Annotated in this window: 55 protein-coding genes and 1 pseudogene; 49 read left to right on the plus strand and 7 right to left on the minus strand. The window is 64.9% G+C overall.

Features of this window, described 5'->3' with window-relative positions:
• From ACYVD7_RS05670 to ACYVD7_RS05860, 39 genes are all read left to right on the plus strand, one after another.
• Positions 1–676, plus strand: a 676-nt coding sequence (locus ACYVD7_RS05670) for an EF-Tu C-terminal domain-related protein (RefSeq protein WP_460760240.1), incomplete at its 5' end; no start/stop codon positions are given.
• 478 nt (positions 677–1,154) lie between these two features.
• Positions 1,155–1,466 (plus strand): 30S ribosomal protein S10, encoded by a 312-nt coding sequence (gene rpsJ / locus ACYVD7_RS05675; RefSeq protein WP_027070119.1) that lies wholly within the window; start codon positions 1,155–1,157, stop codon positions 1,464–1,466.
• An 11-nt stretch (positions 1,467–1,477) separates the two neighbouring features.
• On the plus strand, positions 1,478–2,134 hold the full coding sequence (rplC, locus tag ACYVD7_RS05680; protein ID WP_460760242.1) for a 50S ribosomal protein L3: 657 nt from the start codon (positions 1,478–1,480) through the stop codon (positions 2,132–2,134).
• Between the two features lie 2 nt (positions 2,135–2,136).
• Positions 2,137–2,742, plus strand: coding sequence for a 50S ribosomal protein L4 (gene rplD / locus ACYVD7_RS05685; RefSeq protein ID WP_460760245.1), 606 nt, complete (start codon positions 2,137–2,139; stop codon positions 2,740–2,742).
• Positions 2,739–3,035: a 50S ribosomal protein L23 gene (gene rplW, locus ACYVD7_RS05690; protein ID WP_460760247.1), complete on the plus strand. Its 297-nt coding sequence runs from the start codon at positions 2,739–2,741 to the stop codon at positions 3,033–3,035. Before rplD ends, rplW begins: the two co-directional genes overlap by 4 nt.
• A 10-nt stretch (positions 3,036–3,045) precedes the next feature.
• Positions 3,046–3,873 carry a 50S ribosomal protein L2 gene (gene rplB, locus ACYVD7_RS05695; RefSeq protein WP_460760250.1) on the plus strand — a complete coding sequence of 276 codons (828 nt, stop codon included), beginning with the start codon at positions 3,046–3,048 and terminating at the stop codon, positions 3,871–3,873.
• Between the two features lie 6 nt (positions 3,874–3,879).
• On the plus strand, positions 3,880–4,149 hold the full coding sequence (rpsS, locus tag ACYVD7_RS05700) for a 30S ribosomal protein S19 (RefSeq protein ID WP_460760252.1): 270 nt from the start codon (positions 3,880–3,882) through the stop codon (positions 4,147–4,149).
• A 10-nt stretch (positions 4,150–4,159) separates the two neighbouring features.
• A complete protein-coding gene (gene rplV / locus ACYVD7_RS05705) occupies positions 4,160–4,495 on the plus strand; it encodes a 50S ribosomal protein L22 (RefSeq protein WP_187711365.1) in 336 nt (111 codons plus the stop codon).
• A gap of 14 nt (positions 4,496–4,509) precedes the next feature.
• Positions 4,510–5,268 (plus strand): 30S ribosomal protein S3, encoded by a 759-nt coding sequence (rpsC, locus tag ACYVD7_RS05710; protein ID WP_460760255.1) that lies wholly within the window; start codon positions 4,510–4,512, stop codon positions 5,266–5,268.
• A gap of 6 nt (positions 5,269–5,274) precedes the next feature.
• On the plus strand, positions 5,275–5,688 hold the full coding sequence (rplP, locus tag ACYVD7_RS05715) for a 50S ribosomal protein L16 (protein ID WP_056136011.1): 414 nt from the start codon (positions 5,275–5,277) through the stop codon (positions 5,686–5,688).
• Positions 5,688–5,873, plus strand: coding sequence for a 50S ribosomal protein L29 (gene rpmC / locus ACYVD7_RS05720; RefSeq protein WP_460760257.1), 186 nt, complete (start codon positions 5,688–5,690; stop codon positions 5,871–5,873). The genes rplP and rpmC overlap by 1 nt, the downstream gene beginning before the upstream one ends.
• Before the next feature lie 9 nt (positions 5,874–5,882).
• Complete coding sequence (rpsQ, locus tag ACYVD7_RS05725; RefSeq protein WP_056136006.1) at positions 5,883–6,152, plus strand: 30S ribosomal protein S17; 270 nt, start codon at positions 5,883–5,885, stop codon at positions 6,150–6,152.
• Positions 6,153–6,167: 15 nt separating this feature from the next.
• Positions 6,168–6,536: a 50S ribosomal protein L14 gene (gene rplN, locus ACYVD7_RS05730; protein ID WP_056136003.1), complete on the plus strand. Its 369-nt coding sequence runs from the start codon at positions 6,168–6,170 to the stop codon at positions 6,534–6,536.
• 14 nt (positions 6,537–6,550) lie between these two features.
• Positions 6,551–6,859 (plus strand): 50S ribosomal protein L24, encoded by a 309-nt coding sequence (gene rplX / locus ACYVD7_RS05735; protein WP_460760260.1) that lies wholly within the window; start codon positions 6,551–6,553, stop codon positions 6,857–6,859.
• Position 6,860: 1 nt separating this feature from the next.
• Complete coding sequence (gene rplE, locus ACYVD7_RS05740; RefSeq protein ID WP_460760263.1) at positions 6,861–7,403, plus strand: 50S ribosomal protein L5; 543 nt, start codon at positions 6,861–6,863, stop codon at positions 7,401–7,403.
• Positions 7,404–7,420: 17 nt separating this feature from the next.
• Complete coding sequence (gene rpsN, locus ACYVD7_RS05745; protein ID WP_460760265.1) at positions 7,421–7,726, plus strand: 30S ribosomal protein S14; 306 nt, start codon at positions 7,421–7,423, stop codon at positions 7,724–7,726.
• Between the two features lie 142 nt (positions 7,727–7,868).
• Complete coding sequence (rpsH, locus tag ACYVD7_RS05750; RefSeq protein WP_460760268.1) at positions 7,869–8,264, plus strand: 30S ribosomal protein S8; 396 nt, start codon at positions 7,869–7,871, stop codon at positions 8,262–8,264.
• A gap of 16 nt (positions 8,265–8,280) precedes the next feature.
• The gene (gene rplF / locus ACYVD7_RS05755; protein WP_460760270.1) at positions 8,281–8,808 is read left to right on the plus strand and encodes a 50S ribosomal protein L6; all 528 of its coding nucleotides are present in this window, start codon (positions 8,281–8,283) and stop codon (positions 8,806–8,808) included.
• A gap of 29 nt (positions 8,809–8,837) precedes the next feature.
• Positions 8,838–9,194: a 50S ribosomal protein L18 gene (gene rplR / locus ACYVD7_RS05760; protein WP_460760273.1), complete on the plus strand. Its 357-nt coding sequence runs from the start codon at positions 8,838–8,840 to the stop codon at positions 9,192–9,194.
• 222 nt (positions 9,195–9,416) lie between these two features.
• Positions 9,417–9,959, plus strand: coding sequence for a 30S ribosomal protein S5 (gene rpsE, locus ACYVD7_RS05765; protein WP_310053764.1), 543 nt, complete (start codon positions 9,417–9,419; stop codon positions 9,957–9,959).
• Positions 9,952–10,152, plus strand: coding sequence for a 50S ribosomal protein L30 (rpmD, locus tag ACYVD7_RS05770; protein WP_460708584.1), 201 nt, complete (start codon positions 9,952–9,954; stop codon positions 10,150–10,152). The genes rpsE and rpmD overlap by 8 nt, the downstream gene beginning before the upstream one ends.
• The gene (gene rplO, locus ACYVD7_RS05775) at positions 10,152–10,592 is read left to right on the plus strand and encodes a 50S ribosomal protein L15 (protein ID WP_460760353.1); all 441 of its coding nucleotides are present in this window, start codon (positions 10,152–10,154) and stop codon (positions 10,590–10,592) included. Before rpmD ends, rplO begins: the two co-directional genes overlap by 1 nt.
• Before the next feature lie 140 nt (positions 10,593–10,732).
• Complete coding sequence (secY, locus tag ACYVD7_RS05780) at positions 10,733–12,058, plus strand: preprotein translocase subunit SecY (RefSeq protein ID WP_460760355.1); 1,326 nt, start codon at positions 10,733–10,735, stop codon at positions 12,056–12,058.
• A 368-nt stretch (positions 12,059–12,426) separates the two neighbouring features.
• Positions 12,427–12,783 (plus strand): 30S ribosomal protein S13, encoded by a 357-nt coding sequence (gene rpsM / locus ACYVD7_RS05785; protein WP_460760275.1) that lies wholly within the window; start codon positions 12,427–12,429, stop codon positions 12,781–12,783.
• Positions 12,784–12,794: 11 nt separating this feature from the next.
• The gene (gene rpsK / locus ACYVD7_RS05790) at positions 12,795–13,190 is read left to right on the plus strand and encodes a 30S ribosomal protein S11 (RefSeq protein ID WP_187711379.1); all 396 of its coding nucleotides are present in this window, start codon (positions 12,795–12,797) and stop codon (positions 13,188–13,190) included.
• A gap of 14 nt (positions 13,191–13,204) precedes the next feature.
• Positions 13,205–13,834 carry a 30S ribosomal protein S4 gene (rpsD, locus tag ACYVD7_RS05795; protein ID WP_386750763.1) on the plus strand — a complete coding sequence of 210 codons (630 nt, stop codon included), beginning with the start codon at positions 13,205–13,207 and terminating at the stop codon, positions 13,832–13,834.
• A gap of 154 nt (positions 13,835–13,988) precedes the next feature.
• Positions 13,989–14,987: a DNA-directed RNA polymerase subunit alpha gene (locus tag ACYVD7_RS05800; protein WP_460760278.1), complete on the plus strand. Its 999-nt coding sequence runs from the start codon at positions 13,989–13,991 to the stop codon at positions 14,985–14,987.
• Positions 14,988–15,165: 178 nt separating this feature from the next.
• On the plus strand, positions 15,166–15,537 hold the full coding sequence (rplQ, locus tag ACYVD7_RS05805; protein ID WP_460760281.1) for a 50S ribosomal protein L17: 372 nt from the start codon (positions 15,166–15,168) through the stop codon (positions 15,535–15,537).
• Positions 15,538–15,868: 331 nt separating this feature from the next.
• Positions 15,869–16,549 (plus strand): hypothetical protein, encoded by a 681-nt coding sequence (locus ACYVD7_RS05810; protein WP_460760283.1) that lies wholly within the window; start codon positions 15,869–15,871, stop codon positions 16,547–16,549.
• A 72-nt stretch (positions 16,550–16,621) separates the two neighbouring features.
• Entirely contained in the window at positions 16,622–18,292 is a 1,671-nt protein-coding gene (locus ACYVD7_RS05815) for a phosphate ABC transporter substrate-binding/OmpA family protein (protein ID WP_460760286.1), read from the plus strand.
• A gap of 110 nt (positions 18,293–18,402) precedes the next feature.
• Positions 18,403–19,212: an ABC transporter permease gene (locus tag ACYVD7_RS05820; protein WP_460760288.1), complete on the plus strand. Its 810-nt coding sequence runs from the start codon at positions 18,403–18,405 to the stop codon at positions 19,210–19,212.
• On the plus strand, positions 19,209–20,078 hold the full coding sequence (locus ACYVD7_RS05825; RefSeq protein ID WP_460760291.1) for an ABC transporter ATP-binding protein: 870 nt from the start codon (positions 19,209–19,211) through the stop codon (positions 20,076–20,078). The genes ACYVD7_RS05820 and ACYVD7_RS05825 overlap by 4 nt, the downstream gene beginning before the upstream one ends.
• A 13-nt stretch (positions 20,079–20,091) precedes the next feature.
• Positions 20,092–20,934, plus strand: coding sequence for a hypothetical protein (locus ACYVD7_RS05830; protein WP_460760294.1), 843 nt, complete (start codon positions 20,092–20,094; stop codon positions 20,932–20,934).
• A gap of 35 nt (positions 20,935–20,969) precedes the next feature.
• Positions 20,970–21,815: a hypothetical protein gene (locus ACYVD7_RS05835; protein ID WP_460760297.1), complete on the plus strand. Its 846-nt coding sequence runs from the start codon at positions 20,970–20,972 to the stop codon at positions 21,813–21,815.
• 136 nt (positions 21,816–21,951) lie between these two features.
• Complete coding sequence (locus tag ACYVD7_RS05840; RefSeq protein ID WP_460760300.1) at positions 21,952–22,659, plus strand: PspA/IM30 family protein; 708 nt, start codon at positions 21,952–21,954, stop codon at positions 22,657–22,659.
• 57 nt (positions 22,660–22,716) lie between these two features.
• Complete coding sequence (locus tag ACYVD7_RS05845) at positions 22,717–24,543, plus strand: ATP-binding protein (RefSeq protein ID WP_460760302.1); 1,827 nt, start codon at positions 22,717–22,719, stop codon at positions 24,541–24,543.
• Positions 24,544–24,572: 29 nt separating this feature from the next.
• On the plus strand, positions 24,573–25,013 hold the full coding sequence (locus ACYVD7_RS05850) for a hypothetical protein (protein WP_460760305.1): 441 nt from the start codon (positions 24,573–24,575) through the stop codon (positions 25,011–25,013).
• A 65-nt stretch (positions 25,014–25,078) separates the two neighbouring features.
• Positions 25,079–25,591 carry a disulfide bond formation protein B gene (locus ACYVD7_RS05855; RefSeq protein ID WP_460760308.1) on the plus strand — a complete coding sequence of 171 codons (513 nt, stop codon included), beginning with the start codon at positions 25,079–25,081 and terminating at the stop codon, positions 25,589–25,591.
• A 189-nt stretch (positions 25,592–25,780) separates the two neighbouring features.
• Positions 25,781–27,169, plus strand: coding sequence for a class II 3-deoxy-7-phosphoheptulonate synthase (locus tag ACYVD7_RS05860; RefSeq protein WP_460760311.1), 1,389 nt, complete (start codon positions 25,781–25,783; stop codon positions 27,167–27,169).
• Positions 27,170–27,302: 133 nt separating this feature from the next.
• On the opposite strand, the gene ACYVD7_RS05865 is transcribed toward ACYVD7_RS05860, so the two are convergent.
• The 3 genes from ACYVD7_RS05865 to typA all read right to left on the minus strand — a co-directional run bounded on the left by ACYVD7_RS05865 (position 27,303) and on the right by typA (position 31,591).
• Positions 27,303–28,928 (minus strand): amidase, encoded by a 1,626-nt coding sequence (locus ACYVD7_RS05865; protein WP_460760358.1) that lies wholly within the window; start codon positions 28,926–28,928, stop codon positions 27,303–27,305.
• Between the two features lie 253 nt (positions 28,929–29,181).
• Positions 29,182–29,667: a DUF2127 domain-containing protein gene (locus ACYVD7_RS05870; RefSeq protein WP_460760314.1), complete on the minus strand. Its 486-nt coding sequence runs from the start codon at positions 29,665–29,667 to the stop codon at positions 29,182–29,184.
• Between the two features lie 94 nt (positions 29,668–29,761).
• Positions 29,762–31,591 carry a translational GTPase TypA gene (gene typA, locus ACYVD7_RS05875; protein ID WP_460760316.1) on the minus strand — a complete coding sequence of 610 codons (1,830 nt, stop codon included), beginning with the start codon at positions 31,589–31,591 and terminating at the stop codon, positions 29,762–29,764.
• 171 nt (positions 31,592–31,762) lie between these two features.
• On the opposite strand from typA, the gene ACYVD7_RS05880 reads away from it, so the two are divergent.
• Entirely contained in the window at positions 31,763–32,257 is a 495-nt protein-coding gene (locus tag ACYVD7_RS05880; RefSeq protein WP_460760319.1) for a peptidylprolyl isomerase, read from the plus strand.
• A 50-nt stretch (positions 32,258–32,307) separates the two neighbouring features.
• On the opposite strand, the gene ACYVD7_RS05885 is transcribed toward ACYVD7_RS05880, so the two are convergent.
• Entirely contained in the window at positions 32,308–33,381 is a 1,074-nt protein-coding gene (locus ACYVD7_RS05885; RefSeq protein WP_460760320.1) for a hypothetical protein, read from the minus strand.
• Between the two features lie 128 nt (positions 33,382–33,509).
• Between ACYVD7_RS05885 and ACYVD7_RS05890 the strand changes: the two genes are divergently transcribed.
• The 5 genes from ACYVD7_RS05890 (at position 33,510) to prpC (ending at position 39,094) form a co-directional block, all read left to right on the plus strand.
• Complete coding sequence (locus tag ACYVD7_RS05890; protein ID WP_460760323.1) at positions 33,510–34,715, plus strand: aminotransferase class I/II-fold pyridoxal phosphate-dependent enzyme; 1,206 nt, start codon at positions 33,510–33,512, stop codon at positions 34,713–34,715.
• A gap of 64 nt (positions 34,716–34,779) precedes the next feature.
• Positions 34,780–35,763, plus strand: coding sequence for a malate dehydrogenase (locus ACYVD7_RS05895; RefSeq protein ID WP_460760325.1), 984 nt, complete (start codon positions 34,780–34,782; stop codon positions 35,761–35,763).
• Between the two features lie 158 nt (positions 35,764–35,921).
• Positions 35,922–36,722 (plus strand): DUF4189 domain-containing protein, encoded by an 801-nt coding sequence (locus ACYVD7_RS05900; protein WP_460760329.1) that lies wholly within the window; start codon positions 35,922–35,924, stop codon positions 36,720–36,722.
• Positions 36,723–36,813: 91 nt separating this feature from the next.
• On the plus strand, positions 36,814–37,701 hold the full coding sequence (gene prpB, locus ACYVD7_RS05905; RefSeq protein WP_460760332.1) for a methylisocitrate lyase: 888 nt from the start codon (positions 36,814–36,816) through the stop codon (positions 37,699–37,701).
• A gap of 241 nt (positions 37,702–37,942) precedes the next feature.
• A complete protein-coding gene (prpC, locus tag ACYVD7_RS05910; RefSeq protein WP_460760334.1) occupies positions 37,943–39,094 on the plus strand; it encodes a bifunctional 2-methylcitrate synthase/citrate synthase in 1,152 nt (383 codons plus the stop codon).
• Between the two features lie 99 nt (positions 39,095–39,193).
• On the opposite strand, the gene ACYVD7_RS05915 is transcribed toward prpC, so the two are convergent.
• Together ACYVD7_RS05915 and ACYVD7_RS05920 are read right to left on the minus strand one after the other, a co-directional pair.
• Positions 39,194–39,805, minus strand: coding sequence for a glutathione S-transferase family protein (locus tag ACYVD7_RS05915; protein ID WP_460760336.1), 612 nt, complete (start codon positions 39,803–39,805; stop codon positions 39,194–39,196).
• A 155-nt stretch (positions 39,806–39,960) separates the two neighbouring features.
• The gene (locus ACYVD7_RS05920) at positions 39,961–40,419 is read right to left on the minus strand and encodes a cell wall hydrolase (RefSeq protein ID WP_460760339.1); all 459 of its coding nucleotides are present in this window, start codon (positions 40,417–40,419) and stop codon (positions 39,961–39,963) included.
• A 570-nt stretch (positions 40,420–40,989) separates the two neighbouring features.
• Here ACYVD7_RS05920 and acnD point away from each other — a divergent pair.
• The 3 genes from acnD to prpF all read left to right on the plus strand — a co-directional run bounded on the left by acnD (position 40,990) and on the right by prpF (position 45,535).
• Positions 40,990–43,602: a Fe/S-dependent 2-methylisocitrate dehydratase AcnD gene (gene acnD, locus ACYVD7_RS05925; RefSeq protein ID WP_460760342.1), complete on the plus strand. Its 2,613-nt coding sequence runs from the start codon at positions 40,990–40,992 to the stop codon at positions 43,600–43,602.
• A gap of 125 nt (positions 43,603–43,727) precedes the next feature.
• A complete protein-coding gene (locus tag ACYVD7_RS05930; protein WP_460760345.1) occupies positions 43,728–44,177 on the plus strand; it encodes an SRPBCC family protein in 450 nt (149 codons plus the stop codon).
• A gap of 155 nt (positions 44,178–44,332) precedes the next feature.
• Positions 44,333–45,535: a 2-methylaconitate cis-trans isomerase PrpF gene (gene prpF / locus ACYVD7_RS05935; RefSeq protein WP_460760347.1), complete on the plus strand. Its 1,203-nt coding sequence runs from the start codon at positions 44,333–44,335 to the stop codon at positions 45,533–45,535.
• Between the two features lie 109 nt (positions 45,536–45,644).
• Here the strand turns inward: prpF and ACYVD7_RS05940 are convergent, their stop codons facing one another.
• Positions 45,645–46,436: a DODA-type extradiol aromatic ring-opening family dioxygenase gene (locus ACYVD7_RS05940; protein ID WP_460760350.1), complete on the minus strand. Its 792-nt coding sequence runs from the start codon at positions 46,434–46,436 to the stop codon at positions 45,645–45,647.
• 299 nt (positions 46,437–46,735) lie between these two features.
• Here ACYVD7_RS05940 and ACYVD7_RS05945 point away from each other — a divergent pair.
• Positions 46,736–46,880 (plus strand): annotated as a pseudogene (locus ACYVD7_RS05945) (OmpA family protein); the annotation flags it as partial.

Consider the following 46,880-nt stretch of genomic DNA (forward strand, 5'->3'; position numbering starts at 1 on the left):
CGGCTCGGCCCGTCTGGCGCTGGAAGGCGACCAGTCGGAAATCGGCGTGCCGTCGATCCTGAAGCTGGTGGAAGCGCTGGACACGTTCATCCCGCAGCCGGAGCGTGCGATCGACAAGCCGTTCCTGATGCCGGTGGAAGACGTGTTCTCGATCTCGGGCCGCGGCACCGTGGTGACCGGTCGTATCGAGCGCGGCATCATCAAGGTTGGTGACGAAATCGAAATCGTCGGTATCCGTCCGACCCAGAAGACCACCGTGACCGGCGTGGAAATGTTCCGCAAGCTGCTGGACCAGGGTCAGGCAGGCGACAACGCCGGCCTGCTGCTGCGCGGCACCAAGCGTGACGACGTCGAGCGCGGCCAGGTGCTGGCCAAGCCGGGTTCGATCACCCCGCACACCGAGTTCGAGGGCGAGGTGTACGTGCTGTCGAAGGACGAAGGCGGCCGCCACACCCCGTTCTTCAAGGGCTACCGTCCGCAGTTCTACTTCCGCACGACCGACATCACGGGCGCCTGCCAGCTGCCGGAAGGCGTGGAAATGGTGATGCCGGGCGACAACGTGAAGATGGTGGTGTCGCTGATCAACCCGGTGGCGATGGACGAAGGCCTGCGTTTCGCGATCCGCGAAGGCGGCCGTACCGTCGGCGCCGGCGTGGTGGCCAAGATCCTCAAGTAATACCTCTGGCGCATGTCATTCCGGCCCGATTGCGGCCGGAATGCCCCCCTCCTGACCGGCCTTACGGCCGGCCAAGTCGGGAAGCGGCCGAATTCCTCCGGGAACGCGGCTGGGATTGGCGACAGGGCTTGCAATGCCTGGTCGATACCCTCTAGAATGCAAGACCCTCGCGGCCTGATCCTTCGGGAAAGGTCGCGAACCAGCGAAATGAAGCGCAGGAAGTGCTTCGTGTTCGCCAGACAGGGAAATGTCGCGCGGCAGTGCTCCGTCCGTCCCGAAAAATAGTTCGGGACATCGATGACGGGGCCGCTTGCGCGTTCATGACTTCCAGTCTGGGCGGACCGGTAATAACCGGTCTGCCTTTGTTTTTGAAGGTCTTCCGGGTGTGGTGCGGCCCGAAAGAGAAAAAGCACCATTTCCAGGGGTCCGGTACACCCAGTTATCGGACCTGTCGCTCTTTAACGAAGGAGTTTCCGCCATGGCGGACCAAAAGATCCGGATTCGGCTCAAAGCGTACGATCATCGTCTGATCGACCGCTCGGCCAGCGAGATCGTCGAGACGGCCAAGCGGACCGGCGCGCAAGTGCGCGGCCCGATCCCGCTGCCGACCAAGATCGAGCGTTACACCATTCTCGTCTCCCCGCACGTTGACAAGGACGCGCGTGACCAGTACGAGACCCGCACGCACAAGCGCGTGCTCGACATCGTCGACCCCAACGACAAGACCGTGGACGCGCTGATGAAGCTCGAACTCGCGGCGGGCGTCGACGTGCAGATCAAGCTGACCTGAGGACGACTGAGATGAGCGCGAAGAAGTATTCGCTCGGCATCGTCGGTCGCAAGGCCGGCATGAGCCGTTTCTTCACCGCCGACGGCAAGTCGGTTCCGGTGACCCTGATTGAAGCCACCCCGAACCGCATCACCCAGATCAAGACGGTTGAATCCGACGGCTACAGCGCCGTGCAGGTGACCGCTGGCGTGAAGCGCGCGTCGCTGCTGACCAAGCCCGAAGCCGGCCACCTGGCCAAGGCCAAGGTCGAAGCCGGTCGTGGCCTGTGGGAGCTGCGCGTCGAATCCGACCAGATCGGCGGTTTCGAAATCGGCGGCGAGATCAAGGCTGACATTTTCGAAGCCGGCCAGATCGTCGACGTCCAGGGCGTCACGAAGGGCAAGGGCTTCCAGGGCACGATCAAGCGCTGGAACTTCACCATGGGTGACGCCACCCACGGTAACTCGCTGTCGCACCGCTCGCCGGGCTCCATCGGCCAGCGTCAGACGCCGGGTCGCGTGTTCCCGGGCAAGAAGATGTCCGGTCACATGGGCGACGTGCAGCAGACGACTCAGGGCCTGGAAGTGGTCAAGGTCGACGCCGAGCGCGGTCTGATCGCGATCAAGGGCGCGGTTCCGGGTGCTCCGGGCGGCGACGTGATCGTGCGTCCGTCGAGCAAGGGAGTTTGATGATGGAACTCGCAATCACCAATAGCACCAAGACGCTGTCGGTCTCCGACGCGATCTTCGGCCGCGAATTCAGCGAAGACCTGGTCCACCAGGTGGTCGTTGCCTACCGCAACGCCGGTCGCTCGGGCACCAAGGCCCAGAAGACCCGTTCGGAAGTCAACGGTACGACCAAGAAGTCGAAGAAGCAGAAGGGCGGCGGCGCGCGTCATGGCGCACTGACGGCTCCGATCTTCGTCGGCGGCGGCGTGACCTTCGCGGCCAAGCCGCGCAGCTTCGCGCAGAAGGTCAACCGCAAGATGTACCGCGCCGCGATCGCCGCGATCCTGTCCGAGCTGAACCGCCAGGGCCGCATCAAGGTCGTCGAGTCGTTCGACATCGATGCACCGAAGACCAAGTCGATGATCGCCAAGCTCAAGGGCCTGGAAGTCGGCAAGCGTCCGCTGATCGTCACCGAAGAAGCCACCGAGAATCTGTACCTCTCGGCGCGCAACCTGCCGTACGTCGAAGTGCGTGACGTCCAGGGCCTGGATCCGGTTGCCCTCGTTGGCGCCGACTCGGTCGTGGTCACCACCGACGCGGTCAAGAAGATCGAGGAGTGGCTGGCATGAACGACGCCAAGCTCTACAGCATCATCCGCGCACCGCGTGTGTCCGAAAAGACCGCGCGTCTGCAGGAAGTCTCCAACAAATACGTCTTTGAAGTCGCGAACGACGCCACCAAGGCCGACGTGAAAGTCGCCGTGGAAAAGCTGTTCGCCGTCAAGGTCGAGGCAGTCAATGTGGTCAACGTGAAGGGCAAGAACAAAGCCTTCAAGAACCGCATGGGCCGTCGCGGCGACTGGCGCAAGGCGTACGTGACGCTGGCCGAAGGCCAGTCGATCGACGTGATGGCCACGGCCTGAGGATAGATCCATGGCATTGATGACTTTCAAGCCCACCTCCCCCGGCCGCCGCAGCGCGGTCCGCGTGGTGACGCCGGGCCTGCACAAGGGCGCACCGCACGCGGCCCTCGTCGAGAAGCAGAGCAAGAGTGGTGGTCGTAACCACCACGGCCGCATCACCACCCGCCACATCGGTGGTGGCCACAAGCAGCATTACCGCATCATCGACTTCAAGCGCGACAAGGTCGGTATCCCCGCCCGCGTCGAGCGCATTGAATACGATCCGAACCGCACCGCGCACATCGCGCTGCTGTGCTATGTCGACGGTGAGCGTCGTTACATCATCGCGCCCAAGGGCCTGAAGGATGGCGACCAGGTGATCGCGGGCCGCGAAGCCCCGATCCGCGTCGGCAACACGCTGCCGCTGACCAACATCCCGGTCGGTACGACGGTGTGCTGCGTCGAGATGAAGCCGGGCAAGGGTGCCCAGCTGGCCCGTGCGGCCGGCGCCAGCGCCTACCTGGTCGCTCGCGAACAGGGTTACGCCACGCTGCGCCTTCGCTCCGGCGAAATGCGCAAGGTGCCGGTCGAGTGCGGCGCCACCATCGGTGAAGTCGGCAACGACGAACACAACCTCGAGAAGCTCGGCAAGGCCGGCGCCAAGCGCTGGCGCGGTGTCAAGCCGACCGTCCGCGGTGCGGCCATGAACCCGGTCGATCACCCGCACGGTGGTGGTGAAGCGAAGGCAGGCCAGGGTAATCCGCATCCGGTCACCCCGTGGGGTGTTCCGACCAAGGGTTACAAGACCCGCAAGAACAAGCGCACCTCGCAGTTCATCGTGCGCGATCGTAGGAGCTAATCGGCCATGGCACGTTCCCTCAAGAAAGGTCCGTTCGTCGACCACCATCTGCAGAAGAAGGTGGAGACCGCGGGCAACAACAAGAAGCCGATCAAGACCTGGTCGCGTCGCTCGATGATCCTGCCGGAATTCGTGGGTTTCACCATTGCCGTGCACAACGGCAAGAACCACATCCCGGTGCTGGTCAACGAGAACATGGTTGGCCACAAGCTTGGCGAGTTCGCCCTGACCCGTACGTTCAAGGGTCACGGCGGCGACAAGAAGTCCGGGAAGTAAGGAGATGACCATGGAAGCGAAAGCCATCCTGCGCACCGCGCGCATCTCCCCGCAGAAGGCCCGCCTGGTCGCTGACCAGGTCCGTGGCCTGTCGGCCGAACGCGCCGTCAACCTGCTGAAGTTCTCGGACAAGAAGGCTGCGGCACTGATCCGCAAGGTCGTGGAATCCGCGATCGCCAACGCCGAAAACAACCAGGGTGCCGACGTCGACGAGCTGCGCGTCAAGACGATCATGGTCGACGAAGGTCCGGCCCTGAAGCGTTTCATGGCGCGGGCCAAGGGCCGCGGTACCCGCATCCTCAAGCGCACCAGCCACATCACTGTGGTTGTTGGCGCGGGCAAGTAAGGCGGAGCATAGATATGGGTCATAAAGTACATCCGACCGGCATCCGCCTTGGCATCTCCAAGGATTGGACGTCCAAGTGGTTCGCTGGCAAGAAGCAGTACGCCTCGTTCCTGGCCGCCGACCTCAAGGTCCGCGAGATGCTGCGCAAGAAGCTTGCACAGGCTGGCATCTCCAAGATCCTGATCGAGCGTCCGGCCAACAACGCCCGCGTCACGATCCACACCGCCCGTCCGGGCGTGGTGATCGGCAAGCGTGGCGAGGACATCGAGAAGCTGCGTAAGGAAGTCAGCGATGTGATGGGCGTTCCGGCGCACATCAACGTCACCGAAGTCCGCAAGCCCGAGCTCGACGCACAGCTGGTTGCCGAGTCGATCGCGCAGCAGCTGGAGCGCCGCATCATGTTCCGCCGCGCGATGAAGCGTGCCGTCGGCAACGCGATGCGCCTGGGTGCGCTGGGCATCAAGGTGAACGTCGCCGGCCGTCTCAACGGTGCCGAAATCGCACGTTCGGAGTGGTACCGCGAAGGTCGCGTACCGCTGCACACGCTGCGTGCCGACATCGACTATGGCTTCGCTGAAGCCAAGACGACCTACGGCATCATCGGCATCAAGGTATGGGTCTTCAAGGGCGAGATCTTCGATTTCTCCCAGGTTGGCCAGGAAAAGCAGGACGACACGCCGCGCGCTGAGCGTGGTGACCGTCCGGACCGTGGCGACCGCAAGGATCGCAACGATCGTCCCGGTCGTGGCCGTCCGGCCCGCGAAGCGAGGTAATTGACCATGTTGCAACCCAAGCGAACCAAGTATCGCAAGATGCACAAGGGCCGTAACGACGGCCTGAGCTGGAGTGCGAATGCCGTCAGCTTCGGCGAGTACGGCCTGAAGTCGACGGCGACCGGTCAGCTGACCGCTCGCCAGATCGAGGCCGCGCGCCGTTCCATCAGTCGCTACGTGAAGCGTGGCGGCAAGATGTGGATCCGCGTGTTCCCCGACAAGCCGATCACCAAGAAGCCGATCGAAGTCCGAATGGGCTCCGGTAAGGGCAACGTCGAGTATTGGGTCGCCCAGATCCAGCCCGGCCGCATGATCTATGAAATCGAAGGTGTGGACGAAGCCACGGCACGCGAAGCGTTCCGTCTGGCCGCAGCCAAGCTTTCGGTCACCACCACTTTCGTGACCCGTACGGTGCGCTAATGGAACTCAAAGACCTCCGCGCGAAGTCGGCTGATGAGCTGAAGGCCCACCTGGCCGAACTGCACAAGGAGACGTTTGCTCTCCGCATGCAGAAGGCCACCGGCCAGCTCGCCAAGACCCACGAAGCCCGCCGCGTGCGCCGCGAGATTGCTCGCGTCAACACGCTGCTCGGGCAGAAGAAGTAAGGACCCGCCATGACCGACAACAAAACAGAGAAGGCGCTGCGCACGGTAGAAGGCCGGGTCGTTAGCAACAAGATGGATAAGACCGTGACGGTCCTCGTCGAGCGCCAGGTCAAGCACGCGCTGTACGGCAAGTACATCCGTCGCTCGACCAAGCTGCATGCCCACGACGCCGACAATTCGTGCAACGAGGGCGATATCGTCCGCGTGGCCGAATGCGCGCCGATGTCCAAGACCAAGAACTGGCGCGTGGTGACGATCGTCACCCGTGCGGCCGAATAAGAGGAGGGCTGACTCATGATCCAGATGCAGAGCTACCTCGACGTGGCTGACAATTCCGGTGCCAAGGAAGTGATGTGCATCAAGGTGCTGGGCGGCTCCAAGCGCCGTTACGCCGGCATCGGCGACATCATCAAGGTCACCGTGAAGGACGCGATTCCGCGCGGCAAGGTCAAGAAGGGCGACGTCTATGACGCCGTCGTGGTCCGCACCCGCAAGGGCGTTCGTCGTCCGGACGGCTCGCTGATCCGCTTCGACGGCAACGCCGCCGTGCTCCTGAACAACAAGCAGGAACCCATCGGTACCCGCATCTTCGGGCCAGTGACCCGCGAGCTGCGTACCGAGAAGTTCATGAAGATCGTCTCGCTCGCTCCTGAAGTGCTCTGAGCGGAGGAATTAAGATGAACCGTATCCGCAAGGGCGACCAGGTCGTCGTCACCGCTGGCAAGGACAAGGGCAAGAAGGGCGACGTCATCCGCGTCGCCGGCGACAAGGTCGTCGTGTCCAACGTCAACATCATCAAGCGCCACACCAAGCCGAACCCGCAGGCCGGCCAGCCCGGCGGCGTGATCGAGCGCGAGGCGCCGATTCACATTTCCAACGTGATGCTGTTCAACCCTGCCTCGGGCAAGGGCGAACGCGTTGCTTTCAAGGTGCTGGAGGATGGACGCAAATTGCGTGTGTTCCGCTCCAGCGGCGAGGCTATCTGACATGAACACCCGTCTCGAAAAGTTCTACAAGGACGAAGTCGTCCCGGCCCTGACCAAGAAGTTCGGTTACACGAACCCGATGGAAGTGCCGCGCCTGACCAAGATCACGATCAACATGGGCGTGGGCGAAGCCGCCACGAACAAGAAGATCCTGGAAAACGCCGTTGCCGACCTGACCAAGATCGCCGGCCAGAAGCCGATCGTGACGAAGAGCCGCGTGTCGGTGGCCTCGTTCAAGATCCGTGACGGCTGGCCGATCGGTTGCAAGGTCACGCTGCGCCGCGCGCATATGTTCGAGTTCCTCGATCGCCTGATCAACGTCTCGCTGCCGCGCGTCCGCGACTTCCGTGGCGTGTCGGGCCGTTCGTTCGACGGTCGCGGCAACTACAACATGGGCGTGAAGGAACAGATCATCTTCCCGGAAATCGACTTCGACTCCGTCGACGCCGTCCGTGGCATGGATATCGCCATCACGACCACCGCCAAGACCGACGCCGAAGCCAAGGCGCTGCTTGAAGCGTTCCGCTTCCCGTTCCGCAACTGATTTCAGAGATATAGATCATGGCCAAGACCTCGATGATCAACCGCGAAATCAAGCGGAAGAAGCTGAACAAGCAGCACGGCGCCAAGCGCCTGGCGCTGAAGAAAGTCATCTCCAGCACGACTGCGTCGTACGAAGAGAAGATCGAAGCGGCGACCAAGCTGCAGAAGCTGCCGCGCGATTCCTCGGAAAGCCGCCAGCGCAACCGTTGCGAACTGTCGGGCCGCGCTCGTGGCGTCTACCGCAAGTTCGGCCTCGGCCGCAACATGCTGCGCAAGGCGACCATGAACGGCGACGTTCCGGGCCTGCGCAAGGCTTCCTGGTAATCCAGTAGGCAAACAAGCCGGGAAGTCTGCTAGACTTGCCGGCTGCTCCAGGCGCCCGGCCCGGCTACCAAGCCAGGCTGGGCGTCACAACTGAAAGTATTCGCAATCCTGCGGATATCGGTGCACTCATAGGTGAATTTTCATGAGCATGACTGATCCCATCGCCGACATGCTGGTCCGCATGAAGAATGCGGCGGCCGTTCGGAAGCAGACGGTGAAGATGCCGTCGTCCAAGATCAAGACCGCGATCGCCACCGTCCTGAAGGACGAGGGCTACATCGCTGATTTCCGCGTGACCCCGAACGGCGCCAAGGCCGAGCTCGAAGTCGTGCTGAAGTACTACGAAGGCAAGCCGGTGATCGAGCGCCTCGAGCGCTTCTCGCGTTCGGGCCTGCGCCAGTACCGCGGCAAGGACGCGATCCCGAAGGTCCTCGGTGGCCTCGGCGTCGCCATCATTTCCACCTCGAAGGGCATCATGACCGATGCGCAGGCGCGCCAGCAGGGCGTCGGCGGTGAAGTCCTGTGCTTCGTGGCCTAACAGGAGCTCACTGAACATGTCTCGTGTAGCCAAGAAGCCGATCTCCCTGCCCAAGGGCGTCGAAATCAAAGTCGCCGCCGACAGCATCAGCGCCAAGGGCCCGAAGGGCACCCTGAGCGTTGGCAAGCCGGCCGGCATCGAACTGAAGGTCGAAGGCGATACCGCGCTGTTCTCGACCGAGAACGCAGAGCAGATCGCCCTCACCGGCACCCTGCGCGCGATCCTCGCCAACATGGTGAAGGGCGTTACCGAAGGCTTCGAGCGCAAGCTTGAGCTGGTCGGCGTCGGTTACCGCGCTGCCATGCAGGGCAAGGACCTGAACCTGTCGCTGGGTTTCTCGCACCCGGTGCTGTTCCAGACGCCGGAAGGCATCACCATCGCTACCCCGACCCAGACCGAAATCCTGGTCTCCGGTGCGGACAAGCAGCGCGTCGGTGAAGTTGCCGCCAAGATCCGTGGCTTCCGTCCGCCGGAGCCCTACAAGGGCAAGGGTGTGAAGTACGCCGGCGAAGTCATCATCCGTAAGGAAGCGAAGAAGGCCTAATCAGGCGTTCGGCTTCGAGGAACCAGATCATGAGCATCAAGAACACTGCCCGCCTGCGTCGCGCCAAGTCGACCCGCGCCCACATCCGCGATCTCGGCGTGCCGCGCCTGACCGTGCTGCGCACGGGCCAGCACCTGTACGCCCAGGTCTTCACTGCCGACGGCTCCAAGGTCCTGGCCGCCGCCTCGACCGTGCAGGCCGACGTCAAGGATGGCCTGAAGAACGGCAAGAATGCCGAAGCCGCCGTCAAGGTTGGCCACGCCATTGCCGCGAAGGCCAAGGCTGCCGGTATCGAGAAGGTCGCTTTCGACCGCTCGGGTTACCGCTACCACGGTCGCATCAAGGCCCTGGCCGACGCTGCGCGCGAAGGCGGCCTGCAGTTCTGATTTTCCGGGCGGGTGCTTACCCGCCCATTCGGGCTTGGGCAAGTGGCGGGTTGAATCCCGCTGCCTGCTTGAAAGCGCGGGGCCTAGCCTCCACGCAATGCCCACCTGCCGATGCGGACTGCATCGGGCGCGGCTCCGGATTGCCGGTTTCGCGAAGCATCCGAAGTACTCAACAACCATAAGCGGCCACGCCGCAAATCCATCAACTACCGAGTATTCGAAATGGCAGAAGAACAACGTGCACCGCGGGGCCGCGATCGTGATCGCAACCGCGAAGAAGTCGATGACGGCATGATCGAGAAGCTGATCGCGGTCAACCGCGTCAGCAAGACCGTCAAGGGCGGCCGCCAGTTCACCTTCACCGCGCTGACGGTGGTGGGCGACGGCAACGGCAAGGTCGGTTTCGGTTACGGCAAGGCACGCGAAGTGCCGGTCGCGATCCAGAAGTCGATGGAATATGCCCGCAAGAGCTTCGTCAATGTCGACCTGAACAACGGCACCCTGTGGCACGCGGTGAAGTCCGGCCACGGCGCGGCACGCGTGTTCATGCAGCCCGCTTCGGAAGGTACTGGCGTGATCGCCGGCGGCGCGATGCGCGCTGTCCTGGAAGCGGTTGGCGTCAAGAACGTGCTGGCCAAGGCCGTGGGTTCGCGTAACCCCATCAACCTCGTGCGTGCAACGCTGCGCGGCCTGGGCGAGATGCATTCGCCGGCCAAGATCGCGGCCAAGCGCGGCAAGAAGGTGGAGGACCTGAACCATGGCTAAGAAGGAAGCGGCAGCCGCCGGTACCGTCAAGGTGCGCCTGGTCAAGGGTCTGCGTGGCACCCAAGCCCGTCACCGTCTGTCGGTGAAGGCGCTGGGCCTGAACAAGCTCAACGATGTGCGTGAACTGAAGGACAGCCCGTCTGTGCGCGGCCTGATCAATCAGCTTCACTACCTCGTTCGCGTCGAGGAGTAATCAACATGCGTCTCAACACTCTGCAACCCGCCGACGGCGCCCGTACCGATCGCAAGCGCGTCGGTCGTGGTATCGGTTCGGGCCTGGGCAAGACCGCGGGCCGCGGCCACAAGGGTTCGTTCGCTCGTTCCGGCAAGGGCAAGATCAAGGCCGGCTTCGAAGGCGGCCAGATGCCGATGCAGCGTCGCCTGCCGAAGATCGGCTTCCGTTCGCTGATCAAGAAGGACACGGCCGAAGTGCTGCTGTACGCACTGGACAAGCTTGCCGCCGGTGAGATCGACCTGGCCGCCCTCAAGGCCGCCAAGCTCGTTCCGCCGAACGCCAAGCAGGCCAAGATCGTGAAGAAGGGCGAAGTCACCAAGTCGTTCACGCTCAAGGGCGTGACGGCGACGGCCGGCGCCAAGGCTGCCATCGAAGCAGCTGGCGGCTCGATCGCTTAAACACCCTCGCGTAGGGCGGAATCCGCACAGCGGCTTCCGCCTTTTGCGTTGAACGGCACGGCGGAATTGCCCTTGGCGGTTTCGCCCTACCGATGTAACGAATACCCACGGAGTTCCAGATGGCGAAAAGCAGCAACGCAATGGCAGGGCTCGGCGGCGGTCTCGGTAAGTTCACCGAGCTGCGTCAACGTCTGCTGTTCGTCGTCGGCGCGCTGATTGTCTACCGCATCGGTTGCTACATCCCGGTGCCGGGCGTCAATCCGGAAGCCATGCTCAAGCTGATGGAAAGCCAGAAGGGCACCATCGTGGACATGTTCAACATGTTCTCGGGTGGCGCGCTTCGTCGATTCAGCCTGTTCGCGTTGAACGTGATGCCGTACATCTCGGCGTCCATCATCGTGCAGCTGTTGACCCAGATCGTGCCGTCCTTCAAGGCCATCCAGAAGGAAGGCGAGTCGGGTCGTCGCAAGATCAACCAGTGGTCGCGCATGGGCGCGATTCCGCTGGCCGTATTCCAGGCGTGGGGCATCGCGACCGCGCTGCAGAGCGGCGGCGCCGCCAACGGCATCCAGGTCGTTTACAACCCGGGTCCGGGCTTCGTCCTTACCGCGGTGATTGCGTTGACCGCGGGCACGATGTTCCTGATGTGGCTGGGTGAGCAGATCACCGAGCGCGGCATCGGCAACGGCGTGTCGCTGATCATCTTCGCCGGCATCGTCGCAGGCCTTCCGGCCGACGTGCTGGGCATGTTCCAGCAGATCCGCAATGGCGACATGGGTGCGCCGTCGGCCCTGCTCATCGCCGCGCTGGTCCTGGGCTTCACCTTTCTGGTGGTGTTCGTCGAGCGTGGCCAACGACGCATCACGGTGAATTACGCGCGCCGCCAGGGTGGCCGCAGCGCGTACATGAACCAGTCCTCGTTCCTGCCGCTCAAGCTCAACATGGCCGGCGTCATTCCGCCGATCTTCGCGTCGAGCATCGTGATGTTCCCGGCGACGGCGGCAGCTTGGTTCAGTCAGGGCAGTTCGGCGACGTGGCTGCAGAAGGTCGCGCAGATGCTGAACTCCGGGCAGCCGCTGCACATGATCCTGTACGCGACCATGATTATTGGTTTTGCGTTCTTCTATACGGCGTTGGTGTTCAACTCGCAGGAAACGGCCGACAACCTCAAGAAGTCGGGCGCGCTGATTCCGGGCATCCGTCCGGGCAAGGCGACGGCGGACTACGTCGATGGCGTGTTGACCCGCCTGACCGCGGCCGGTGCGATCTACCTGGTAATCGTCTGCCTGTTGCCGGAAATCATGCGCACGCAGCTGGGTACCTCGTTCTACTTCGGCGGCACGTCGCTGCTGATCGTGGTGGTTGTGGTGATGGACTTCATCGCGCAGATCCAGGCGCACCTGATGTCGCATCAGTACGAAAGCCTGTTGAAGAAGGCGAACCTCAAGGGTTCCCGCGGCAGGTAACAAGAACAACGCGATACCGGCTCAGGCCGGTGTCGCAAAGGGCGGTCCGGGCGCACCCCGGCCGCAGCGGATCCCGGGCCTGGCCCAGGGATCCAGATGAGCGACCCGGGCGGCGTCTCGCGCACGGGTGGTTTCGGGCCTTTCGCGCGCCAGAGTAGCGCGCGGGGGCGGGCAGGGCAGGCACACCAAAGGTGCTTCGCCAGGTTCGTCCAGTCCGGGACTGTCGCTGGAGCATGGGCACACTCCCCATGCCGGGTATTTGGGACTTCGGTCCCGGTACTTCCAAGTAACCCGAGACCCTGTTAAAATCTCATGTTCACTCCGCCGGGTTCATAGCCTGGCCGTCAAACCAGTTGGAGAATCGCGTCATGGCGCGTATTGCTGGCGTCAACCTGCCTGCCCAGAAGCACGTCTGGGTCGGGCTGCAAAGTATCTACGGCATTGGCCGTACCCGTTCCAAGCAGGTCTGCAACGCCGCTGGCGTGACGCAGACCACCAAGATCCGCGACCTGTCGGAACCGGAAGTCGAACGCCTGCGTGGCGAGATCGCCAAGTTCGTGGTCGAAGGTGACCTGCGCCGCGAAATCGGCATGGCCATCAAGCGTCTGATGGACCTGGGCTGCTTCCGCGGCCTGCGTCACCGTCGCGGCCTGCCGCTGCGTGGTCAGCGCACCCGGACCAATGCACGTACCCGTAAGGGTCCGCGCAAGGCCATCAAGAAGTAAGGGGATAGATCATGGCCAAGCCGGCAGCAGCCGCTAAAACCAAGAAGAAGATCAAGCGAGTCGTCACCGACGGCATCGCCCACGTCCACGCTTCTTTCAACAACACCATCATCACGATCACCGACCGCCAGGGCAATGCGCTCTCGTGGGCGACTTCGGGCGGCGCGGGTTTCCGCGGCTCGCGTAAGTCGACCCCGTTCGCAGCCCAGGTTGCTGCCGAAAAGGCCGGTCGTGCTGCCCTCGATTACGGCCTGAAGACGCTCGAAGTGCGTATCAAGGGTCCGGGTCCGGGTCGCGAGTCCGCCGTTCGTTCGCTGAACAACGTCGGCTACAAGATCGCCAACATCATCGACGTCACGCCGATTCCGCACAACGGCTGCCGTCCGCCCAAAAAGCGTCGCGTCTGAGGAGCTGAAGACACATGGCTCGTTATATTGGTCCCAAGTGCAAGCTCTCCCGTCGTGAAGGCGCCGACCTCTCGCTGAAGTCGCCCGTCCGCGCTCTCGACTCGAAGTGCAAGCTCGAACAGAAACCCGGCCAGCATGGTCCGACTGCCCGCAAGGGCAAGCTGTCGGATTACGCCACCCAGCTGCGTGAAAAGCAGAAGGTCAAGCGTATCTACGGCCTGCTGGAACGTCAGTTCCGCAACTACTACAAGAAGGCGTCGAACAAGAAGGGCAACACGGGTGAAAACCTGCTGCAGCTCCTCGAGACCCGTCTTGACAACGTCATCTACCGCATGGGCTTCGCAGTGACCCGTCCGGCCGCTCGCCAGCTGGTCTCGCACCGTGGTGTCACGGTCAACGGCAAGTCGGTCAACCTGCCTTCGTACCAGGTCAAGGCCGGCGACGCGATCGCGCTGTCGGAACGCGCCCAGAAGCAGCTGCGCGTGCAGGAATCGCTGGGCGTCGCCGCCCAGATGGACCTGTCCCCGTCGTGGGTCGAAGTTGATGCCAAGAAGTTCGCTGGTGTGTTCAAGGCTGTGCCGGATCGCTCCGACCTGCCTGCCGACATCAACGAAGCGCTGATCGTCGAGTTGTACTCGAAGTAATGACGGCTGCGGCCTGAAAAGGCCGCTTCCGCCAAATCCCAGGCTGGTGCGTTCTGCGCGCCGGCCTCTCCCTTCGAGAGAGGGGAGCTCCAGAAGCCTCAGCCGATCGTCGTATACCCCCACGTACGTAGGCATTGCAGGAGAACGCAACAACATGACGGTTACCGCCAACCAGGTACTGCGCCCGCGTGGTCCCCAGATCGAACGCATCTCCGGCCATCGCGCCAAGGTCGTGATCGAGCCGCTTGAACGCGGCTACGGCCACACCCTCGGCAACGCGCTGCGTCGCGTGCTGCTGTCCTCGATCCCCGGCTTCGCGATCACCGAAGTCGAGATCGACGGCGTGCTCCACGAGTACACCACGGTCGAAGGCCTCGAAGAGGACGTGCTGGAAGTCCTGCTGAACCTCAAGGACGTCGCCATCCGCATGCACACCGGTGAGAGCTCCACGCTGTCGCTGGCCAAGCAGGGCCCCGGCATTGTCACCGCCGCCGACATCAAGACCGACCACAATGTCGAAATCCTGAATCCGGAACACGTGATCGCGCACCTGACCAAGGACACTGCGCTGAACATGCGTCTGAAGATCGAGCGCGGTTTCGGCTACCAGCCGGCCGCTGCCCGTCGTCGTCCGGATGAAGAAACCCGCACGATCGGCCGTCTGATGCTGGACGCCTCGTTCTCGCCGGTCCGCCGCGTTGCCTACGCCGTGGAAGCCGCGCGCGTCGAACAGCGCACCGACCTCGACAAGCTGGTTCTGGACATCGAAACCAACGGCACGATCGATGCCGAGGAAGCCGTGCGCACCGCCGCCGACATCCTCAGCGACCAGCTGTCGGTGTTCGGTGACTTCACCCATCGCGACCGCGGTGCTGCCAAGCCGCAGACCGGTGGCGTGGATCCGATCCTGCTGCGTCCGATCGACGATCTCGAGCTGACCGTGCGTTCGGCCAACTGCCTCAAGGCCGAGAGCATCTACTACGTCGGCGATCTGATCCAGAAGACCGAAGTCGAGCTGCTCAAGACCCCGAACCTCGGCAAGAAGTCGCTTACCGAGATCAAGGAAGTCCTCGCCCAGCGCGGCCTTTCGCTCGGCATGAAGCTCGAAAACTGGCCGCCGGCGGGCATTGCCTCGCACGGGATGATGGGCTAAAGCAACAAGCGGTCCCTGCCTTACGGTAGGGACCGCCGCAACACACGTCGACGGGCCAGAAGGCCCGCGGCACGCCGCCCAGGGAGGGTCGGCTCGGACCAACCGCAGTCCAATGTTCCAACGCCACGATGGCGACAGCGAAATACAACAGTTCCAACATTCATCAGGAATCCAACTCATGCGCCACCAGAAATCCGGACGTGCCCTCAGCCGCACCACTGCGCATCGCGAAGCGATGTTCAGCAACATGGCTGCCTCGCTGATCAAGCACGGTCTCATCCGTACCACCCTGCCCAAGGCCAAGGAACTGCGCCGCGTCGCAGAGCCGCTGATCACCCTGGGCAAGGTCGACGGCGTCGCCAACCGCCGCCTCGCTTTCTCGCGCCTGCGCGACAAGGAAGCCGTCGGCACGCTGTTCACCACCCTCGGCCCGCGTTACGCGACGCGTCCGGGCGGCTACCTGCGCATCCTCAAGTGCGGTTTCCGCGCTGGCGACAATGCGCCGATGGCCTATGTCGAGCTGGTCGACCGCCCCGACGCGGCCCAGTAAGACGCAAGTCACCTCCGTCCGCCGCCAGGTGGGCGACGCATAAGCCTCGGTCTCGCGACCGGGGCTTTTTGCGTTTCTGGTGCCTGTGGATGGATGCGGCCGGGAGCGCCGACCGCGGTGTCATGCACGCGCCTTTCGCTATCGAGATAATCCGCGGGAGCCAGCGCCGATCCCCATGCAGGCTGTAATTGTGTACATGGCTGCCAGCCTGCACTGTGTGCGCATGCGGATCGCGCCTCCGCGCCCGTGCATCGTTCAGGTGATCGATTAAGATGCGACGGAGGCCGGTAATGCGGCCAATGGGCGACGTACGCCGAAGGATGGGGAAGGGATGGGCAAGTTGCTGCGGGGCCTGCACAAGCTGGGCCTGGTGGAGCTGGATGAACGCGAAGCGGCCGGAAACCCGGTGTCGGCGTCAGAACTTCCGGCCAATCCCGATCCTGTGATGCCTGTCGTCGAACTTCCGCCGGCGCCGGTGGTGGTTCCCACCGACATCGTCGAGAACCGTCCCTTCGAAGACATCTACGCCGAGCAGCAGGTGCCCGGCTCGCCGTATACGGCCGAAAAGCTGCTGAAGGTGCTCGACGGCCTACGGGCGATGCAGCCGGAAATGCGCAAGACCGCCGTGCTGGCGATCGACAGCGCCGATGACACCTGGGCTGTGGAAGACGCCGTGCTGGACGCCATGCGCAAGGTCAAGGCGCTCGAGAACACCAAGCAGGGCCTGTTCCAGGCCGCGCAGTCGGCCAATGCCAATGCGCAGTCGGAACTGGAAGCTCGCGAAAAACTGCAGCAGGAGACCATCGCCCACATCCGCGGCCAGATCGCCGAGATGGAAGCGATGCTCGCCCGCGAGGTGGAAGGCGCGACCAGGGACAAGGCCGACATCCAGGCCGCCAAGCGCGCGACCGAAGAGGCCTGCCTGCGCGAGCGCATGCGCATCGACGCCCAGATCGAACTTCTGCAGCAGATCCCGCAGACCTTCGGCAACGACGGCGCGCCCGCCGCGTAAGCACCCACTCAACCGGCGCGCCGCCGCACCAGGTGGCGTGCCCGCTGTCGGATCACAAGGAGAACGCGTTCCATGGCCAAACTGACTCCCCTCGCCAAGGGCCTGATTACTGTCGCCATCCTCGGCGTTGCCGGCGCCGGCGCCTGGCACCTGGGCCTGAAGAAGCTGGTCAACCGCGGCGGTACGACCGACGTCGCCGCGACCAAGGGCAGCGATGCGTCTTCCGCGTCGACCCCTTCCAGCAACAACGGCACCGGAACCGGCCCGCTGGGCTCGCCCGGCAATCCGCTCAAGGTGAGCATCGTCAGCTTCCACGGCTACGCGCCGGCGCTGGTCGCCAACGGCAAGTCGCTCAAGACGCAGGCAGGCTCGATCTTCGAGCGCAATGGTGTGAACGTCGAGCTGGTGATCCAGGACGACATCCCCACGCTGTCCACGATCTTCGAGTCCGGCGCGGCGCAGTGCGCCTGGCGCACCTCGGACTTCTGGGCGCAGGAACAACCCAACCTGCGCAATGCCGGACGCGACGCGCGCGCGGTGATGATCGTCGACAACACCCAGGGCGCCGACGCGATCATCGCGCGCGATCCCGCGGTCGGCCGCGTCGAAGACCTCGCCGGTCGCAAGGTCGCGCTGCTGCAGTACACCCCGTCAGACGGCATGACCATCGACGCGGTGGACAATTCCAGCCTCAGCGCCCGCCGCAAGGAATCGGTGAAGTACGTCTACATCAACGCCGAGGAAGGCACTGCCGGCGTCCGCGCAGCGCTGGAATCGGGCAACGTCGATGCCGCCGCGCTGTGGGATCCGGACCTGTCGCTCGCGCTGAAGAACATTCCCGGTGCGCACGTCGTCTATTCGACCAAGACTGCGACCAACCTGATCTACGACGTGATGGTCTGCGACAGCCGCGTGCTGAACGATGCCGCCAACACCGATGCGATCCAGGGCTTCGTCTCCGGTTGGATGGAAGGCGTGGAAGCGTCCAAGCGCAACCCCGACGAAGCCGTCGACGCGCTGGTCAAGACCGAAGAGTTCTTCACCCTGCTGGCGAAGGACCAGGGTCGTGGTTTCGTGAAGGCGCTGTTCTCCAACCTGGTCTGGACGGGCCTGGACGACAACGCCCGCATCCTCGGCCTGGCCGGCGGCACCAACCACTACGAGCGCGTGTACCACCGCTTCGACGAGATCTACCGCAAGGCCGGCGCGCTGGCCAACCCGAACTCGCCGGTGATCAACCCGCAGGATTCCTTCGACTACCGCTTCATCCGCAAGCTGCTGGAAAAGAACCAGGCCGCGCAGCAGGCGGCCGCCAAGCCGGAGTTCACCTTCACCGAATCCGAGCGCGCGGAGGCGACTGAAACCGAAGCCGCCGTCACCAAGCCGGTGATCGTGGGCTTCTCCAGCGGCAGCGCGTCGCTGACCAAGCGTGCGGAGAAGACCATCAACGACGAGATGGTGCCGTTCATCGAGAACAACGGTTCGGCGTATTTCGAAATCTCCGGCAACACCGATGCCACCGGCTCGCGCGACACCAACATGCGCCTGTCGAAGCAGCGCGCGCAGGCAGTGGTGGAGTACCTCGTGTCCCAGTGGGAATTCGACCGGGCCCGTTTCACCGTGGTCGGCAACGGTCCGGACAAGCCGCTGTGCGATGAAGGCAATCCCGGCGCCGAAGGCCTGGGCCTGGAGGACTGCCGCGCGTCCAATCGCACCACGCGCATTGGCGTGCACACGCGCTGATCGGCTCGCAGCGGGTGCCGACTGTGTTCCGGAGGCAATGGAACACAGTCCAGGCAGCGAAGTTGGCGGCCGCATTCCATCGATAGCGTGAACAGGTAACGAGTCAGGCGATGACCGAAAGCAACTTCTGGAACCCGTACGCACCACTGACCGCCGGCACGCGCCGTGGTCTGGGCATTGGTGCGGTGATCGCCGTGCTGGTGATCTGGGGTGCGCTGGCCGGCCTGGCGATCGTCGGCCCTAACAAGCTGCCTGCGCCGTGGAGCGTGGCCAAGGCGCTCGCCTACCTCGCATGGGATGGCGAGCACGGCCGCAGCCTGCTGTTCAACGCGACGCTGGCTTCGGTCGGACGCATCCTTGCCGCGGGCGCGCTGGTGGTGGCCATCGGCATTCCCGCCGGCGTGGTGATGGGGGCGTCACCGAAGATCAACGCGATGCTGTCGCCGCTCGTCGATCCGTTCCGTTCCGCACCGGTCGTCGCGCTGCTGCCGATCATGGTGATGTGGTTCGGCATCGGTGAATCGATGAAGGTGCTGTTTCTCTACGCTGGCGCCGTCGTGTACCTGGTGCCGATGGTGCGCGACGCCATCCAGGCCGTCCCGCAGGCGTACTGGATAAGTGCGCGCGACCTGGGCGCCACGCCGTGGGAAGCCGTCCGCCACGCCGTGCTGCCGATCGCGATGCCGCGAATTGCCGACGCCGTGATCGTGGCGACCTCGGTGATGTGGACCTACATCACCGTCGCCGAATACGTAAACGCCGGCGAAGGCCTCGGCCAGATGATCCAGAACGCGCGTCGCTTCTCGGCGATGGACCAGGTATTCGCGGGGATCATTGTGATCATCGCGTTTGCCCTCATCACCTATCAGCTGATGCGCTACGTGAAGCGCCGCCTGTATCCGTGGGAAACCGAAGCATGAGCACGCCGGAACCTGTCGCCTCCGCTACCGCGACATCGCCCGCCACGGTTAGCCTGGAACTGCGCGAGATCGTGCAGGAATATCCGAGTGCCGACGGCTCGGGCGTTACCCGCGTGGTCGACACCCTGAGCCTTCGCTACGAACGTCCCGGCATCAACATGCTGCTGGGCCCGTCAGGCTGCGGAAAATCCACCATCCTGCGCATGATGGGTGGCGTTCGGCCGATCGGCGTCACCACGCCGACATCGGGCACGGTACTGGTCGATGGGCAGCCCTGTGTGGGCGCGCACGACGACTCGGTGATGGTGTTCCAGCGCTATGCCAATCGCCCGGACCTGTCGGTGCGCGACAACGTCGCATTCCCGTTCCGCCTTGATCTGTGGCGCAACCGCGTGCCCAAGACGGAATGGTCGAAGCGCGTCGACGACATGCTCAATGCCGTCGGTTTGTGGGAGCACCGGGACCTGCGTCCGTCGCAGCTCTCCGGTGGCCAGAACCAGCGTGTCGCACTGGCGCGTGCGCTGGTGCTGGAGCCGCGCATCCTGCTGATGGACGAACCGTTTGGCGCGCTGGATGCGCAGACCCGGGTGGAGATGCAGCAGTTGTTGAATTCGTTGTACGAGCGTCGCCCGTGCCTGGTGGTGTTCGTCACCCACGATGTGACCGAAGCGTTGACCCTGGGCGATCGTGTCACCGTATTGTCGACACAGCCGGCGCGCATCGCCGACGATTTCACCATCGACGAGCCGCGGCCACGCGGCAATGCATGGCAGCGAGCGACCGACACCGTGAAGCTGGAGGAGCGCGTACTCGCCCAGCTGCACGCCAAGAGCACGGGTCGTGGCAGCGTGAAGGTTTCGATCTAGGCATGATCCCGTCGTGAGCAGCACCGACCCCAAAGACAAACCCTCCTACCTGGGCGCGATGCTCTCGCATCCGACCAATATCAACATTGGTCTGGTGTCGATCATTTCCGCCACGGTGCTCTCGTTTCCCTTCGGACTGGCGGGCGCGATACTGCCGTTGTTCGCGTTCGGTGCGGGCGAAGCCATCGCGGCGTTGTTCATCCCTGCCTCGCCGACGTTCCGCGACAAAGTGGATCGACGCTACCGGAGCGAGCAGCGCGAAGCCCGCATCGCCCATCTGCGCGGTGAGATCCTGGCGCGCTGCGGCGAGAGCCACAGCAACTGGAACATCTTCCATCGACTGCGCGAACGTGTGGAGTCCGTGGCCGAGTTGCTGCAGCACCGCGACACATCGCTGGAAACGCACGAACTGGAAAAGCTCCGGGATTCCTGCGGCGATTACCTGGGCCTGTGGCTGGCGGAACTGAGCATCGACGAGCGACTGGATTCGGCCGACGTCGGCAGCCTGCAACGTCGTGCCGGCGACCTGGCCAAGCGCATCGAGGCCGGCGATCCCGATCGTCGCAGCCTGGTCAAGGCCAAGACCGACATCGAGGAGCTGGTGCAGCGCCATCGCCGCCTGTCCAGCCGCAAGGCTGCGGTCGACGCGGCGATGTTGTCGCTGCCCGACACGGTGGAAGAGATCTACCAGACCCTGATCACCACGCCCGCCGCCGGCGATGCGCGTGGCCAGCTGCAGGAAGCAATCGAGCGCCTGCGGATGGAAGAAGAACTGGACGACAGCAGCTACGCGGAGCTCGACCAGGTGCTGCCCAATCGCGCCGCGCGCGTCGCAGCCACCCGTCTCCAACAGTAAATCCAACACTGAAATCCAATACGGACTCCCAGGGAATGAGCAACGTAACCGTCGCCGAACTCAAGCAACTCTGCGATTTCGAGCAGCACCAGCGCATGGTCCATGACACGCTGGCCGGCGCGCTCGGCGATGCCGCGTCGCGCCTGCGTTTCCTGGGGCGCTACACCAGCTGGAACGGGTTCTTCGGATCGGGCGTGGCCGCGCTGGCAGGCAAGATCGGCCGCTCGCGCGGGTGCTTCATCGACACGACGCAGCCGATTGCCGCATTGGCGGATCGCAGCGTGTACGTGGCCAGCTTTTTCTTCGATGCCGCCCGCGACGAATTCGACGATCGCGACACCGTGCACCGCGACACCCACCGTTGCCTGGCGCAGTCGATGCTCAAGGGGCTTATCGATTTCGAAGCCGGCCAGCAGCAACTGGACGATGCGGCGATCGTGTCGCTGTTGCAGGATCCGTCGTGGCTCGCGGACCTCAATCGCCACGTTGCCACCGGCTACGGTGTCGGTTCGCCGGACGACCTGGGCAACATCTTCGCCGGCATCGGCTACCACATGGGTTCGGAACTGCTGGCCGACCAGGAGTTCACCATCATCGATCGCACCCTGCGCGAACTCGCGCCGGATCTGGTCGCCTACCTGGATGGCGCGAAGGTCAACATAGCCGGGCAGGAGCACCGCGCCTACCAGTGGATCGCGATCCATTCCGGCCACGGTGGCGGCGCGGAGGCGGATCATTTCGAATGGGCCACGCAGGGCGCACGACTGGCATTCCGCTTCGTGCCGGAGAAATACCATGGTCCGGTGCGCGAGCTGCTGCACCAGGGGTTTCGCGATTTCGCCCGCGACCATCGCGAATTCTTCCAGCGGGTCAATAGCTGATCGATAGGCCGGCTGATCGGGAAGCAGGATTTCAACAACGGCAGGGCGACTCCATGAAACCGGGCGCGCTGTCGACGCAAGAACAACAGGTCCCATGTTTCGCCCGGGACGACACATCAATGACAGGAGCACCACCATGAGTTCGATCAACCTGATGGCACGCCTGGGCAACCTGTGGCGCGGTTTCGTGTCGCTGTGGGTGTCCGACATCGAGAAGAACCACCCGGAAATCGCCTACGAGAACGCGATCCGCGGCATGGTCGACAAGTACACCAAGCTGCGCAGCGCAACTGCGGCCATCGTGCGTCGCCGCGAAGACATCGACGCGCGTCTGTCGGCCGAGCGACGTTCGCTGGAGCAGGTGAGCCGCGACCTCGAGGCCGCCTTGTCCACGCAGCAGGATGACCTGGCGCTGATCCTGATCCAGAAGAAGGAAGCGCTCGACGCCGCCATTGCCGAACTCAACAACGACATGCAGCAGGCCAACGGCGATGCCGAGGAAGCCAAGAGCGCGCTGCTGTCGGTCAAGAGCGAGATCGACAAACTCAAGGCGGAGCGCGACCGCATGCTGGCGCAGATGAAGAGCGCGCAGGCACGCCTGGCGGTCCAGTCGCAGCTCGACGGTCTGTCCGTCGATGCGGAAGTGCAGGCGCTGGACAAGGTGCGCGAGCACATCAAGAACACCGTGTCCGAAGCCAAGCTGGCCCGCGAGCTGCACGAGTCCGACCTCGACGTGCGTCTGAAGAAGCTACAGGGCCAGAGCGGCAACATCACCGCGCAGGCAAAGCTTGATGAGCTCAAGCGCCAGCGCGCCGCGCAGGCCAGCACGCAACGGCAGATGTAATCGTCGCGCCGTCCTCGCGTTCGCGGGGGCGGCGAATCCAGGGATCAAGGAACACGAATGACCGACACCCCCGCCAGCAAGCCATCGCTGCCCGCCTGGGCCGAAAGCCTGCGCCGCAAGTACCTGGGCGGCGAGACCGGCATGTTCGTGCTCCATCGCAACGTCTTCGACGAGATTCTCTACGACGGCAAGTTGTACGGCGTCATCGACTTCCTCGCTGATGTCCTGCTGGCGGGCAACAAGCAGCAGGTCACGGTGTTCGATCCGTCCGAGGGGTTGCGGTCGCTCGGCGATGACCGCGTCGCGACCGAAGCGGCGTTGCGCGCCACCGCCGACGGCGTCGATCCGCTCGCCTTCATCGAGCGCCGCCTCGCCGGCGGCGTGCACAACGCGGTGATCATCAACTACGCCGGCAGCGTCGCTCCCGTCGGCGAAGAGAACCTGCTGTCGCAGCAGGACCGCATCAACGCCATCCGCCTGCACCGCTGGTCGCAGAGCGACTGGTTGGCCGGCGGCGACAACATCGTCTTCCTGCTCAGCGAATCGCTGGCTGAGCTCAACGCCAAGCTGGTCGCCAATCCGCGCATCGCGGTGGTGGAAATCCCGCTGCCCGACGCGACCGAACGCGCCGCGATCATCCGCCACTGCGACGACGACATCGACGCGGCGCACGTGTCGCGACTGGCTGAGCACAGCGCCGGCCTGCGCGCGGTGCAGATCGCGCAGATCCTGCGGCCACGCGCCGACAAGGGCATGGACGAAGCCGATCGCCGCGCACTGGTGCTGAAGCTGTTGGGCGACAGCCCCAACGCCGTCGCGCGCGCGGAAAAGCTGACCGCCGTGACCGCGGGCATGGATGCCGAGGAAATCCGCAACCTGATCAATCCGGAACACCCGCTGCCCGAGCACGACGATCTGGATCCGTACGCGGACGTGATCGAACTGGTGCACCGGCGCAAGCGCGAGATCATCGAAAAAGAATGCGCGGGCCTGATCGAGTTCGTCGATGCGCGCCATGGCATGGATGCGGTCGGCGGCAACGCCGCGATCAAGGCGGAACTGCTGCGCGTGTCTGAAGCGCTGAAATCCGGCGACAGGCGTCGCGCGCCGATGGGCATGCTGTTCGTTGGGCCGATGGGTACCGGCAAGACGTTCGTCGCCAAGGCTTTCGTGAAGACCTCCGGCCTGAGCGCGGTGACGCTGAAGAACTTCCGCTCCAAATGGGTGGGTTCGACCGAAGCCAACCTGGAGAAGGTGCTTGGCATGGTCAAGGCGCTGGGTCCGACCATCCTCATCATCGACGAGGGCGATCGCAGCTTCGGCAGCCAGTCCGAGGACAGCGATGGCGGCACGTCGTCGCGCGTGATCGCCCGCATCAAGGAATTCATGAGCGACACCGACAATCGCGGTGTCGTGCTGTTCGTGCTGATGACCAATCGCCCGGACAAACTGGACGTGGACATCAAGCGCGCCGGCCGCCTGGACGTGAAGATTCCCTTCTTCTACATGGACACGCGCGAGGACGTTGCCGCCGTGCTCGCGGCATTGTGCCGCCGCTACGAGATCGGCATCAGCGAGGCCGAACTGGTCGCCGCGCCGTTGCTGGACAGGCTGGTCGGCTACTCCAACGCGGATCTTGAAGCCGTCGTGCTGCAGGCCCTCGCCGTTGCGCAGCGCGATGAGTGCGACGCCGGCTGGAAGCAGTTCGAGGAAGCCGCCGGCGACTACCTGCCGTCGCGCGATGCGCGGATGCTGGAATACATGGAGCTGCTGGCGGTGTTCGAGTGCTCGCGTCGCAGCATGCTGCCCGCGAAATACCGCGACCTGCCTTCCGACCAGTTGCGCGATGCACTGGCGCAGATCAAGCAGGAACTTCGTCTCTGACCCTCCCGTCCCCCAAGGAGAACCACCCCATGAATGATCTCACCCCGCAGCAGGCCCGCACGATTGCCCATGGCCTGTACGAACTGGCCCGCGCCGACGGCGTGCATCCGGCCGAAACCCTGCTGGTGCAGGAGTTCTTCGCCGCCGCGCAGGGCGAATTCGCAGGTCACGGCGACCTGTCGAGTTTCACCGCCACGACGTTCGATGCCGCAGCGGCCGCGCAGGTGCTGGATTCGCTCGAACTCAAGGGCGTGTTCCTGCATTCGTGCGTGCTGCTGGCCTATGCGGACGGCAAGTACACGGCCGCCGAACGCGCCAAGGTGGCGGAGTTCGCCAAGGTGCTGGGCGTGACCGCCGAGCAACTGGCGTCGATCGAGGAAGGCGTCGGCGACCACCTGCTGCAACAGATCGCCCGCATCGAGAACGTGGATGCGCTGGGTGAAGTCGCGCGGGAACTCAAGCAGTCCTGAGTCGTCCAAGCCATCAGCCCGTCCAATCCATCAGCCCGCGTTCGCGCCACCACGAGTCACCCGCAATGAAGCTCAATCCCTTCGCCTGGTCCTACCGCGCGCAATGCGCACTCGCTGTGGCTGCCTGCGCGGCATTGCTCGGCTACGCGTTCCACACGCAGTTCCGTGAGGTGAATCCGCTGGAGCCATGCAATCTGTGCATCTTCCAGCGCGCGGCGTTCTTCGGCACGGCGATGGTGTTCCTGGTCGCGGCGCTGCACGGGCCGGTGAAGGCGGGTTGGCGGCGGTTCTACGGCGTGCTGGGTCTGCTCACCGCGGGCATTGGCGTTGGCATCGCCGCGCGCCACGTGTGGATCACGACGCTGCCGCCGGACAAGGTGCCCTCGTGCGGTGCGCCGCTGGAATTCATGGTCCAGATGAGCGGCTGGCTCGGCGCGATACAGAAGGTGATGACCGGCTCGGGCGAGTGCGCGAAAGTGACCTGGACCTTCCTCGGCCTGTCGATGCCGGCGTGGAGTCTGGTGTGGCTGGCGGCACTGCTGCTGTGGGCCGGGTACGTGGGTTTCCGTCGCCGCTGAGGTCGGTGGGTGCCGCGACGGCCCTCGCCGTCGCAGGAATCATTTCAACCGAAACCTTGACGCCCGGTTTCGATCATGGCCAAACGCCATGAGAGGTTGCGGAAGCAACCGTTGCAGCAGCGGGAAATCGGGCGGATGATGGGAATTCGCTGCGATGCAGCATCCTTTCCACTCACAAATTCACGCCCCATGTCCGCCTCCGATCGCAATCTCCGCGCAGTGAACTTGCCGAACGACTGGTCCCCGGTCAGCTGGCGCAGCCGTCCCGCGCTGCAGATGCCGACGTATCCGGACGCGGCCGCGCTGGAAGGCGTGCTGCAGGAAATGCATGCACTGCCGCCGCTGGTGACGTCGTGGGAGATCCTCGCGCTGCAGAAGCAGATCGCCGAGGCGCAGGAAGGCAAGCGCTTCCTGTTGCAGGGTGGCGACTGCGCGGAAGTGTTCGACGGCTGCACGCCGGAAGTCATTTCCAACCGGCTCAAGGTGCTGCTGCAGATGAGCCTGGTGCTGGTGCACGGGCTGCGTCTTCCGGTGGTGCGCGTCGGGCGGTTCGCCGGGCAGTACGCCAAGCCGCGTTCGACCGATACCGAAACCCGCGACGACCTGACGCTGCCCAGCTACCGCGGCGACATCATCAACGGCCCGGATTTCACCCTGGAAGCGCGCACGCCCGATCCGCGCCGCATGGTCAAGGCGCACGCGCGATCGGCGATGACGATGAATTTCATCCGTTCGCTGATCGATGGCGGCTTCGCCGACCTGCACCATCCCGAGTACTGGAACCTGAGTTGGGTCGACCACTCTCCGCTCGCCGATGAGTACCAGCGCATGGTCGATGGTGTCGGCGATGCCGTGCGTTTCATGGAAACGCTGTCGGGCGCCGAAGTGCACAACCTCAACCGCGTGGAGTTCTATACCTCGCACGAAGCGTTGCTGCTGCCGTACGAGGAATCGCAGACGCGCCAAGTCCCGCGCCAGTGGGGCTGGTTCAACCTCAGCACGCATTTCCCGTGGATTGGCATGCGCACCGCGCAGCTGGATGGCGCGCACATCGAGTATTTCCGCGGCATCCGCAACCCGATCGGCCTGAAGGTGGGGCCGTCGGTGACACCGGACCAGCTGATGCGCGTGATCGACGTGCTCAATCCGGACGACGAGCCCGGTCGCCTGACCCTGATCCATCGCATGGGTGCGGGGCAGATCGCGCAGAAGCTGCCTGCCCTGCTGGATACCGTGAAGCGCGAAGGTCGCCGCGTGCTGTGGATCTGCGATCCGATGCACGGCAACACCGAAAGCACCAGCAACGGGTACAAGACGCGACGCTTCGACAACATCCGTGGCGAGCTGGAACAGGCGTTCGACCTGCATGCAGCAGCCGGCACGCGTCTGGGTGGCACCCACCTCGAGCTTACTGGCGAGGACGTCACCGAATGCCTCGGCGGTGCGCGCGAACTGACTGAAACCGATCTCGAACGCGCCTACCGTACCTGCGTGGATCCGCGCCTCAATTACGAGCAGGCGCTGGAGATCGCGATGCTGATCGTTCGCAAGCAGGCGCAGATCGCGCGGCCTGCCTGAGCGTTGAGCGCGTCGTTGAACGCGCAGTGTTGAATCACGCGGCGCTGCCAACAGGCAGCGCCGTTTTCGTTTGCGGCGTGCCGTGCCGACGGATGCAACGCGAATACTGTCGCAACGCGAACCAGGCTCTGGCTTATTTCGCGGCGGTGCGATTCGCAGCCGGACGCAGCGTGGCAAGGAATTGCGGCGGCTTGCGCGCCTTGCTGGCCTGCTCGAATGCGTAGCCCAGCTCGATCAGGCGCGGCTCGCTCCACGCAGTGCCCATGAACACCACGCCCATCGGCAGACCGTTCGCATCGGCCATGGGCACGGTCAGGCTCGGGTAGCCGGCGACGGCTGCGGCGCTGAAGCCGGTCGTGATCGACGGATCGCCATTGATCATGTCGGCGACCCAGGCAGCCGGCGCCGCGGGCGCGATCAGCGCATCCAGCTGCTGCGCCTGCAGGGCGGCATCGATCCCCTGCGGACCGGCAAGCCGGCGGATGCTGCTGCGGGCGTCCAGGTAGACCGGATCACTCAGCGGACCCCGGGCGTCAGCCTGCTCGAAGAGGTCCTGACCGAAATACGCCATTTCGTCGCCGGCGTGGCGCTTGTTGAAGTCGATGATGTCCGCCAGCGTGCGTACCGGCGCTTCGCGTGCGGCGAGGTAGTGCTCGAGCCCGGCCTTGAACTCACGGGTCAGGACTTCGAGCTCCCCCGCGCTCCATTGGCCGTCAGTCGGAATCTGCGCGTCCACGACCATCGCGCCGGCGCGCCGGAGCGTGGCGATGGTTTTTTCCATTGCGGCATCGACGGCGGCATCGGTGCCCGGCGGCTGGCGCAGAACGCCGATGCGCGCGCCGCGCAGGGCGTTCGCCTTCAGGTGCAGCGGGTAGTCGAACACCGCGTGGCCCACGCTGTTGGCCGTTGCCTTGTCGCCCTCGTCGCGGCCTACCATCGCCGCCAGCAGGAAGGCGACATCGGCGACGCTTCGCGCCATCGGGCCGGCGGTGTCCTGGCTGCTGGAGATCGGGATGATGCCGTTGCGGCTGACCAGGCCTACGGTCGGCTTCAGGCCGACCAGGCCGGTCAGCGACGCCGGGCAGATGATGCTGCCGTCGGTTTCGGTGCCCACGCCCGCCGTCGCCAGACTGGCGGCGATCGCGCTGGCCGTGCCGGAACTGGACCCGCAGACGCTGCGATCGAGCACGTACGGGTTGCGGGTCAGCCCGCCGCGCGCACTCCAGCCCGACGTCGAATGCATGGAGCGGAAATTCGCCCATTCGCTGAGGTTGGTCTTGCCCAGGATCACAGCGCCAGCGGCGCGCAAGCGTTCCACCAGGAAGGCGTCGCGCTTGGGTCGATGATTCGCCAATGCCAGCGAACCGGCGGAATTCACCATCGGCGTCGCATCGATGTTGTCCTTGAGCAGGATCGGGACGCCGTGCAGCGGGCTGCGCACGCGACCTGCCTGGCGTTCCGCGTCGCGCGCGTCGGCTTCCTTGAGCGCGTCGGGATTGAGTTCGATCACCGCGTTGAGCTTCGGTCCGGCATCGTCGATCGCGGCGATGCGCTCCAGGTAGGCCTGCGTCAGCGCGTGGCTGTTGGTTTCGCCGCGTGCCATGCGCGACGACAGGTCGGCGATGCCGATCTCGGTGACGTCGAGTCCCGTGGAGGCCGCGGTCGCTGCAGCCTGCGCAGCGGATTCGCCCGGCGTAGTGGAATTCAATCCACCGAGCCGATCGCAGGCGCCGAGCGCGGCGATCACGGCAAACGTCAATGCGGCAGTGCGCGCGGCGCGCCCGCAGGCAAGCCGGTACTGGACAGACATGGTGTTCCCCCTGGCCGCGGCAGATGCGGGCCATTCAGCATCGCCCGCGGGGCGTGGCGGCAACAAGGGCGGGAGCGCGGTGAAGCTGTGGCTGCCGTCACGTTGTGACGGATCCGCCTTCGATTGTCATGAGAAGCGGGCGCCTTGGTGCTTCAGGAAGATTGTTTTTACCCGGCGACCAGTGGAGCGGGGCGTCGGCGGCTCAGTAGCGCCGCTTGAGTACGTCGCGCGCCAGGACCCAAACGACCAGGATGTTGATCGCCAGTACCGCGATCGCGGGCCAGCCCGGGTGGCGGATGAGCGCGTAGATGTCGAAGGGCAGGTAGATCGCGGCGGCCACGGCGCCCAGCCACGAGGCCCAGGCCTTGTCTCGCCACAGGCCCCAGGCTTCGGCCAGGTGCAGGATGCCGTACGCGCACACGGCGGCGGCGGCCAGGTGTACGCCATCTGGACTGATCGCATGCGCCAGCCATGCCATCGCGCCGTGTTGCGGGTCCAGCTGGAACTGCTCGATCAGGGCATGCGCCCAGCGCTTGAGCGGAACCGGTCCGATCAGCTCCAGCCCGGTCCCTGCCAGCAGGGCAAGCAGGCCCTTGACGAGCTCGAGCACGGCAATGGCCCGCAGGCCCGGGTGGGCCCGCGGATTGGGGTCGTAATGCGGATGCGGCAAATGGTTGCGATCGGACATCAGGCGCGCAGGCTAACCACTTGCGCGCGTCGCGTCGACCGCAGCCGCGTGGCATGCGTGTGACGCGACGCTGCTTCCATGCCGCTTGCTACCGTCAGGCGGCGCGCGAGGCGCGCTTGCGATCGCTTTCGGTGAGGAACTTCTTGCGCAGGCGGATTTCCTTCGGCGTGACTTCGACCAGTTCGTCGTCCTCGATGAAGTCCAGCGCCTGTTCCAGCGTGTACTTGATCGCCGGGCTGAGCTGGATCGCGTCATCCTTGCCCGAGGCGCGCATGTTGGTCAGCGGCTTGGGCTTGATCGCGTTGACGGTGAGATCGTTGTCCTTGGAGTGGATACCGACCAGCTGGCCTTCGTACACCTGGTCGCCTTCGGCGGCGAACAGGCGTCCGCGCTCCTGCAGCGGCCCAAGCGAGTAGGCCGGAGTGGTACCGGCGGCATTGGCGATCATCACGCCGTTGATGCGCTTGGCGATCGCGCCGGTTTCCTTCGGGCCGTAATGGTCGAACACGTGGAACAGCAGGCCCGAACCCTGGGTCAGGGTGCGGAACTCGTTCTGGAAGCCGATCAGGCCACGCGCCGGGATCATGTAGTCCAGGCGCACGCGACCCTTGCCGTCGGGTTCCATGTTCTTGAGCTGGGCCTTGCGGGTGCCGAGCTTTTCCATGACGCCGCCCTGGTGCTGGTCTTCGATGTCGACCACCAGCTGCTCGACCGGCTCCATCTGCTGGCCGTCGATCTGCTTGATGATGACTTCCGGGCGCGACACGGCCAGCTCGAAGCCTTCGCGGCGCATGTTCTCGATCAGCACCGACAGGTGCAGCTCGCCACGGCCGGAGACCAGGAACTTGTCCGGGTCCGAACCTTCCTCGACCTTCAGCGCGACGTTGTGCAGGGTTTCGCGTTCCAGGCGCTCACGCAGCTGGCGGCTGGTGAGGAACTTGCCGCCGCTGAGGTCCTTGTGACCGGCGAACGGCGAGTTGTTCACCTGGAAGGTCATGCTGATGGTGGGTTCGTCCACGGTCAGCGCCGGCAGCGCTTCCGGGGTGTCCAGCGCGCAGACGGTGTCGGAGATCGACAGGTCGGCGACGCCGGAGATGGCGACGATGTCGCCGGCTTCGGCTTCCTCGGTTTCGATGCGCTCCAGGCCCATGAAACCGAGCACCTGCAGGACCTTGCCCTGGCGCTTCTTGCCTTCGCGGTCGACGACGCTGACCGGCATGTTGCGGCGGACCTTGCCGCGCTGGATGCGGCCGATGCCGATCAGGCCGACGAAGTTGCTGTAGTCCAGCTGGCTGATGCGCATCTGGAACGCGCCATCCGGGTCGACGGACGGCGGCGCGACGTGCTTCATGATCGCTTCGTACAGCGGGGTCATGTCGCCGTCGCGCGCGGCGTCATCGAGGCTGGCGTAGCCGTGCAGCGCCGAGGCGTACACGATCGGGAAGTCGAGCTGCTCGTTGGTGGCGCCGAGCTTGTCGAACAGGTCGAACACCTGGTCGATCACCCAATCCGGACGCGCGCCCGGGCGGTCGATCTTGTTGACGACGACGATCGGCTTGAAGCCCATCGCGAACGCCTTCTGCGTGACGAAGCGCGTCTGCGGCATCGGGCCATCCATCGCGTCGACGAGGATCAGCACCGAGTCGACCATCGACAGCACGCGCTCGACTTCGCCACCGAAGTCGGCGTGTCCAGGGGTGTCGACGATGTTGATGCGGTTGCCCTGCCAGGTGATGGCCGTGTTCTTGGCCAGGATCGTGATGCCACGTTCCTTTTCCTGGTCATTGCTGTCCATCGCGCGCTCGGCCAGCACCGTACGTTCGGACAGGGTGCCCGACTGCTTGAGCAGGCAGTCGACGAGGGTGGTCTTGCCATGGTCGACGTGGGCGACGATGGCGATATTGCGCAGGCGTTCAATGGACATGCGGGGAGGGGCGCCGGAGAACGGCACCAGATCAGCGGAAGGAAGCCGGCAAGTATAGCCGGTCAGGGTTACCGCCGTCCCCGTTCAGGTCCGGCAGCTGGGTTATTCTTGTCGGTCACGCTCACCGACCCCACATCCGGGGCGTCATCCCCACCTCGCAGGAGCTGTCCCATGTCCCTGATCGCCAATTTCGAGACCGACCGCGGCCTCATCCGCGTCGAACTGGCCGCCGACAAGGCGCCGCTGACCGTCGCCAACTTCGTCAACCTGGCCCAGCGCGGCTACTACGACGGCCTCAAGTTCCACCGCGTCATCGCCGATTTCATGGTCCAGGGCGGCTGCCCCAAGGGCACCGGCACGGGCGGTCCGGGCTACAAGTTCGAGGACGAGACCACCAACGGCCTGCGCCACGAGCGCGGCGTGCTGTCGATGGCCAACGCTGGCCCGGGCACCAATGGCAGCCAGTTCTTCATCACCCATGTCCCCTGCGGCTGGCTGGACGGCAAGCACACCGTCTTTGGCAAGGTGATCGAAGGCCTGGACGTGGTTGACGCCATCAAGCAGGGCGACCACATCAACGCGCTGAAGATCGAAGGCGACGCCGCCGCCGTGCTGGCCGCCAAGGCCGACCGCGTCGCGGAGTGGAACAAGATCCTCGCCGCCTGACCGGCAGCGAGGTCGACCTGGACGGGGCGCACATGCGCCCCGTCTTCGTTTCAGGGGGTGGGAGTCGGGTCGGGAGCGGGAGTGGCTGTTGGTTCCGGTTCCAGCACGGCGGTCGCGATGGGGGCTTCGGGCGCGATGGGCGTGGTGGGTGCGGCGGATTCGGTTGGCGCGACGGCGGGCTCGGTGGGGGTAATGGGCGCGGCCGCCACGTCCGATTGCACCGGAACCTCCGGTTGCATCGTCGCATCCGCTCGCATTGCATCCGCCTGTGTCACCGAGTCCAGCTTCGGCAACCCCTCCAGCAGGGTCAGCGCGGTGCCCTTGATGCCGGCAGCCTGGCGCAGGTCGCGGACCTGGTGCGTGGTCCGACTCCAGATGATGTCGCCGGTGTGCAGGTCCACCAGCGCGCAAGCTGCGTTCATCGACGGGCCGCTCATCCAATCCACCGAAACGAAATCGGGGGACCCGTTTCCCAAGAGGGCCGCCAGGACCGAAAGCACGTTCATCGCCACGCCACCCGCGATCGCTCCGGCGCGTGCCGCCTTCCGGCCGCCGCTGTTGTATTGCGCATGGACCTGCGTGAGCAGCGCATAGTCTGCCTTCGTGGCTTCCAGCAGGGCGTTTGCGCCTTCGACGCCGATGTTCTCCGTGACGGCGGGTTCTGGAGGCGGGTGTCGGAATACGTGTCGCTTGGGCGGCGGCTGCCAAGCCATCGAGTCTGCGATCAGCGCGCCCAGCTGGAGGCTCTGCGCCATCGGTGAGTCCGATGGGAGATCGACCGGAGGCGTGTAGTCCGGCTGCGGCTGGATGCCGACGGCGGTCAGTTGCTGGTGCATCGCGTCGAGCAGCAGCGGGCGTGCGGCGTCGTTCCATTCGCTGCGTTGCTCGAGGTGGCCCACCCGGGCTTCCTCAAGGTGCACGCTGGGCGCCAGCAGGACCAGGCTGCCATGCAACGGCGGGACGGGTGGCTCAGCCGACTTGGCGTGCCTGGCGGCGAGCGCTGGCAATGCCAGCACCAGCGAGAGCAGGCACAGGCCGAAGAGAGCGCCGATCTGGGGCATCTGCCGGGGCGACTGTCGGCGTGGGTCGAACCCGGAACGTACGGCCAGGCGAAGGGCGTTCATTCGGTGTCTCCCCTGATTCGAGCCAGTGGTCATCCGGCGTGGCGCTGGCATCGGTCAACGTAACCGGGCTGCGGCGCACCATCTGCGCCGCTACAATACGGGGTTTCTCCCCCACGGGTCCAAGTCCCATGCCCCAGCTCGCACGGCGCATCGGTCGCGCCAAGCCTAGCGCGATCATGCAGGTCGCCGAAAAGGCCAAGCGTCTCAAGTCCGAAGGCCGCGACATCATCAGTTTCTCGATCGGTGTTCCCAACTTCCTGCCGGGCGACCACGTGTATGCCGCCGCGCGCGAAGCGCTGGCCAAGGACAGCGGCCAGTACGGCAGCAACCGCGGCGCCGACACGCTGCTGGACGCGTTCATCGCGCACATGCACAAGATCGGCCTGGACGGCTACGGCAAGGTCAACTGCGCGACCGGTATCGGCGCCAAGCACGTGATCTACAACCTGGCCGAAGCGCTGCTCGACGAAGGCGACACCATCGCCTTCCCGACGCCGTACTGGACCAGCTATCTCGACATCGCGGAAATCGTCAACGCGAAGATCGACCTGCTGCCGTGCCCGCCGTCGCAGGACTACAAGGTCACGCCCGAGCAGCTCGACGCCGCGCTGGCGAAGAAGCCGAAAGTGTTCCTGTTCAACAATCCCTCGAACCCGACCGGCATGGTCTATTCGAAGGAAGAGATCACGGTGCTCGCCGACATCGTCGCGAAGTATCCGGACACCTGGATCATCACCGACGACATCTACAACCGCATGGTGTTCGACGGCGTGGGTTACCACAACTTCGTGCATGCGCGTCCGGAGCTGCGTGATCGCGTGATCTTCATCGACTCGCTGTCCAAGACCTATGGCATGCCGGGCTGGCGCGTGGGTTTCATGGCCGGTCCCGAGGCGGTCGCGCAGGCCATCGCGACGATGAATTCCAACCACATCACCAACATCCCGGAAATCGTCACCGCTGCGGCAGTTGCCGCGCTGACCGGTCCGCAGGACGTGCCGACGCAGAAGAATGCCGAGTTCCAGGCCAAGCGCGACCAGGTGATGGACGTGATGAACTCGCTGCCGGGCGTTGTGTGCCCGCGTCCGCAGGGTGCGTTCTACGTGTTCCCGGACATCTCGGTCGCTTTCGGCAAGACCCACGGCCCGAGCGGCACGAAGATCAACAACGACGTCGACTATTGCAACGCGTTGCTGGAAGCCAAGGGTGTCGCCTGCGTGCCGGGTTCCGCCTTCGGCGAGCCGCGTGCGCTGCGCATCAGCTACACGTGTCCGACGCCGCAGCTCGCACCGGGCCTGCAGCGTTTCCAGGAATTCTTCAACGAACTTTCCTGATCATCCGATTCGTTTCTGTCGCGGGGCGCGCTGACGCCCCGCTTTTTCATCCAGGAGTTGCCCCATGAAGACCCCCGTCCGCGTTGCCGTCACCGGTGCTGCCGGCCAGATCGGCTATGCCCTGCTGTTCCGCATCGCTTCCGGCGAAATGCTCGGCAAGGACCAGCCCGTCATCCTGCAGATGCTCGAACTGCCGATGGAGAAGGCCCAGGCCGCGCTCAAGGGCGTGATGATGGAGCTGGAAGACTGCGCGTTCCCGCTGCTGGCCGGCATGGTCGGCACCGATGATCCGAAGGTCGCGTTCAAGGACGCCGACTACGCCCTGCTGGTCGGCGCGATGCCGCGCGGCCCGGGCATGGAGCGCAAGGACCTGCTGCTCAAGAACGCCGAGATCTTCACCGTGCAGGGCAAGGCGCTGAACGACGTCGCCTCGCGCAACGTGAAGGTGCTCGTGGTCGGCAACCCGGCCAACACCAATGCCTACATCGCCATGAAGTCGGCGCCGTCGCTCCCGGCGAAGAACTTCACCGCGATGCTGCGCCTGGACCACAACCGCGCGCTGTCGCAGCTGGCCAACAAGGCCAGCGTCGCCGTCGCCGACATCAAGAAGATGGTCGTGTGGGGCAACCACAGCCCGACCATGTACCCCGACTACCGATTCGCCACCGTCGGCGGCGCATCGCTGAAGGACAAAATCAACGATGCCGACTGGAACGCCAACACCTTCATCCCGGTGGTGGGCAAGCGCGGCGCCGCGATCATCGAAGCGCGCGGCCTGTCGTCGGCGGCTTCCGCTGCCAACGCCGCCATTGACCACATGCGCGACTGGGCACTGGGCACCAACGGTGAGTGGGTGACCATGGGCGTGCCGTCGGATGGCAGCTACGGCATCCCGGAAAGCGTGATGTACGGCGTGCCGGTGACCTGCGCCAACGGCGAATACACCCGCGTCGAAGGCCTGCCGGTCGACGACTTCAGCCGCGCCGCGATGGACAAGACGCTGGCCGAGCTCGAAGAAGAGCGCGCTGGCGTGGCGCACCTGCTGTAAGCAACATCAAAGAAGGCGACCTGTGTCGCCTTCGTTGTTTCTGCGCGCCACTCGCGATACTGGTCAGGGTTGCATCGCCGTCGCCCGAGCCAGCCCGCGTACCTGGCGCGCAGATAACCACCACCACTGATCGCACCGTTGGGTGCATGGAGACAAGGATGTCCATTCGAGCGCTTTTGCTGCTCTTTCTGGCCTGTGCGCTACCGCAGGCCGCTTCCGCCACCCAGTTCTGCCAGAACGTCTACGTCGGTACGGCGCCGAGCGTCGGCGGGCTCCCGCCCCAACCCATGTACCAGCAGCAATGCTCCTGGGTAGCCGGTGCGATCGCCTTCGATCCCAAGGCGCGGACTTTTTACGCCATGTGGAACGACCCCGATCCCAACCACGCGCTGAATTCCGCGATGGCCGGTTGCGGCCCGCAGTGCGCCGGGTTTTCGTTCTGGGAGGACCACGCCTATGTCGCGATTTCCGATGACGACAGTGTCTCCGGCATCAGCGTCAACGGCACCGCGGAGGCGATGCTGGATTGCCTGAACCGGGGCGGGCACGGCTGCGATGCGGTGATCCTCGCGAGCAGCACGGGCAGCGCCGAGTACTGGAAATTCGGCGCGTTGGCCTACGACGTGGCTTCCGGCACCGTGGGCAGGAGCGTCAGTCGTTTCCGTCGTGGTGAGGCCGAGAAGGAAGCGCTGGCGGCCTGCGGTGTTGCGACTTGCCGGGCGTTTGCCTTCCAGGGGAATCACGGCGCCATTGCCGTGAGCAGCGACGGGCAGCTGTTCGCTGCCGACGCGCCGGGCGAGGGCCTGATTTCCAGTGCTTCCCGCAACGCGAAGAAGGCCTGCAAGCAGGCGACCGGTGAGAAGAACTGCAAGGTGGTCGCCACCGGCGACGCTCTCGATGCCGTCGACGCGCGCCGCAGGGCGGATCGCTACCTGGAGCGCAAGCTCGACAGGAACTAGGACGCGTGTCCCGCGCGGGTGGGCGTTGCAACCCGCCCGCGCCGATGGGTATCCCGGGTCGGCTAAAATGCCGGATTCGAAAGGAGAGCCCATGTCCCAGATCGCCTCCCCCGGCGCGCGTTTCCGCGCCGCCGTTTCAGAAGAATCCCCGCTGCAGGTGATGGGTGCCATCACCGCCTACGCCGGCCTGATGGCCAAGCGCACGGGTTACAAGGCGCTGTACCTGTCCGGCGGCGGCGTTGCCGCCAATTCGCTGGGTGTGCCGGACCTGGGCATCAGCACGATGGAAGACGTGCTCACCGATGCACGCCGGATCGTCGATGCGACCCAGATGCCGCTGCTGGTCGACATCGATACCGGCTGGGGCGGCGCGTTCAACATCGGCCGCACCATCCGCTCCTTCATCAACGTCGGCGTCGCCGCCGTGCACATGGAGGACCAGGTCGGCCAGAAGCGTTGCGGCCACCGCCCGGGCAAGGAAGTGGTGACGAAGGACGAGATGGTCGATCGCGTGAAGGCCGCCGTCGATGCGCGCACCGACGACACCTTCGTGATCATGGCGCGCACCGATGCGGCCGCCGTGGAAGGCATCGATTCGGCGATCGAACGCGCCGTGGCCTATGTCGAGGCCGGCGCCGACATGATCTTCCCCGAGGCGATGAACACGCTCGACGACTACCGCAAGTTCAAGGCCGCGGTGAAGGTGCCGATCCTCGCCAACCTCACCGAGTTCGGCAGCACGCCGTTCTTCACCACCGACGAACTGCGCGACGCCAACGTCGATATCGCCCTGTACTGTTGTGGCGCCTATCGCGCCATGAACAAGGCCGCGCTGAATTTCTACGAGACCGTGCGCCGCGAAGGCACGCAGAAGAGCACCATCGATACCTTGCAGACGCGTGCCGAGTTGTACGACTTCCTCGGCTATCACGCCTACGAAGACAAGCTCGACCAGCTGTTTGCGCGCGGCGGGAAGTAGGGGCGCGATGAACGGTCGGCCGACGGAGTGGACAGGCTCGCGCGGTGCGTGCCCCCTGTAACCTCCTCCGCCGGCGCGTCCTTCCGCCCATCGACCGCGGCGAGCGCGATGTTGGCCCGCCATGGTCGTTTGCGACTTGCCAGTCGCATTCAGGCGTTTCCTGCTCTGTACAACGTTCCACCACGGCTCGACCGGACAGACTGAAGGTCGGCCGCGGTTTTTCATCCCAGGAGAGATTCCAATGACTGACCCCACCCAGGTCCTTCCCAAGGTCAAGAAGTCCGTTGCGCTGAGCGGCACCGCCGCGGGCAACACCGCGCTGTGCACCGTCGGCCGCAGCGGCAACGACCTGCATTACCGCGGCTACGACATCCACGACCTCGCCACGAAGTCGACCTTCGAGGAAGTCGCGCACCTGCTGGTGCACGGCGTGCTGCCGACGCAGTCGCAGCTCAACGCCTACCGGACCAAGCTCAAGCGCCTGCGTGGCCTGCCAGCGATCGTGCAGGAAGCGCTGGAGCTCGTGCCGGCCAATGCGCACCCGATGGACGTGCTGCGCACCGGCTGCTCGGTGCTGGGCACGCTGTTGCCGGAGCGCGAAGGCCACCCGGCCGCCGAAGCGCGCGACATCGCCGACAAGCTGATCGCCAGCTTCGGTTCGATGCTGCTGTACTGGTGGCACTTCACCCGCAACGGCCGTCGCATCGACGTCGAGACGGACGACGACAGCGTCGCTGCGCACTTTCTGCACCTGCTGCACGGCGAGGCGCCGTCGCAGCTGCACGCCGACTCGCTCGACAAGTCGCTGATCCTGTACGCCGAGCACGAATTCAATGCCTCGACGTTCACTGCACGCGTGATCGCCGGTACCGGCTCGGATCTGCATTCGTGCATTACCGGTGCGATCGGCGCGCTGCGCGGTCCGAAGCACGGTGGCGCCAACGAAGTCGCGATGGACATCATCAGCCGCTACAACTCGGCCGACGAAGCCGAAGCCGACATCCGTGCGCGCATGGAGAAGAAGGAAATCATCATCGGTTTTGGCCACCCGGTGTATACCATCGGCGATCCGCGCAACCCGATCATCAAGGAACTCTCGCGCAAGCTGTGCAAGGACGGCGGCAACCAGGTGCTGTTCGACGTGTCCGAGCGCATCGAGAACCTGATGATGGACACCAAGAAGATGTTCCCGAACCTCGACTGGTACAGCGCCAGTGCGTACCACATGATGGGCATCCCGACCCCGATGTTCACGCCGCTGTTCGTCATCGCGCGCACCACCGGTTGGAGCGCGCACGTGATCGAGCAGCGCGAGGACGGCAAGATCATCCGTCCGAGCGCGAACTATGTGGGCCCGGAAGATCGCGAGTACGTGGCGATCGGAAAGCGCTGAGCGTCGAGCAGCGCAGCTGGAACGGCAGTCGCCTGACTGGCAGGCACGAAGAATGGCCGCGCAATTGCGCGGCCTTTTCGTTTCAGTCGAGGGCTGATATCAGCCCAGTCCTTCCGCCTTCAACGCAGCCTGTACGCCGCCGTCGTGTTCCATGCGCTGCTTGAACGATGCCAGGTTGCCCAGGTCGGCCAGGTTGATGCCGGTAGCTTCGGCCCAGCGCAGGGTGACGTACAGGTAAGGATCGGCGTAGCTGCGGAAACCGGCGAGCCACTGTTGTCCTTCCAGTTGCTTGTCCGCGCGTTCGAACAGTGCGCGGACATTGCCACGGGCCTTTTCCTTCACCGCATCGTGTTGCGAATCGTCCGCGATGTAGCGCGCGGGCCCGAACACCGGCTTGAACGCCGGATGCAGGTCGGAATTGACGAACGCGAGCCAGCGGTTGGCCTCGGCGCGCTGGCGCGGGGAGCCGTCGCCCTGGAGTCTCGCTTCCGGCCAGGTGTCGGCGATGTAGCCCAGGATCGCGGCGTTCTGGGTCAGGATGAAATCACCGTCGCGCAGTGCCGGCACCGCACCGGCGGGGTTGATCGCGAGGAATGCGGGCTGCTGACGTTGTTCGCGGGTGACGATCTCGACTTCGAACGGACCACCCGTCCACTGCAGGGCGATGTGGTTTCCGGTGGAGCAGGCGCCGGGGGACGTGTACAGCTTCATGTGGCCTCCACGGGCCAGCGGAAAGCCGCACTATCGCGCGCCCGTGCGCGCACCCTCAACCGCGTGGTCGCAACGTTGCGTTACGCCGGTGGCTGGATGACTGGCGGAGCGGGGCGCGAGGATTTTCCGCGCACCCCAAGTAGTCCGGCGTTCGGTCAGGCCCGGCGCGGCTTGAGCGACTGCACCTTATAGAAGGTGTGGTCGCCGATGGTCGCGACCTGGTACGCATTGCGCCAGGACGGGCTGGCGATGCCCAGTGCGGCGAAGTGGCTGGCGCCGGGGACGATCTCCTTGCGCTGGCCGGCGGGCAGGGCCCAGTTCTGTTCGGCTTCCAGTGCCACGGTGACCGCCTGTCCCCAGGCTTCGGTGTTGCCGAGGCGGGTGGACGGGGACACCAGGGTCGGGGCGAACTGCTTGCGCGCGGTGACAACGTCACAGACGTTGTCGCCCCACAGACCGCTGTCGCGACGACGCAGGGCGACCTCGGCGACCGCCTGCTGGCCGCGGACCGACTGGTCACGGGCTTCCAGGTAGACGGTGGTGCTCAGGCACAGGGAATCGGCTTGCTGCGACGGCAGAACCGAGGCCAACCACAGGATCCATGCGAGTTTCATGTCGTACTCCTTGCTCCGTTGGCCGGACCGCACTTCGGCGTCGTCTCCGTGCGGAGGCGTGCCTGGGGCGAATTCCGGTATGGCGTACTGGGGAGGGCGGCACGCTCTTTGGCGCGCTTTGCCCGGGCATCGGTGACCGTGCAAATGGGCACGGGCGCTGCGAGGGGTGCCGCCGGGGGCGGCTGGAAAGTCGGCGCAAGGTAGCGGCGGGTTTCCCAACGGGACCTGAATCGGTGACGTCGATCACGGATTGTGCGCGGGCCTGGACGGTGTTAGGCCCGTTCCACTTGGGCTGGCTCCAATACGCCCACGGGGAGGTGCCTGCGATTCTCCGGTCATTCGGCGCCGCCACGACTCCGGAGCCACGACGGGCAGATAACGCCAGAAACGCACGCCAACCCTAATGGCCGGCGCGTGGAACAGGCGCCCCATGCCTCGACTGTTCGAGGCGCGGACGATTGCGGGATAATCGAACGCAGTCGTGCCTCTCAGTCAGCACTTGTCGCAAGTCAGCTTGCTCGTGCAGCCGTACGGGGCCCCCGGCATCCTCCGCATCCGAGCCGTCCCCCAATGAATAGCCAATACCGCAAGCCGCTCCCGGGCACCGCACTCGACTATTTCGACGCCCGCGCCGCCATCGAGGCGATCGCGCCCGGTGCGTGGGACACATTGCCGTACACCGCGCGTGTCCACGCCGAGAACCTGGTGCGCCGCGCCGACCCGGCAATGCTCAACGCCTACCTGACCCAACTGATCGAGCGTCGGCGCGACCTCGACTTCCCGTGGTTCCCGGCGCGCGTGGTGTGCCACGACATCCTCGGGCAGACGGCGCTGGTCGACCTGGCCGGCCTGCGCGATGCCATCGCCGAAAAGGGTGGGGATCCCGCGCAGATCAATCCGGTAGTGCCGACGCAGCTGATCGTCGACCACTCGTTGGCGGTGGAAGCGCCCGGCTTCGACAAGGGCTCCTTCGCGAAGAACCGCGCGATCGAGGATCGCCGCAACGAGGATCGCTTCCACTTCATCAACTGGACGAAGAAGGCGTTCCGCAATGTCGACGTGATCCCGCCGGGCAACGGGATCATGCACCAGATCAACCTGGAGAAGATGTCGCCGGTGATCTTCACCCAGGACGGCGTCGCCTACCCCGATACCTGCGTCGGCACCGACAGCCACACGCCGCACGTCGACGCGCTGGGCGTGATTGCGATTGGCGTGGGCGGTCTGGAAGCCGAAAGCGTGATGCTCGGGCGCGCGTCGTGGATGCGGCTGCCGGACATCACTGGCGTCGAGCTCACCGGCAAGCCCGCGCCCGGCATCACCGCCACGGACATCGTGCTGGCGCTGACCGAATTCCTGCGCCAGTCGAAGGTGGTCGGCGCGTATCTCGAATTCCGCGGCGAAGGTGCGTCCGCGCTGACCCTCGGTGACCGCGCGACGATCTCCAACATGGCGCCGGAGTACGGCGCGACCGCGGCGATGTTCTTCATCGACGACAAGACCCTCGACTACCTGCGCCTTACCGGTCGCGAGGACGCGCAGGTCAAGCTGGTGGAGACGTACGCGAAGCAGGCTGGCCTGTGGGCCGACGCACTCAAGACCGCGCAGTACGAGCGCACGCTGACGTTCGACCTGACCAGCGTGTGCCGCAACATGGCCGGCCCGTCGAACCCGCACAAGCGCCTGCCGACGTCGGCATTGGCCGAGCGCGGCATCGCCGGAAACCTCGACGCCGCGCTCGCACAGGAAGCCGAAGGCCTGATGCCCGACGGCGCGGTGATCATCGCCGCGATCACCAGCTGCACCAACACCAGCAACCCGCGCAACGTGATTGCCGCGGGCCTGATCGCGCGCAATGCCAATGCACGTGGCCTCACGCGCAAGCCGTGGGTGAAGACGTCACTCGCGCCCGGCTCCAAGGCCGTGCAGCTATACCTGGAAGAAGCGAAGTTGTTGCCGGAACTCGAGCAGCTCGGCTTCGGCATCGTCGGCTTCGCCTGCACCACCTGCAACGGCATGAGCGGCGCACTGGATCCGGCGATCCAGAAGGAAGTGATCGAACGCGACCTGTATGCCACCGCCGTGCTGTCGGGCAACCGCAACTTCGACGGGCGCATCCATCCGTATGCCAAGCAGGCATTCCTCGCGTCGCCGCCGCTGGTCGTGGCGTACGCCATCGCCGGCACGGTGCGGTTCGACATCGAGAAGGACGCGCTCGGCTTCGACGCCGACGGCAAGGCGATCACGCTCAAGGACATCTGGCCGAGCGATGAGGAGATCGATGCGATCGTCGCCAGCAGCGTGAAGCCCGAACACTTCCGTCGCGTCTACGACCCGATGTTCAAGGTGACCGTCGAGCACGGCGGATCGATCAGCCCGCTGTACGACTGGCGCCCGCAAAGCACCTACATCCGCCGTCCGCCGTATTGGGAAGGCGCGCTGGCCGGCGAACGCGCGCTCGCTGGCATGCGTCCGCTGGCGGTGCTCGGCGACAACATCACCACCGACCACCTTTCGCCGTCGAATGCGATCCTGCTCGACAGCGCCGCCGGCGAATACTTGGCGAAGATGGGCCTGCCGGAAGAGGACTTCAATTCGTACGCAACCCATCGCGGCGACCACCTCACCGCGCAGCGCGCGACGTTCGCCAACCCGAAGCTGCTCAACGAGATGGTCCGCGATGCCGCCGGCAACGTGAAGCAGGGTTCGCTCGCACGGATCGAGCCGGAAGGCGAGGTCACGCGCATGTGGGAAGCGATCGAGACCTACATGGAACGCCGCCAGCCGCTGATCATCATCGCCGGCGCCGACTACGGCCAGGGGTCCTCGCGCGACTGGGCCGCGAAGGGCGTGCGCCTGGCCGGCGTGGAAGCGATCGCGGCCGAAGGCTTCGAGCGTATCCACCGCACCAACCTGATCGGCATGGGCGTGCTGCCGCTGGAGTTCCTGCCGGGCACCAACCGCACCACGCTCGGCATCGACGGCACCGAGACTTTCGATGTCGTTGGCGAACGCACGCCGCGCGCGACGCTCACCCTTGTGATCCACCGTCGCAACGACGAACGCGTCGAGGTGCCGGTGACCTGCCGCCTCGACACCGCAGAGGAAGTCTCGATCTACGAGGCCGGCGGCGTACTGCAGCGCTTCGCCAACGATTTCCTCGAATCCGCGCAGGCCGCTTGATACCGTCGACCTGCGTCCTGTGTAGGGCGGGTCTTGACCCGCCGTTTTTCGCACGCACACACGCCGATGGCGGGTTGAAGCCCGCCTTGCGCAAGCCGATGTATCACTAGCAAGGAGCCAGCGACATGCCCGGAACCGTCACCCTGCACCGCGTCGTCAAGGCCTCCGTCGATCGCGTCTATCGCGCGTTTCTCGATCCCGATGCGATGGCCAAATGGCTGCCGCCGCACGGCTTCACTGGCAAGGTGCACGAGATGGATGCGCGCGTCGGCGGCGGCTACCGCATGTCTTTCACCAATTTCGGTACCGGCAGTAGCCATTCCTTCGGCGGCACCTACGTCGAACTCGTACCGGGTGAACGCATCCGCTACAACGATCAGTTCGACAACCCCAACTTGCCGGGCCAGATGGAAGTAACGGTGACGTTGAAGCCGGTGATGTGCGGCACCGATCTCCACATCGTCCAGCAAGGTATTCCCGACGCGATTCCGACCGAGTTCTGCTACCTGGGCTGGCAGGAATCGCTGGCGCTGCTCGCGCAGTTGGTCGAACCGAACATTCCCGACAATCCCTGATCGGCCCGCGACGAAAATGACGTGATGGACATGCCGCGCCCGCGGCCGAAGATGGCGAACAACCAGTAGCGCGGGTCTCGACCCGCCGCTTCACAAACGCGAAAAATCCAATGGCGGGTGTTAAAGCCCGCCCTACGCACCTCCAGGAACCTCCGATGTCGCACGCCCCACAGATCCGCATCCCTGCCACCTACATGCGTGGCGGTACCAGCAAGGGCGTGTTCTTCCGCCTGGGAGACCTGCCCCTTGCGGCGCAGGTGCCGGGCGCCGCGCGCGATGCCTTGCTGATGCGCGTGATCGGCTCGCCCGATCCCTACGGCAAGCACACCGATGGCATGGGCGGCGCGACGTCGAGCACCAGCAAGTGCGTGATCATTTCGAAATCCGACGTTGCCGACCACGACGTCGACTATCTCTACGGCCAGGTGTCGATCGACACCGCGTTCGTCGACTGGAGCGGCAACTGCGGCAACCTGTCGTCGGCGGTGGGGCCGTTCGCGATCGCCAACGGCATGATCGATCCCGCCCGCGTGCCGCATGACGGCGTCGCCATCGTGCGCATCTGGCAGGCGAACATCGGCAAGACCATCGTCGCGCACGTGCCGGTCAGCAACGGACAGGTACAGGAAACCGGCGATTTCGAACTCGATGGCGTGACGTTCCCGGCCGCGGAAATCCAGCTGGAGTTCCTCGATCCTTCCGATGACGGCGAAGGCGGCGGCGCGATGTTCCCGACCGGCAACCTTGTCGACGACCTCGATGTGCCGGGTGTGGGTACCTTCAAGGCGACGTTGATCAACGCCGGCATTCCGACCATCTTCCTCAACGCTGCCGACCTGGGTTACACCGGCACCGAGCTGCAGGGCGCGATCAACGACGACAAGGCCGCGCTGGCGAAGTTCGAAACGATCCGCGCGTACGGCGCCGTGCGCATGGGGTTGATCGAAAACATCGGGCAGGCCGCGACGCGCCAACACACGCCGAAAGTCGCTTTCGTCGCGCCACCTCGGGATCATGAGACGTCGAGCGGCAAGCGGTTGCGCGCCGGCGACGTCGACCTGCTGGTGCGCGCGCTGTCGATGGGCAAGCTGCACCACGCGATGATGGGTACTGCCGCCGTAGCCATCGGCACCGCCGCGGCGATTCCCGGCACGCTGGTGAGTGCCGCAGCCGGTGGCGGCACCATCGCCGATAAGGGCCGCGAAGCCGTGCGCTTCGGTCATCCCTCCGGCACGTTGCGCGTGGGCGCGCAGGCGCGATTGGTCGATGGCGAATGGACCGTCACCAAGGCGGTGATGAGTCGAAGCGCGCGCGTGCTGATGGAAGGCACGGTACGCGTTCCGGCCGATACGTTGTAGGGCGGGTTTTAACCCGCCTTCCGATCCCGTCGGGGCATTTCACGCCTTGAACTTCGACTTGGCGGGTCAAGACCGCGCCCTACGCGGTCGTTGAAGCGGTTTGCCCGCGTCAGTCGAACGCGAACGCATCCAGCACCAATGATCCGAACTCGTGCGAGCGATGGATCGTGCGCACGTCCGGCGCATCGCCGGCGGCGCCCAGCGCGACGAACAGCGGCATCAGGTGCTCGACGGTCGGGTGTGCATGACGGGCATGGGGCGCACGCTGTTGCCAGTCGAGCAGGCCGGGCCAGTCGTTGGACGCCAGCATCGCGTGCATCCAATCGCTGAATTCCTGCGCCCATGGCACCAGTGGAGCTTCCTTGTGCTTCCAGTCAAGGTCGCCCAGGTTGTGCACGAAGCCGCCCGAGCCGATCACCAGCACGCCTTCATCGCGCAGGGGCGCCAGCACCTGGCCCAGGGCGTAGTGCTGCGCAGCGGTGCCATGCGGCATCACCGATAGTGGAACCACCGGAATGCCGGCGTCGGGATACATGCGCCTCAATGGCACCCAGACGCCATGGTCTATGCCGTGGTTGTCGCGCACCTTCGCGGGGAGTCCCGCCTCCATCAGCCGCTGGGCCAGTTCGTTTGCCAGGTCCGGAGCGCCAGGCGCCGGGTAGGTGATCTGGTACAGCGGCTCGGGGAAGCCACCGAAATCGTGGACAGTGTGGGGCTGCGGATGTCCGCCCAGCATTGGCCGATCGGTCATGAAATGCGCCGAGGCCACCACGATGGCTTTCGGTCGTGGCAGCTGATCGCCGAGTCGATCGAGAAAACGACCCGCGGCGGAGTCTTCCACCGCGAGCAGGGGAGAGCCGTGGGAAAGGAACAGCGACGGAAGCCGGATCGGCATGTCCATTCCGGAAGGTTGGGGCCGTGGCAGCGGATTGCCAAGCCGGTCCAGATGGGCATCTGGGCGTAAGCAAGCTTCAAGGCGTGCCCATCACACCGGCCATGCCAGTCTGTACCGACCTGAATGCGATCCGACGAACGGCGTGCCAGCCGCGTTCATAAAGCTTGACGGGGCGGTCACCCCTTGCGGTATCGTGCTTAACGTTGCCTTTACAATTTCGCCGGCGCGCGGGTTTGATCCTGTCAGTAGGAACGGTGCCGGATATCCAGTCTTTAGTTTTTCGCGATTTAGAACGGAGCCCAAGAATGAACAAGAAACTCCTCAGCGCCGCCCTGCTTGGCAGCCTGGCCTTTGCGCAGGCAGCCAACGCGCAGGATTTCGATGACCGCTGGTACCTGACGGGTTCGGCGGGCTTCAATGTCCAGGACGGCGACCGCGGCACGCGTACGG

Source organism: Lysobacter fragariae, assembly GCF_054779775.1.

Bases quoted from the DNA above. Each gene is read 5' to 3' on its own strand.
- rpsJ (WP_027070119.1), top strand. From the start codon at position 1,155: ATGGCGGACCAAAAGATCCGGATTCGGCTCAAAGCGTACGATCATCGT.
- rplC (WP_460760242.1), top strand. From the start codon at position 1,478: ATGAGCGCGAAGAAGTATTCGCTCGGCATCGTCGGTCGCAAGGCCGGC.
- rplD (WP_460760245.1), top strand. From the start codon at position 2,137: ATGGAACTCGCAATCACCAATAGCACCAAGACGCTGTCGGTCTCCGAC.
- rplW (WP_460760247.1), top strand. From the start codon at position 2,739: ATGAACGACGCCAAGCTCTACAGCATCATCCGCGCACCGCGTGTGTCC.
- rplB (WP_460760250.1), top strand. From the start codon at position 3,046: ATGGCATTGATGACTTTCAAGCCCACCTCCCCCGGCCGCCGCAGCGCG.
- rpsS (WP_460760252.1), top strand. From the start codon at position 3,880: ATGGCACGTTCCCTCAAGAAAGGTCCGTTCGTCGACCACCATCTGCAG.
- rplV (WP_187711365.1), top strand. From the start codon at position 4,160: ATGGAAGCGAAAGCCATCCTGCGCACCGCGCGCATCTCCCCGCAGAAG.
- rpsC (WP_460760255.1), top strand. From the start codon at position 4,510: ATGGGTCATAAAGTACATCCGACCGGCATCCGCCTTGGCATCTCCAAG.
- rplP (WP_056136011.1), top strand. From the start codon at position 5,275: ATGTTGCAACCCAAGCGAACCAAGTATCGCAAGATGCACAAGGGCCGT.
- rpmC (WP_460760257.1), top strand. From the start codon at position 5,688: ATGGAACTCAAAGACCTCCGCGCGAAGTCGGCTGATGAGCTGAAGGCC.
- rpsQ (WP_056136006.1), top strand. From the start codon at position 5,883: ATGACCGACAACAAAACAGAGAAGGCGCTGCGCACGGTAGAAGGCCGG.
- rplN (WP_056136003.1), top strand. From the start codon at position 6,168: ATGATCCAGATGCAGAGCTACCTCGACGTGGCTGACAATTCCGGTGCC.
- rplX (WP_460760260.1), top strand. From the start codon at position 6,551: ATGAACCGTATCCGCAAGGGCGACCAGGTCGTCGTCACCGCTGGCAAG.
- rplE (WP_460760263.1), top strand. From the start codon at position 6,861: ATGAACACCCGTCTCGAAAAGTTCTACAAGGACGAAGTCGTCCCGGCC.
- rpsN (WP_460760265.1), top strand. From the start codon at position 7,421: ATGGCCAAGACCTCGATGATCAACCGCGAAATCAAGCGGAAGAAGCTG.
- rpsH (WP_460760268.1), top strand. From the start codon at position 7,869: ATGAGCATGACTGATCCCATCGCCGACATGCTGGTCCGCATGAAGAAT.
- rplF (WP_460760270.1), top strand. From the start codon at position 8,281: ATGTCTCGTGTAGCCAAGAAGCCGATCTCCCTGCCCAAGGGCGTCGAA.
- rplR (WP_460760273.1), top strand. From the start codon at position 8,838: ATGAGCATCAAGAACACTGCCCGCCTGCGTCGCGCCAAGTCGACCCGC.
- rpsE (WP_310053764.1), top strand. From the start codon at position 9,417: ATGGCAGAAGAACAACGTGCACCGCGGGGCCGCGATCGTGATCGCAAC.
- rpmD (WP_460708584.1), top strand. From the start codon at position 9,952: ATGGCTAAGAAGGAAGCGGCAGCCGCCGGTACCGTCAAGGTGCGCCTG.
- secY (WP_460760355.1), top strand. From the start codon at position 10,733: ATGGCAGGGCTCGGCGGCGGTCTCGGTAAGTTCACCGAGCTGCGTCAA.
- rpsM (WP_460760275.1), top strand. From the start codon at position 12,427: ATGGCGCGTATTGCTGGCGTCAACCTGCCTGCCCAGAAGCACGTCTGG.
- rpsK (WP_187711379.1), top strand. From the start codon at position 12,795: ATGGCCAAGCCGGCAGCAGCCGCTAAAACCAAGAAGAAGATCAAGCGA.
- rpsD (WP_386750763.1), top strand. From the start codon at position 13,205: ATGGCTCGTTATATTGGTCCCAAGTGCAAGCTCTCCCGTCGTGAAGGC.
- ACYVD7_RS05800 (WP_460760278.1), top strand. From the start codon at position 13,989: ATGACGGTTACCGCCAACCAGGTACTGCGCCCGCGTGGTCCCCAGATC.
- rplQ (WP_460760281.1), top strand. From the start codon at position 15,166: ATGCGCCACCAGAAATCCGGACGTGCCCTCAGCCGCACCACTGCGCAT.
- ACYVD7_RS05810 (WP_460760283.1), top strand. From the start codon at position 15,869: ATGGGCAAGTTGCTGCGGGGCCTGCACAAGCTGGGCCTGGTGGAGCTG.
- ACYVD7_RS05815 (WP_460760286.1), top strand. From the start codon at position 16,622: ATGGCCAAACTGACTCCCCTCGCCAAGGGCCTGATTACTGTCGCCATC.
- ACYVD7_RS05820 (WP_460760288.1), top strand. From the start codon at position 18,403: ATGACCGAAAGCAACTTCTGGAACCCGTACGCACCACTGACCGCCGGC.
- ACYVD7_RS05825 (WP_460760291.1), top strand. From the start codon at position 19,209: ATGAGCACGCCGGAACCTGTCGCCTCCGCTACCGCGACATCGCCCGCC.
- ACYVD7_RS05835 (WP_460760297.1), top strand. From the start codon at position 20,970: ATGAGCAACGTAACCGTCGCCGAACTCAAGCAACTCTGCGATTTCGAG.
- ACYVD7_RS05840 (WP_460760300.1), top strand. From the start codon at position 21,952: ATGAGTTCGATCAACCTGATGGCACGCCTGGGCAACCTGTGGCGCGGT.
- ACYVD7_RS05845 (WP_460760302.1), top strand. From the start codon at position 22,717: ATGACCGACACCCCCGCCAGCAAGCCATCGCTGCCCGCCTGGGCCGAA.
- ACYVD7_RS05850 (WP_460760305.1), top strand. From the start codon at position 24,573: ATGAATGATCTCACCCCGCAGCAGGCCCGCACGATTGCCCATGGCCTG.
- ACYVD7_RS05855 (WP_460760308.1), top strand. From the start codon at position 25,079: ATGAAGCTCAATCCCTTCGCCTGGTCCTACCGCGCGCAATGCGCACTC.
- ACYVD7_RS05860 (WP_460760311.1), top strand. From the start codon at position 25,781: ATGTCCGCCTCCGATCGCAATCTCCGCGCAGTGAACTTGCCGAACGAC.
- ACYVD7_RS05870 (WP_460760314.1), bottom strand. From the start codon at position 29,667: ATGTCCGATCGCAACCATTTGCCGCATCCGCATTACGACCCCAATCCG.
- typA (WP_460760316.1), bottom strand. From the start codon at position 31,591: ATGTCCATTGAACGCCTGCGCAATATCGCCATCGTCGCCCACGTCGAC.
- ACYVD7_RS05880 (WP_460760319.1), top strand. From the start codon at position 31,763: ATGTCCCTGATCGCCAATTTCGAGACCGACCGCGGCCTCATCCGCGTC.
- ACYVD7_RS05885 (WP_460760320.1), bottom strand. From the start codon at position 33,381: ATGAACGCCCTTCGCCTGGCCGTACGTTCCGGGTTCGACCCACGCCGA.
- ACYVD7_RS05890 (WP_460760323.1), top strand. From the start codon at position 33,510: ATGCCCCAGCTCGCACGGCGCATCGGTCGCGCCAAGCCTAGCGCGATC.
- ACYVD7_RS05895 (WP_460760325.1), top strand. From the start codon at position 34,780: ATGAAGACCCCCGTCCGCGTTGCCGTCACCGGTGCTGCCGGCCAGATC.
- ACYVD7_RS05900 (WP_460760329.1), top strand. From the start codon at position 35,922: ATGTCCATTCGAGCGCTTTTGCTGCTCTTTCTGGCCTGTGCGCTACCG.
- prpB (WP_460760332.1), top strand. From the start codon at position 36,814: ATGTCCCAGATCGCCTCCCCCGGCGCGCGTTTCCGCGCCGCCGTTTCA.
- prpC (WP_460760334.1), top strand. From the start codon at position 37,943: ATGACTGACCCCACCCAGGTCCTTCCCAAGGTCAAGAAGTCCGTTGCG.
- ACYVD7_RS05915 (WP_460760336.1), bottom strand. From the start codon at position 39,805: ATGAAGCTGTACACGTCCCCCGGCGCCTGCTCCACCGGAAACCACATC.
- ACYVD7_RS05920 (WP_460760339.1), bottom strand. From the start codon at position 40,419: ATGAAACTCGCATGGATCCTGTGGTTGGCCTCGGTTCTGCCGTCGCAG.
- acnD (WP_460760342.1), top strand. From the start codon at position 40,990: ATGAATAGCCAATACCGCAAGCCGCTCCCGGGCACCGCACTCGACTAT.
- ACYVD7_RS05930 (WP_460760345.1), top strand. From the start codon at position 43,728: ATGCCCGGAACCGTCACCCTGCACCGCGTCGTCAAGGCCTCCGTCGAT.
- prpF (WP_460760347.1), top strand. From the start codon at position 44,333: ATGTCGCACGCCCCACAGATCCGCATCCCTGCCACCTACATGCGTGGC.
- ACYVD7_RS05940 (WP_460760350.1), bottom strand. From the start codon at position 46,436: ATGGACATGCCGATCCGGCTTCCGTCGCTGTTCCTTTCCCACGGCTCT.